Source organism: Pseudomonas sp. LRP2-20 (genome assembly GCF_024349685.1).
Taxonomy (GTDB): Bacteria; Pseudomonadota; Gammaproteobacteria; order Pseudomonadales; family Pseudomonadaceae; genus Aquipseudomonas.
The window spans coordinates 3,327,002-3,384,672 of the sequence record NZ_AP025944.1 but is presented as its reverse complement, the minus strand read 5'-3'; the positions used below and the strand labels follow the sequence as shown (position 1 = coordinate 3,384,672).

The following is a 57,671-nucleotide window of genomic DNA, read 5'->3' as shown; positions in this document are numbered from 1 at the left end:
ATTCGGGGAATTTCCATGGGGAATCCTCCCCAATCTGTTCCGCTTCCACTTCTAACTTACTGAAATAAAACGCCATATTCATATGGCACACACCTTGCTCACTTCCTCGCAGAGTCCCTGTGTCCCGGAGGTGCAGCATGTCGACCCCGTACAAAGGCCCCGTCCTGACATCACTTGTGCTGGCCTTGTTTGGCTGGGAAGCGACCAGCGAGGCTGCCGTGCAGTGCCAGCGCACCCTGGTGGCCAATGTGGTGGCCCTGGACCAGCCACTGATGTTCAACCGCCTTGGCGCACAGAACGCCAACGGCATGATCTTCGCCCTGCGCGAGGATGTGGTGGATGATCGCCAGATCCCGCTGAGCAACGGCGGCGCCGCCGTGCCGGGCAAGGTCACCCTGCGCCCCGACAAGCGCCCACGGCCTATCGTGCTGCGCGTAGCCGCCGGGGACTGCCTGACGGTCAACCTCACCAACCTGCTCGACTACCGGGCCAACCCCAACAAGCATGGCATCGAAGCTGAGGCGCCCGAGGGCGAAGAGGGGCCGGAAACCGAGGTCGAGAACGAAGCCGGCGAAGGCTTCGTCGCCGATGAGCAGGTGGCCGAGCGCATGGTCGGCTTCCAGGTCAACGGCATGCAGGCGGTCAACAGCATCGCCGACATCTCCGCCAACACCGGCCGCAACGGCAACTTCCTGGTCAGCCCGGGCAGCACCCGCAGCTACACGCTGTATGCCGAGCGTGAGGGGGCGTTCGCCGCCACCAGCAAAGCCGCCACCTTCGGCGGCGAGGGTGCCGCCGGTAACGTCGCCAACGGCCTGTTCGGCCAGGTGGTGGTGGTACCCAAGGGTGGGCGCACCTACCGCAACACCCTGACCGAAGAAGAAATGCGCCTGGCCACCACCGGGCGCACCGCTACCGGCCAGCCGGTGATCGACTACGAGGCCCGCTACCCGCAGCGCGAGCCGTGGCTGAGCGAGGGCAAGGCCGGCAAGCCGATCATTGCGATGATCGACGGCAACCAGATCCTCAACAGCGAAACCGATGCCATCGTCATGGGCCCCAACCCTGATGGCAGTTTCCCCAAGTCCACCTATCCGCTGGAAAGCATTGGCAAGCGCAACCCGGCATTGCCCAACCGGCTCGAGGCGTTTCGCGACTTCGCCTCGCAGTTCGCCGACGAAGTGGCCGGCACCCAGGCCTTCCCCGGGTACTGGGCGGACCCGGTAATGGGGCATGTGCTGGAACCGGCACGCGACTCGTTCATGATCAACTACGGCTCCGGCGGCATGGGCGCCGAAGTGGTTGCCAACCGCCTGGGCGTCGGGCCGATGCATGACTGCCTGTCGTGCGCCTACGAAGAGTTCTTCCTCAGTGCGCACACCGTGGGCGATATCGGCACCCTGGTTGATGTGCCGGCCAACGTCGGCCTCGAACATATCCGCCCCGGCGAAGTGCCGCCGGCCAGCGCCACCGGGGTCAAGGCCAGCATGGCCCTGTACCCGGCCGAGCCTGCCAACGTGCACCACAGCTACATTGGCGATTTCACCAAGTTCCGCAACACCCACAACGGCCATGAGCAGCACATCTTCCACCTGCACGGGCACCAGTGGCTGTTCAACCCCAATGACGACAACTCCGACTACATCGATGCCCAAGGCATCGGTGCAGGTGTCGGTTACACCTACGAGATCGCCAATGGCGGCTCGGGCAACCGTAACCGGGTGGCGGGTGATGCCATCTATCACTGCCATTTCTACCCGCACTTCGCCCAAGGCATGTGGGCCATGTGGCGGGTGCATGATGTGTTCGAGGAAGGCACCCGGCTGGAAGTCAGCGGGCAGGGCGAGAACGGCTTCCACAGCACGCCGTTCGCACTGCGCAGCGGCAAGCCCGCTGTGGGCGCGCGGGCGCTGCCGGACGGCGAGATCGTTGCCGGCACGCCGATCCCGGCCATCGTGCCGCTGCCAGGCAAGGCCATGGCACCGATGCCTGGCAAGGTCGTGGTGGTGCCCAAGCTCTCTGCCGGGCAGGTGGCCGCCAACGACGATGAGCACCCTGAAGAGGATGGCGATGACGACCACGCCAAGCAGCCTGGCGCAGCCAAGGCGATCGGCTCGCTGGCCCTGGTCGACCGCAGCGAGGCCAACCGCAATGCCGACGGTACCCTGAAGAACCCAGGCTACCCGTTCTGGATCGGCGGTATGGAAAGCAGCGTCGGCAACCGCCCGCCAACCCCGCCACTGGACATGCTCGACCCGGCCCTGGCCCGGCAGCTCAAGGACAGCGGCAAGGCCCTGTGGGCCAACCTCGACCCCAACCAGGTCGATGGCTGGGACGGCGGCCTCGGGCGCCATGCGCTGGACGGTGTCTCGGCGGGCGGTGAAGCCGTGACCACCACCACCAAGCTGGACTTCTCCAAGGTGGTGCACCGGGCCAAGCCGATCTACCTGCCGGAAGAGGGCACCGACGTCGAACAGGCCGCCATGCAGTTCCATGCCTTGGCCGAGCACCCCAGCTATGCCCTGATCCCCGGCAGCCAGCCGGTGCCCAAGGCCTTCCGCACCAACGGCGCGCTGCCGACCGCAGGCGCACCGTTCTACGAGCCGTGCATGGATGACCGCGGCAAGCGCCTGACCCAGTCTTCGGGGGTTGGCGAGTTCTTCAGCGGCGAAAGCCTGACCGGCATCAACTTCCGTGGTGCTTCCACCTTCACCGCCGACCGCCCGCGCATCTACAAGGGCGCCAACATCCAGTTCGATGCGGTGTACAACAAGGTCGGCTACCACTTCCCGCAGGCACGCATCATCGCTCTGTGGGAGGACGCCTGGCCGGTGATCACCAAGCAGCGCCCGCCAGAGCCGCTGGTGATGCGCATGAACACCTTCGACTGCACCATGTACCAGCACACCAACCTGATCCCGTCGTTCTATGAAATGGACGACTACCAGGTGCGCACGCCGACCGACGTGATCGGCCAGCATATCCACCTGCCCAAGTGGGACCTGACCGCCGCCGACGGCTCGGCCAACGGCTGGAACTACGAAGACGGCATTCTCTCGCCCGGCAGCGTAGTCGAGCGCGTGCACGCCATCCGCGCCTTCAACAACTGCAGCGAGGGCGACACCCGTGACGGCACCGCTGCCTGCCCGATAGCCAAGCAGCACCCGTACTTCGGCCGCTTCGGACGGGCTGACTGGCTGGGTGCGCGCACGGCCATGCAGCGTTGGTTCGCCGACCCGCTGGTCAACGTGTTCAACGTCGACCGTGGCCTGGGCACCATCTTCACCCACGACCACCTCGGCCCATCGACCCACCAGCAGCTCGGGCTGTATGCCACCGTGCTGGCCGAGCCGGCCGGTTCCACCTGGTACCACGCCGAAACCGGCGAGAAGCTGTACAACCCGGCCACCCGCCAGGACGGCGGGCCGACTTCGTGGCAGGCGGTGATCCAGACCGGTGACCACGACGGCGATGGCAAGAACGACAGCTACCGCGAGTTCTTCCTTGAGTACAGTGACTTCCAGCATGCCTATGAAGCGGGCGTGTATGTCGGTGCCGGCCCGGATGGCATCCCCAATGCCCAGTCCTTCCCGGCCACCGCCGACAGCTTCCGCTACGCCATCAACCCGCCGGTGCGCGGCAAGGCGTCGAACCTGCTCGAAGCCATCGTCGAGGAGCGTGGCGGCATCAACCCGGGTTGCCCGAGCCGGCCATGCCCGCAGGCCATCTCGGTGGATGACCCCGGCATGTTCGTCGTCAACTACCGCAACGAACCGCTGGCCCTGCGCGTGTTCGACCCGAACAAGGTCGGCCCGGACGGCAAGCGCGGCATGCAGGCCGACGGCCTCGGAGGCGACCTCAGCTATGCGCTGCAGACCCGCACCGACCGCGCCATCCCGGCGATGAACATGGCGCCTTCGGCGATCACCTCGGCGGTTGGCCCCACCGGCGGTACCACGCGCTTCCCGCCACACATCAACAAGGCCGGCAGTGAACCGGGCGACCCGTTCACGCCGATGCTGCGGACCTACAGCGGCGACAACGTGCGCCTGCGCATGCACGCCGGTGGCCATGAAGAGGAGCACAACGTCACCCTGCACGGTGTGAAATGGCTGCAGAACGGCTCGGGCTTCGGCAACAGCTCCAACTCGGGCTGGAAGTCGTCGCAGATGATCGGCATCTCCGAGCAGCTCGGCTTCATGGCGCCGGTGTCGATGATCTCCAGCGCGGCCGCCACCAACGGTGACTACCTGTACTCGCTGGACGCGGCGCTCGAAGGCTACTGGAACGGCATCTGGGGCATCATGCGCAACTACACCACGCAGCGTGCCGACCTGTTCCCGCTGCCCAACAACCCGCAGCCGGTGGCCATGCGCAACACCGTGAACTTTGACGGCATCTGCCCGAAAACCACGGCCAACCCCAACGGCATCGGCACCCGCACCACGGTCAAGCGCAGCTACGAGATCGTCGCCGCGCTGGCCAACGACATCCTGGAAAACCGCAACGGCGTCGCCATCAACGACCTCGCCGGAATTGGCCAGCATGTCGGCGGGCCGCTCAAGGCCAACGGCGGCACCCTGGTGTACAACAACCGCAGGACCAGCATCCCGCTGGTCAGCGGTGTCGACCCGGAGGACGGCGTGCCGTTCAGCATCGGTGGCCACAGTGCGCCGCTGCATGACCCGACCGCGATCCTGTACGTGCGCAAGGCCGACCTCGACGCCACCACCGGCAAGCTGAAAGCGGGTGTGCCTGTAGAGCCGCTGATCCTGCGTGCCAACGCCGGCGACTGCATCAGCATCACCCTGGAGAACCGCCTGCCAGAAGTGATGCCGGACCTGCCCAGCACGGCGGTGATGCACAACGTGGTCAAGCGTGACCGGTTCGACAGCGAAGGTGCCACCGCCTTTGCCAACAACCTGATGCGCCCGTCCAGCCACGTCGGCCTGCACGCCCAGCTGCTGGCCTACGACATCACCAAGTCCGATGGTGCCAACGTCGGCCTCAACCCGGTGCAGACCGTGCCGCCCCGGGCCGGCAACAGTGGCGCCTACCCGAGCAAGGTGTACCAGTACTACGCCGGCCACCTGGAGCGTGAAGGCAAGCCGGTGCTGCAACTGGGCCGCACGGTGGACAACATCAACACCACGGCGATCGAGTTCGGCGGCCTCAACCTGACCCCGTCGGACTTCATCAAGCAACCGCAGAAGGGCCTGGTCGGTGCCATGAGCGTGCTGCCGCAGACCGCCACCTGGACCGAAGACACCGCCAGCCGTGCCCAGGCCACGGTGAAGGTGACTGGCCAGCCGGACTACCGCGACTTCGTCACGGTCTGGCAGCGCGCGCTGAACATGCGCTGGGCCGATGGCCGCCCGGTCGAAGGTATCAATACCGAAGGCAACGGCGCGGCGGGCGACCCGCAGGACAACGGCAACATGGCCGTCAACTACCGCACCGAACCACTGTGGCTGCGCTTCGGCATGGCCCCGGACTCGCCGTTCGGCCGCGCCAACGGCCTGGGCTTCGGCGATGTGCCCAACGCCCACATGGCCTACGCCAACGCCCTGGTCGGCGGTGACCCGCTGACCCCGGTACTGTACGCCAAGCCGGGCCAGCCGCTGCGCAACCACATCGTCATGCCCAGTGGTGGCAGCCGCGGCATGGTTTACCAACTGGACGGGCACGTCTGGCCGCTGCATGCGTACCAAGCCGAGAAGAACGACCTCGACGGCTACCCGATGAACCTGCCAGGTATCGGCTCGGTGCGCTTCGGCCTCAACCCGATGGCCATGTACATCGGCGCCCAGGAGAGTGTGCTGCCAGCCGCGCACTTCAGCTTCATGCTGCCCAGTGCCGGTGGCGCCAACGCAGTGCCGGGTGACTACCTGTTCCGCGACTATGCCGCCTACGGCAACCTCTCGGGGCTGTGGGGCATCCTGAGGGTGACCAATGACCTGCCGCCGGCCACCGCCGCGGGCCAGTGAAAGAAGGGAGCGCGAGCATGTACAACAACAAGAAGACGCGGCCCGCGGTACTCGGGGTAGTGCTGGGCGCAGCGTTGATCGGCCTGGGCGTGGTCTACGAGAACCTCTGGTGCGATGCGCGTGAACTGCTGCAGGAGCCTGCCGATCCGCAGGCCCTGCACCGGCTCAGCCGCGATGGTGTGACCGTGGAGTTCGAAGCTCGGCCACTGGCTGGCGGCGAGCTGCGTGAAGGCGCCTTCGCCAACGTGCGCTTCAAGGTGACCGACCAGGCCAGCGGCCAGCCGCTGTCGGGCATGGCGCCCGGGGCCTGGATCGACCCGGCGCAGGCGGCGCCGCTCGAGGGCGGCAACCGCGACCAGAGCTGCAAGGCCCGCGTGGCGCTGTTCCTCAAGAGCAGCATCGGTGCACGCCCGCTGCTGGACCTGAACAGCTACTTCCTGCTGGTGCTGAACAAGGACGCCAGCCTTACCGTGATCGACCCGACCGTGTCGGTGGGCGGCATCACCAGCACCCTGGCGCGCATCGACCTGCCAGGCCGCCCCATGGACTGGGCGGCCACCGGGGATGACAAGCAGGTATTCGTGTCGATCCCGGAGCGTGGCCAGGTGGCGGTGATCGATACCGAAACCTTCACCCGCGTGGCCACCCTGGAAGCCGGCGAATCACCGGTTCGGGTGGCCTTGCAGCCGGACCAGCACCGGCTGTGGGTGGGCAACAACAGCAGCGACCCGGCCAAAGGCGGGGTGACGGTGATCGACGTCCCCGCGCGCAGCACGCTGAAATCGTTCGCCACCGGCTCCGGGCACCACGAAATCGCCTTCAGTGGCGACTCGCGCTACGCCTTTGTCAGCAACCGCGACGGCGGCACGCTGAGCATCATCGACATCCCCCAGATGCGCCTGGTGAAAACCCTGGAAGTCGGCCCTCACCCCCTGTCGGTGGCGTACTCGGCGCTGTCCCAGGCCGTCTATGTGGCCGACGGTGAAGAGGGCACGGTGCGGGTGATCGATGCCCGCAGCCATCAGCTGCGCCACATCGTCAAGGCCGAGCAGGGCCTCGGGCCGATGCGCTTCAGCGGCGATGGCCGCTATGGCATCGTGCTCAATACCGTGGACAACCAGGCCCTGGTGATCGATGCCAGTACCGACCAGTTGATCCACCGTGTTCCGGTGGCGGCCGAGCCCTACCAGCTGACCTTCACCAAAGGCTACGCCTACATACGCGGCCTGGCCTCACCCAAGGTCAGCATGATCAACCTGAGCAGCCTGGGCGAAGGGCGCCAGCCGATCGTCCAGGGCTTCGAGGCCGGCCCCGCGGCGCCGCGCCAGGCCGGTGACCTGCCACTGGCCCAGGGGCTGGCGGTGTCGCGGGACGACAATTCGATATTCGTGGTCAACCCGGTGGACAACACCACCTATTTCTACGCCGAGGGCATGAACGCCCCGATGTCCGGCTACAACAACCGTGGCCACCAGGCCCGTGCAACCCTGGTCATCGACCGCAGCCTGCGCGAACTGGCACCGGGCGTGTATGGCTCGACGGTGAAAATGCCGGCGGCGGGCACCTTCGATGTGGCCTTCCTGCTCAACCAGCCGCAGATCATCCACTGCTTCAGCACCAATGTGGCCGCCGCGCCGGATGCGAGCCAGCGCCGCGGGGTGCATGCCGAATTCATCGGCCTCGACCAGCCCATGCCACAGCAAACGGTGTTCACCGCCAAGGTGCGTATCGTCGGTGACGACGGTCGGCCACGGGTGGGCCTGGACGACCTGACCCTGCGCTACTTCCTCGCGCCCTCGTCACTGCCGCGCAACCTGCCACTCGAAGAGGTGGGCGAGGGCGTATACCAGGCGGCGCTGACCTTGCCCGAAGCCGGTGCCTGGTACCTGCATGTGCAGTCACCGTCGCTCGGGCGCAAGTTCGCCGAAGACAACTACACCAGCCTGCGCGTGCTGCCCGCCGCTGCGGCTACCGCGTCCCAGACCGAAGTGAGGAATGTGCGATGAACGCCAAGCATTCTTTCCAGCTGCTTGCCCTGAGCCTGGTAATGGCCAGCAACCTGGCCCTGGCCCATGCCGGCCATGACCACGACGGCCACGCCGGGCAACCGCCGGCGGCGCACCAGGAGAAGGCCAGCGTGCGTTTTGCCGATGTCCCGCTGCTCAACCAGGACGGCATGCCGGTGCGCCTGGAGCAGGACCTGGTAGGCGAGCGGCTGGTGGTGATGGGCTTCATCTACACCAACTGCACCACGGTGTGCCCGGTGGTGTCGTCGATCATGGGCAAGGTCCAGCAACAGCTGGGGGGACGTGTGGGCGAGGAAATCCAGCTGGTGTCGATCAGCGTCGACCCCCAGCGTGACGACGCCAAACGGCTGCAGAACTACGCCAAGGCCTTTCAGCATGGCCCAGGCTGGAGCTGGCTGACCGGCTCGCAGTACGCCATCAGCGAAACCCTCAAGGGCCTCGGCAGCTTCAGTGCCGACCTCAGCCAGCATCCACCGCTGATCCTGGTCGGTGACGGCCGCACTGGCCACTGGACCCGCTACTACGGCTTCACCGACCCGGCCGTGCTGGTCGAAGAAATCAACCGCCTGAGCGCCCGCCGCGTGCACGCCAAGAGCACCGCCATCGCCGAACACCACGAGGTGCAGCCATGAGCAGCGCAGCCCGCCATACCACGATGCGCAGTACCGACTGGCTGGCCCTGGTGGCCGTGCTGTGGATCCTCAGCGCGGTCGCTTTCGCCCACGAGGGTCATGCGCCGGAGGGGCCCAACCCGCAACCGGCACCGCCGGCCATGACCAGCGGCGGTGGTACCCGCGATGCGCAGACCTGGTTCACCGACACCGTGCTCAAGGACCAGAACGGCCGCGCGCTGCGCTTCTACAGTGATGTGCTCAAGGACAAGGTGGTGATGCTCAACGTGATCTTCACCCACTGTACCGACGCTTGCCCGCTGATCACCCGCAAGCTGCGTGATGTGCGCGAAGCCATGGGGCCGGAACTGGCCAGCCAGGTGACCTTCGTGTCGATCAGCAGCGACCCGCTCAACGACACCCCGGCAGCGCTCAAGGCGTATGCCGAGAAGCAAGGCGTGGACAGCGCCAACTGGCTGTTCCTCACCGGCGACAAGGCCGATGTCGACCTGGTGCTGGGGCGTATCGGCCAGTTCCTGCCCAGCCCCGAGCAGCACTCGACCCAGCTGATTGCCGGTGACGTGGCCGGCAAGCGCTGGAGCAAGATCCGCCCGGATGCACCGCCCGCCGCCATCGCCCAGCGCATGCAGCTGCTGGCGCAGCCTTTGGCCGGGCGCTGAGCCATGAAAACCTGGGCAGTGCTGTTGAGCCTGGCCCTCAGCGCCCAGGCGCTGGCGCTCGACCTCACGCCAAATGAACAAGCCGGCAAGCGCCTGTACCGGCACGGGGTATCGAGCAGTGAGGCACAGCTGATGGCCCGCGTCGGCGCCAGCGGCATGAGCGTCCCGGCCAGTGTGTTGCCCTGCGCCAGTTGCCATGGCAACGACGGCAAAGGGCGCGCCGAAGGCGGGGTACGCCCGCCCAGCCTCGACTGGCAGCGCCTGGCATTGGGCCAGGGTGAACGGCAAGTCAACGGCCGCAACTATCCAGCGTACAGCGACGGCATGCTGGCCCGCGCCATCCAGCACGGCGTCGACCCGGCCGGCAATGCTCTGGACCCGGCCATGCCCCGCTTCGAGCTGACCCTGGCCGACCAGCGCAACCTCACGGCTTATCTCAAACGCCTGGGCGAGGAGCGTGACCCCGGCGTGGAGGATGGCGTGCTGCGCCTGGGCACCTTGCTGCCGGCCAATGGGCCGCTGGCAGACGCCGGGCATGTGGTGCGTGCCGTGCTGGAGGATGGCCTGGCGCAGATCAACCAGCAGGGCGGCATTCATGGCCGGCGCCTGCAACTGGTGGTGGCTGACACCGGCACCGAACAGGCCAGTGCCGAGCTCGCCTTGCAGCGCCTGCTCGACCAGGACCAGGTGTTCAGCTTGGTCACGCCGCTGGCGCCGATGCTCGATCAGCAACTGCCAACGTTGCTCGAACAACGGGGTGTGCCGTTGATCGGCAGCACGCCGCGCAGCGGTGGCAGTTCACAGATTTTCGACCCCTTGCCGGGTATTGCTAGCCAATTGCTGAGTCTGGCCGCCCATGCCAGGAGCGCCCTGGGCCTGGCGCCCGATGGCTTGCGCGTGGTGTACGCCGGCAACGAGCAGGCCGCATTGGCCGAGCAGGTGCGCGAACGTTTGCTCCAGCAAGGCTGGGCAACGCCAGCGATCCGGGCCTTTGATGGCCAGGCCATCGCCGCGGCGGGCATCGTTTTCGTCGGCCGCGCCCAGGCCTTTGCCGCACTTGCCCAGGCGCTGCAGGCCGAAGGGCGTGAGCCATACCTGTTCGCCGCCTCCAGCCAGGTGGCGGGCGCCGTGGCCAGCTTGCCGGCGCACTGGTCGCAACGGGTGTTCCTGGCTTATCCGTACGTGCCGGACGACTGGACCGAGCAGGGCATGGCGACCCTGGCCGGGCTGCAACAGCGCCAGGGCCTCGACCCACGCCAGGCGTCGCTGCAGGTCAACACTCTGTGTGCCCTGAGGCTGTTGTCCGAAGCCTTGAAGCAGATTGGCCGCGATGCCAGCCGCGAACAGCTGGTGGCCGCCCTGGAGGGCCTGCACGACGTCGACACCGGCCTGACCCCGGCACTGGGCTTCGGCCCCGGCAGGCGCCAGGGCATGGCCGGTGCCCATGTCGTCGCGGTGGCGCTGCCCGGGCCTCGCTTTACTGCCGTTGCCCCGTACCGGCTGCTGCCGGACAACCCTTGAGCGGAGGTGGCCATGCGTACCCTGCTGCTGTGCCTGTTGCTGGTGATCGCCAAGGCGAGCTGGGCCGACGTGCCCGCCGCGCGGGTCAACGGCGTGACCATCGACCTGATGCGCCTGGAGCGCTATTTCACCGAGTACCTGCAAGCCCAGGGCAGGGCGGTGGCCAGCATCCGCAACCCGACGCTGTACAAGCGCCTGCGCGGCCAGGCCCTGGACGAGCTGATCGACAAGGAATTGCTCTGGCAGGAGTCCCAGCGCCAGGGTATTCACATCAGTGATCAGCAGGTATCAGCGCAGGTCGGCGAGATCGAGGCCGCTTTCGGCAGCCCGGCACTGTTCGAAAGGCGCCTGGCAGATGCAGGTTTCGATCGGGCGGAGTACGCTGATTACATGCGCCACGAAATGGCCGCGCAGCAGGTGTACGCCCAGCTCAGCGCGGTAGACGAGCCCAGCCAGGGCGAAGTCGAGGCGTTTTACCAGGCCAACCGGCAAACCCTGCAAGGAGCGCAGAACCAAAGTGATAACACGTCGGTCATACCCGAATCGGGCCTGGAGCTCGCCAAGGCTGCGCTCATCGGCCAGTTGCAGGCGCAGGCACGTCAATCCGTGCGCCAACGTTTGCGCGAATCCGCTACAGTGGAGGTCGCTGACTGAGGCCCTCGAATGGATTTCCCCAATGCTGGGGAATAACGGTTTGGCAAAGTGCCATCACCTTCCCCGGATGTGGGGAACCGAGCCTGTGCTTGTCTTGCGGGGTTTGGCGCAGTCCAGCAAGATCAATAACTTACAGTGGTGCGAGATGACTATTCATGCCTGGCACGAAGCCTGCTCAAGCCTTATCAAGGCCGCACTTCGCAAACCGGGTAACCGGGCAGTACTTGGGAGTCGACCTTGGTGAACAGAGTATTGGTTGTCGATGACGAACAGACCCTTGCGCAGAACCTGCAAGCGTACCTGCAGGCGCAAGGCCTGGAAGTTCACGTCGCCCACGACGGTGCCGGTGGTATCGAGCAGGCTCGCAGCCTGGCACCGAAAGTGATTGTGCTGGATTACCGCTTGCCCGACATGGAGGGGTTTCAGGTTCTGGAGACCGTGCGCAAGAACAGGCAGTGCCATTTCGTGCTGATCACCGCCCACCCGACTGCCGAGGTGCGTGAGCGGGCCGCCGAACTGGGTGTGAGTCATGTCCTGTTCAAGCCGTTCCCGTTGGCGGAACTGGCCCGCGCGATCTTCGACCTGATGGGCATCGAGCGCCGGCGCAGGGCCACTGACGATCCAGCCGAAGGGTTTATCGAACGACGCCAGAACAGGAACGAATCGTTCCCCTTGCAGTTGTACGATGGCAGCTGGGTGTTGGCCGATCGCCGCCGTAATGGCGCCAAGCCCCCAGGCCCTGACGACGAACAACTGCTCACCGGGGAATAGCGGCGCCCGCTGCCCTGGCCAAGCCAGCCTGCGACGCGCCCCTGAGCGGAGTCGCAGGCCATGTCAGACGTACTCGATACACTTGCAGGCAAGCACAGCGCCTACCCCCGCGAACTCCTGGCCCAGGCCCGCCTGCAAGCGGGCGACGAGCGCTTGCTCAACTGCCTGGAACGCCTGGCCAACGACACCCCCGACCGCTTCATTCACCGCCTGGGCCTGACCCTGCACTACCCGGTGCTGGATGCCCAGGCACTGCTGGCCAGCACCGCGCGTTTCGACAAGGTCAGCCTGGCCCAGTGCCTGAAGCGCGAGTTCGTGCTGATCGAGCAGGACGGCGCGCTGATCGGTGTGTTCGCCGACCCCTTCGACCACGCCCGCCTGGCCTGGATCGACGACAACCTGCAAGGCGCGCCGCTGTACCTGGCTCACGCCGCCGACCTGGCCACCTTCCTGGCCCGTCACGAAGAAAGCTTCCACGCCGTCGACGCCCTCGACCATGATGCCGAAGCCAGCGGTGAGATCGACCCGCTGCAACGCCTGTCGCTGACCAGCATCAGCGAAGACCAGAGCAAGGTGGTCAAGCTGGTCAACTCGACCTTGTACGATGCCCTCAAGCAGCACGCCAGCGACATTCACCTGGGCATGACCGGCCAGGGCCTGACCATCAAGTACCGGATCGACGGCGTGCTCAATGGCGCTGGCAAGGCCAGCGGCAGCGCCTTCGCCGACCAGGTGATCTCGCGCATCAAGGTCATGGCCGAGCTGGACATCGGCGAAAAACGCGTGCCCCAGGACGGCCGCTTCAAGGTCGCCATCGGCGAGCGGCAGATCGACTTCCGTGTGTCGATCATGCCGAGCATCTTCGGCGAGGACGCGGTACTGCGGGTGCTCGACAAGCAGGACTTGTCCGACCGTGTCAGCGGCGTGCAGCTGCAGGCCCTGGGTTTTGCCGACGAAACCCTGCGTGCCCTGCGTCGGCTGGCCAGCGAACCCTACGGCATGATCCTGGTCACTGGCCCCACCGGCAGCGGCAAGACCACCACCCTGTACGCCATGATCAGCGAGATCAACCACGGCGTGGACAAGATCATCACCATCGAAGACCCGGTCGAATACCAGCTGCCCGGCGTGCTGCAGATTCCGGTCAACGAGAAGAAGGGCCTGACCTTCGCCCGCGGCCTGCGCTCGATCCTGCGCCACGACCCGGACAAGATCCTGGTCGGTGAGATCCGCGACCCGGACACCGCACAGATCGCCGTGCAGTCGGCGCTCACCGGCCACCTGGTGTTCACCACCATCCACGCCAACAACGTCTTCGATGTGATCGGCCGCTTCAGCCAGATGCAGGTCGACCCCTACAGCTTCGTTTCCGCGCTCAACGCCGTGCTGGCCCAGCGCCTGATTCGCCTGGCCTGCCCGCACTGCTGCACGCCGTGCGAGGCCGATGACGAAACCCTGACCGCCTCGGGCCTGACCCGGGCAATGGTCAGCGGCTGGAAATTCGTCCGCGCCCAGGGCTGCGGCCAGTGCCGGGGCAGCGGTTACCGCGGCCGCAGCGCGATTGCCGAGCTGCTGCACCTGGATGACGACCTGCGGCAAATGATCGTCGAACGCCGCCCTCTGTCGCAGATCAAGCAGCTGGCCTGCCAGCGTGGCCTGCGCCTGCTGCGTGCCTCGGCCCTGGACCTGGTCCGTGACGGCCGCACCACACTCGAGGAGATCAACCGTGTCACATTCATCTGAGCGTTTCTGTGCCGTCCTCGGCGCTGAAGGTGTCGGCCTGGGTCGCCTGCACGGTCATCAACACCAGTGGCTGGGCAGCCGCGAATTTACCTGCGATGCCGCACAACCGGCCTGGGAAGCCGCCTTGCAGGCCTTGAGTGCGCTGCTGGCCGAACACGCCGTCAAAGGCGCCCAGCTGCGCGTGCTGCTGTCGGCCCGCTACAGCCGCTTCTGCCTGGTGCCCTGGAGCGATGCCATCGGCCACCCGCGTGAGCTGGATGCCTACGCCCGGGCCTGCTTCGAGAACCTCTACGGCCAGTCGCTGGACGACTGGCGCATCGTCCTCTCACCCGAGCCTGCCGGCGCCGCACGCATCGCCACGGCGCTGCCCGCAGCCCTGCTGCAAGGCCTGCAGACCCTGGGCCGGGAAAGCCGCCTGAGCCTGCGCTCGGTTCAACCTTACCTGATGGCCGCCTACAACCGCTGCTCGGCGCAGCTGGAGCAGGGCGACTTCCTGTTCGTGCTCGCCGAACCGCGCCGCAGCGTGTTGCTGCTGGCGGCCGGCGGTGCCTGGCAACAGGTGCTGGCCCAGGGCTGCGCCGACAGCGACCAGGCCCTGCAGGCGCTGATCGAGCGCACCTGCGAGCTGTACGGCGAACATCTGCCGCGGGTCTACCTGCATGCCCCGGGGCGGGGTGACGTGCCGCAGCTGGCGGCGGTGCAGCTGTGCCAGCCGGCCGCCGACAGCGACCCCTTGTGCGCCATGTGGCGGGCGGTGGCCTGACATGCGCCGCCTCGACCTGGAATTCCAACCCCGTCGCAGTGGCCCGTTGGCCTGGTCGCTGCTGGCCCTGAGCGCAGTCGCAGTCGCCGCGTTGGTGCTGGTGCAACAGCAGCTGCAGGTCGAGCAAACAGATCTGGAGGCCCGCGTGCACAGCCTGGAACTGCAGCTGGGCCGCCGCCCGGCCCCGGTCGCCCCGCAGAACAGCGCCGCCAGCCGCGAGCAGGCCGAGCGCCTGGCGCAGATGCGCAGCGTCTCGCAGCAGCTGCAACGGCCCTGGCAACAGCTGTTCGCCATGCTCGAAGCGCAGCCGCAGGAAGACGTGGCGCTGTTGACCCTGACCCCGGATGCGCGCAAAGGCCAGGTGCGCATCACCGCCGAGGCACGCAACCTGGAAGCGATGCTGCAGTACCACCAGCGCCTGGAGCAAAGCGACGAGCTCAGTGATGTCTCGCTGCTCAACCACGAAGTGGTGGCCGGGCAGCCCGAGCACCCGGTGCGCTTCAACCTTACTGCCACTTGGGAGACCGGCCATGCGCGTCCCTGATGCTGTGAACCGCCTTGTCCTCCAGGAGCGCCTGCGCCGCATCGGCCCGGTTGGCCTGGGCGCCGCCGCAGTCGCCGTGCTTGCCGTCGGCATCGCCCTGGCTGGCGTAGTGCCGCAGTGGCAAGCCGTGCGCGAGCTGCGCGCCAGCGAAGCGGATGCCAGCGTGCAGGTTGAACGGGTCAAGCGCGGCGAGCTGAAGATTGCCGTCAAACCCGAGCAGCAGGCGCTGGACAGCCTGCGCCAGCAACTGCCGGGGCAGCCTGAAGCGAGCGAGCTGATCGAGCGCCTGTATCACCTGGCCAGTGCCGAGCACATCAGCCTGGCCCGCGGCGAATACGCCCTGGGCGTCGATCCGAAGACCCAGCTGTCGCGCTACCAGATCATCCTGCCCGTGCGCGGCAGCTACCCGCAGATCCGCGGCTTCCTGCGTGGCCTGATCGGCCAGCTGCCGACCCTGGTGCTGGAAGACCTCGAGCTGCAACGCAAAACCATTGGCGACACCGAACTCAGCGGCCGGGTACGCCTGACCCTCTACCTGTCGAGGTCGTGATGAACACACAACGTGCAGTGATGTGGGTCGGGTTCCTCGGTATAAGCGCCGCATTGGCGTGGGCGCCTGGACACTGGTTCAACCAGGAAGACAGCGTCGTGCCTTTCGCGGGCAAGCCCGCTCCCACAGGGGCGGCGTCGCCTACAGAACTTGTGGGAGCGGGCGAGCCCGCGAAGAGGCCGGAGCAGGCCTCCAAAGACCTGTTCCCAGCCCAGCAATGGACCAAGCCACAAACCCTGGCCACCGTCACCGAACAACCCATAGCTGCCGCGCCCGTCGTAGCCGCAGCCCCCACCGCCCCGGCGCTGCCGTTCCAGTTCGTCGGCCGCATGGGCGACCGCGACGACCTGCAGATCTTCCTGCAGAGCGGGGAAAAACTCTACGTCGTGCGCAAGGGCGACGTGATCGACAGTACCTACCGCCTCGACAGAGTCTCGGCCAATGAGCTGGACCTGGTTTATCTGCCTTTGCATCAGTCACAGACCTTGTCTGTAGGGAGCGCACCATGATGTCGTCGAAGAAGTGCAAGCCTGCTCCGTTCATGCTTCTGGCGCTGTGCGTGGCCATTGCCGGCTGCGGCTCCAGCGCGGTGCGCCAGGACAGCGCCGAGCTGATGAAGGAAGGCCAGTACGAGGCCGGCATCGCCCGCCTGGAAGAAGCCCTGCGCGATAACCCGCGCGACACCGAGCTGAACATCGCCCTGGCCCACGGGCGCCAGGCGGCGGTGGAGGCGCTGATCAGCCAGGCCGATGCCGACCGCATTCGCCACGACTTCACCAGCGCCCGCATGGGCTATGGCCGGGTGCTGACCATCGAACCCACCAACCGCCGCGCCCAGGAAGGCATCCGCCAGCTGGAGCTGATCCGCACCCTCGACGAGCGCGTGGCGCTGGGCCAGGCCGCGCTGCGCCAGGGCGACCTGTTCGGTGCCGAACGCTATATGCGCGAAGTGCTGCGCCTGGACCCGCAGAACCAGAAAGGCATCGCGCTGCGCACCGATATCGAGAACGTCCAGGCCCGCACCGCGCAGCCGTTCCCGCAACTGCGCAGCAAGCTGGAGCGCCCGGTAACCCTGGAGTTCCGCGACGCGGGCCTGAAGACCATCTTCGAGGTGCTGTCGCAGGTTGCCGGTATCAACTTCATCTTCGACAAGGACCTGCGCCCGGACATGAAAGCCACCATCTTCGTGCGCGACGTGCGCATCGAGGATGCCGTGGCGCTGCTGCTGGAGCAGAACCAGCTGCGCCAGAAGATCGTCAACGACAACACCTTGCTGATCTACCCCGATTCGCCGCAGAAGACCAAGGACTACCAGGAACTGGTCATGCGCACCTTCTACCTGACCAGCATTGACGCCAACACCGCGCTGAACATGGTCAAGACCATGCTCAAGACCCGTGACGTGTTCGTCGACGAGCGCCTCAATACCCTGACCATGCGCGACACTCCCGACGCCGTGCGCATGGCCGAGAAGCTGCTGCAATCGCAGGACCAGTCCAACCCCGAAGTGGTGCTGGAAGTGGAGGTGATGGAAGTCGCCACCTCGCGCATCCTCGACCTCGGCCTGCAATGGCCGAACACCTTCGGCGTGCTGACCAACGACGGCAACCCGGTCAGCGTGCTGGACCAGCTGCGCGGTATCAACTCCAGCCGCATCAGCATCTCGCCAGCTCCCCAGGCCAAGATCAACGCCCAGGACAAGGACGTCAACACCCTGGCCAGCCCGGTGATCCGCGTCAGCAACCGTGAGCAGGCGCGCATCCACATCGGCCAGCGGGTGCCGATCATCAGTGCCACCTCGGTGCCGTCTACCCAGGGCCCGGTGATTACCGAAAGCGTCACCTACCTGGACGTTGGTCTCAAACTTGAAGTACAGCCCACCGTGCACCTGAACAACGAAGTGGCAATCAAGATTGCCCTGGAAGTGAGTAACGCCACCCCGCTGGAGGCCACTCGCCAGGGCACCATCCCGGTTCAGGTCGACACCCGCAACGCGCAGACCAGCCTGCGCCTGCACGATGGCGAAACCCAGGTGCTGGCCGGCCTGGTGCGCAACGACCACAACGCCAGCGGCAACAAGATCCCTGGCCTTGGCGACATTCCTGGCCTGGGGCGGTTGTTCGGCAGCAACAAGGACGACATGAGCAAGTCCGAGCTGGTGCTGGCGATCACCCCGCGGATCGTTCGCAACCTGCCGTACCAGAGCCCGTCGGACATGGAATTCGGCACCGGCACCGAGTCGAGCATGCAGGTGCGCCAGGCCATGCCGCTGCCACCGCGTGACGTACCAGGCGACGTGCCGAGCGACAGCCAGGACAGCGCGCCGGTGGTGCAGAGCCAGGTGGCCACTGCGCCAGCGCCAGTGACCGTGAGCCCACGGCCATGAAACGCCGCCAGCAGGGTTTCAGCCTGATCGAGGTGGTGCTGACCCTGGCCCTGCTCGGGATGCTCGCGACCATGGCCGCACCCCTGACCGAAACGGTGGTGCGCCGTGGCAAGGAGCAGCAACTGCGCGAGGCGCTGTACCAGATCCGCGACGCCATCGACGCCTACAAGCGCGCCTTCGACGCCGGTTTCATCGAAAAGCGCCTGGACGCCAGCGGCTATCCGCCGAACCTGCAGGTGCTGGTCGATGGCGTGCGCGATGTGCGCAGTGCCAAGGGCGCCAAGTTCTACTTCCTGCGGCGCATCCCGCACGACCCGCTGGTGGCGGCCAAGAACCAGGATGGCGGCGGCTGGGGCCTGCGTGCGTACGCCAGCAGCCCGGACAACCCGCGTGAAGGCGAAGACGTCTTCGACGTGTATTCCAAGGCCCGCGGCAAGGGCCTCAACAACATCCCTTACGGGCAATGGTGATGGCCATGAAACGCAGCCGAGGCTTCACCCTGATCGAACTGCTGGTGGTGATGGCGATCATCGCCACGCTGATGACCATCGCCATGCCGCGCTACTTCAACAGCCTGGAAAGCTCCCGCGAGGCCACCTTGCGCCAGAGCCTGGCGGTGCTGCGCGAGGCCCTGGACCATTACTACGGCGACACCGGCCACTACCCGGACTCGCTGGAGCAACTGGTGGAACAGCGCTACCTGCGCAATACCCCGGTCGACCCGATCACCGAGCGCAGCGATGCCTGGCAGCTGCTGCCACCGCCCGAAGGCGTGGCCGGCGGCGTTGCCGATATCAAGAGCGGTGCCACAGGGAGGGCGCGTGATGGCAGCCTCTTCGCGGAATGGTAAGGCCAGCGCCGGCTTCACCTACCTGGGCGTGCTGCTGCTGATCGCGATCAGCAGCGTGGCCCTGGCCGCCACCGGCACGGTATGGTCGAGCGTTGCCCAGCGTGAGCACGAGCGCGAGCTGCTGTGGGTCGGTGGCCAGTATGCCCAGGCCCTGCGCAGCTACTATCGCGCCTCGCCGGGCCTGGCCCAGTACCCCAAGGAGCTGGCCGACCTGCTCGAGGACAACCGCTTCCCGCAGGCCAAGCGGCACATCCGCCGGCTGTACCCGGACCCGATCACCAACAGCGACGACTGGGGCCTGCTGCGCGCGATCGATGGCCGCATCACCGGCGTGCACAGCCGCTCCGACGCCACCCCGTTCAAGCGCAGCGGCTTCGAGATGCAGTTCTCCGGTTTCGAGGGCCTGGAGCATTACAGCGACTGGCAGTTCGTCGCCGAGCAGGCCTTCAACGAAAGCGCCGGCGGTGCCCGCACCCATGCCGGCCCGGGAGACACGCCATGAAACGCCTGCAGGCCCTGTACCTGTGCCTGCTGCTGGCAGCCGCGTGGCCGGGCGCGGCCATGGCCGACGCCGAAGACGAGATGAAGGGCTTCATTGTCGACAACACCATCTCGCACATCGGCCACGACTTTTACTACTACTTCGCCGACCGCCTGCGCGCCACCAGCCGCCTGGATTTCAACCTGGTGGTGCGCGAGCGCCCGGATGCCCGCTGGGGCAGCCTGGTGACCGTTGAGTTCGACCGCGACGTGCTGTACCGGCGCTTTCTGCCACCGAACGTCACCCAATTAAAAGAAGAGGCCGTGATGGCCGCCGACCTGGTCAAGCAGGAAGTCATTCAGCGCAAGCTGCAACGTCTGCTGCAGGACACCACTGATCTGGAGAGGGATGAGCTATGAACACTTGCATACCCCGTTGCCTGGCGGCTGGCCTGCTGCTCGGTGCCTGCACCGCCCAGGCCACCGAGCTGGTGTACACCCCGGTCAACCCGGCGTTTGGCGGCAACCCGTTGAATGGCACCTGGTTGCTGAACAACGCCCAGGCACAGAACGACTACGACGACCCGGACCTCAAGGACCGCACTTCGTCGATCACGGGCACCTCGGCCCTGGAGCGCTTCAGCAACCAGCTGGAGTCGCGGATGTTGTCGCAGCTGATGGACAACATCAGCAACGGCAAGACCGGCAGCATGGCCACCGACGCATTCCTGATCGATGTCATCGATGACTCCGGTGCCTTGAGCATCAAGGTCACCGACCGCGCCACAGGAGAAACTTCGCTCATTGAGGTCAGTGGCCTGAACCCCTGAGAGGGACTGGCCGTTTAGCTGGGGAGAGAGCACCATGAAACGTCTGCTGAGCACTTTACTGATTGTCGCCTCGCTTGCCGGCCTGCACGGCTGCGGCCTGCGCGAGCCGATGCCGGCCGAACAGGACACGGAAACCCCGACCCTGACGCCACGGGCTTCGACCTACTACGACCTGATCAACATGCCGCGCCCGAAAGGCCGCTTGATGGCCGTGGTGTATGGCTTCCGCGACCAGACCGGGCAGTACAAGCCGACCCCGGCCAGCTCGTTCTCCACCAGCGTCACCCAAGGCGCGGCGAGCATGCTGATGGATGCCCTGAATGCCAGCGGCTGGTTCGTGGTGCTGGAGCGCGAGGGCCTGCAGAACCTGCTGACCGAACGCAAGATCATCCGTGCTTCGCAGAAAAAGCCTGACGTGCCCGAGAACATCATGAGCGAGCTGCCACCGCTGCAGGCCGCCAACCTGATGCTTGAAGGCGGCATCATCGCCTATGACACCAACGTGCGCAGTGGCGGCGAGGGCGCCCGTTACCTCGGCGTCGATATCTCCCGCGAGTACCGGGTCGACCAGGTCACGGTCAACCTGCGCGCGGTGGACGTACGCACCGGGCAGGTGCTGGCCAACGTGATGACCAGCAAGACCATCTACTCGATCGGCCGCAATGCCGGGGTGTTCAAGTTCATCGAGTTCAAGAAGTTGCTGGAAGCCGAGGTGGGCTACACCACCAACGAACCGGCGCAGCTGTGTGTGCTGTCGGCGATCGAGGCTGCGGTGGGGCATCTGCTGGCCCAGGGGATCGAACGGCGGCTCTGGCAGGTGGCGGGGGATCCGGGGGAGGGCAAGGCTGAGGTGGACAAGTTCCTGAGCCAGAACCAGCCGCAGTGATCAACCTGCACTGGCCCTTTCGCGGGCAAGCCCGCTCTCACAGGTATGTCACTGTCCTCGATGAAGTGATGTACCTGTGGGAGCGGGCTTGCCCGCGAAAGGGCCGGAACTGAGAGCGCAGCTCAGCCTGCCTTACGCAGGGTCAGGTTGATCCGCCGCTCGCCCATTCGTGGATGCACACCCGGCTTGATCGGCAACACCCCATGAAAGCGCAGCCTGTCTTCACCACCCCACACCAGCACATCCCCATGGCTCAACGGAACGCGCTGAGTCCGGTCCGACCGCTGCAACCCTCCCAGCAGAAACACCGCCGGCAACCCCAGTGAAACCGACACGATCGGCTGGTCGAAGTCCTGCTCGTCGCGGTCCTGGTGCAGGCTCAGGCGGGTGCCGGGCAGGTAATGGTTGACCAGGCAGGCATCCGGCACGAATCCCTCGAAACCAGCCGCCGCTGCTGCGCGGCCCGCCAGCTCGAGCAGGACCTGGGGCAGGGCTGGCCAGGGTTGGCCGCTGACCGGGTCGGTGGGGCTGTAGCGATAGCCCTTGGCATCACTGACCCAGCCCAGCGAGCCGCAGTTGGTCAACGCCACCGCCATGTTCAGGCCGCCCGGTGTCTGCATGTGCCGGAACGGCGCGGCGAGCAGTACCGGGCGCAGGGCGTCGAGCAGTGGCTCGATGCCGGCCACGGCGAAGCCTGGCAGCAGCACGGTGTGGCTGGCCAGGCGTTGCGGCTGGGGGCCGAACAGGTCGAGGTCGGACTGGATCATGGGGCAACAGCGTGATGTGGAGATGTCATGCATTGTAAGGCGAGCACGGTCATTGTGGGAGCCGGGCAAGGCTTGGCGTCGATGTCAGGCTAGCAGGAGGGAGATAAAAAGGAACCGCGACGCCAGGGAGAGGAGACGCCGCGGTTCAAGGGGGGAGCCGGTTAGCGTTGGGTAGCGGTGGCCGTGTTGCCGTTGCCCATCTGGCTGATGGTGGCGCTCTGGTAGGCGCCGCTCTGGTTGACGATGGCAGCGTTGTTGTTGCCGCCCTGGGTCACGTAGGCGACGTTGGCGCTGTCAGCCTGCTTGATGGTGGCGCTGTTGCCGCTGCCGTACAGCTGAGTGGTGTAGCTCTGGTTGGCGTAGCCGGACTGGTCCAGGTTGATGCTGTTGCCACTGCCGGTGGACGAGCCGAAGGCGTAGTTGTCGGTGCCGCGCTGGTCGGCGATGAGGCTGTTGTCGGTGCCGTTCTGCTCGAAGTACAGCTCGTTGTAGCTGTCGGCCTGCTTGGTCTCCATGGTGTTGCCGGTGCCTTTCTGGCTCAGCGTGGCCAGTTGGTACTCACCGTTCTGGGTCAGGTTGGCACTGTTGTTGGTACCGTTCTGGTTGATGTTGGCGGTCTGGTTCTTGCCGAACTGGCCACCCATCTTGTCGCCTTTCCAGTTGCTGGCCAGGACCTTGTTGCCGGTGCCCTTGCTGTTGATGGTCAGGCTCTGGTTGTCACCGGTCTGGTAGCTGAAGTTGCTGTTGTTCTTGCCACTTTGCGAGACGGTGGTGTTCGAATTGTTGGTCTCGAACTGATCCGACCAGCTGGCGTTGGACTGGCCTTGCTGATACAGGTTGGCGACGTTGTCCTTGCCGAAGCTCTGGTCGATGTAGCCTTCGTTGGTCTGGCCGGTCTGGTTGACCGTGGCGTGGCTGCCGGTCTGGGTGTCCTGCCAGACTTCCACCGAGCTGCCAGTGCCGTACTGGTCGATGGAAATCGTGCCGCCGTTGCCGTCGCGCTGGTCACCGTAGGCGAAGTTCTGCTTGCCTTGCTGGTAGATCTGCACGTAGCCGTCGTTGTGCAGGATGTGCTCGGAGGCAGCGTAGTTGTCCTGGCCATCCTGGGTGATGTTGGCGCGGTTGTTGCTGCCGCCGAACAACTGCTCGACGAAGGCTTCGTTGCGCTGGCCGCTCTGGGTGGTGGTGGCCTGGCTGTTGGTCTGGGTGTCCTGCCACACGGTCGAGCGGTTTTCGCTGCCTTGCTGGTTCTGCAGCGACTGGTTGTTCTCGCCCACCGACTGGCTGGCGAAGGCGTCGTTGTACGAACCAGCGGCCTGCTGGGTGATCTGGCTGCCATTTTCGAACAGCTGCTCGCCGTAAGCGGCGTTATACGAACCACTGGCGGTCTGGTTGATGGTGCTGGTGCTGTTTTCCTGCACCGCCAGGTGATTGTGGCCCTTGCCGGTCTGGGTCTGGGTGGCCGCGGCGAACGGCGCAACCGTCTGCTGCACCTCGGCGATGTTCTGGTTACCGGTCTGCGACTGGTTCGAGGTGCTGTCGTCTGCCATGACCTGGCCGGCCAGGGCCAGGACGATAGCGGCGCTTAGGGGAGCGAGCTTGAACATGGTGGTGCCTCCAGGTCTATCGGTATTGGGTGATCTGAACACGCTGGCCATTGCCGGCTTGGGTCACTGAACTGCTCAGGCCTGTGCCGGCCTGCTCGATACTGGCGCTGTTGTTGTTGCCGATCTGCTCGATGCTGGCGCTGTTGCTGGTGCCGCTCTGGCGGATCGCCGCGCTGTTGCCATATCCCTGTTGGCTGATGCTGGCCATCAGGTCACTTCCTTCCTGCAGGATGTACGCCTCCTGCGCGCCCCCGGCCTGGACGATGCGGCCCAGCAGGGCCTGGCCGTTCTGGTCGAGGGCGGCGCGGTTGCCGTTGCCTTGCTGCTCGATCACCGCCGCCTGACCGGCACCGGCCGGCAGCAGGCGGATGATCACCGGTTCACCGAGGTCGCTGCCGGGCGCAAGGTCGGCGTTGTCCATCAGGTCATCGGCCCCGGCCTGGCCCGCCAGGGCCAGGCTCAGCAGCAGTGGATACAGGCACTTCATGGCGTTCTCCTGGCCTTACTGCACAGTCACGTTGACGGTACGGGTACTGCCTTGGCTGCTTGTCACGGTGGCGGTCGGTGCGGCCGTCGGGACGATCGTGGTGCTGTTGCTCACCGTCAGGCGCCAGCGGCCGGTCACCGGTACCGTGGTGGTGCCGAGGGTCTGCACGCCGGTGGTGGTGGTGACCCGCACGGTGACGGTGTTGCCGGTGGTCACCGACGAGGTACCGCTGACATCCCAGTTGTAACGGTTGTTCGAGCGGGCCAGGACGGTGGCGGCGGTGACCGTGAAGGTCTCGCCGGCGGCAGGCCGTGGCTGCACGTTGACCGTGACGGTGGCCGGGGCGGATACCGCACCGAGGGAGTCACGCGCCTGGTAGGTGAAGGTGGTGGTGAAGGCGGTCGTCACCGTGGCCGGAGGGGTGTAGCTGACCGTGGTGCCATCGGTGCTCACCGTGCCGCGGCCGGCTGCAGGCTGGGTAAGGTTGGTGACGGTCAGCGGCACGTTCCCTTCTGGGTCGGTGTCGTTGGTCAGCACGTTGATGGTCAGCGGCGCGGCCAGGGTGGTCACGGTTTCCGGGTTGGCGGTCGGTGCCTGGTTGGGCGCGACGTTGACGGTCACGGTGGCCGGCTGCGACTTCAGGCCCTTGGCGTCCATCGCCCGGTAGCTGAAGGTGGCCACCACCGGTTGCGTGGCGCCTGGCGGCGGGGTGTAGGTCACGGCGGTGCTGCCGTTGAGTACCACGCTGCCCTGGCCGGTAGCCGGTTGGGTCACGTCGGTGATGCTCAGTGGCACGTTGCCGTCCGGGTCGCTGTCGTTGAGCAGCAGGTTCATGGTCAACGGCACGCCCACGCTGGTGCTGCCGACATCGGCCTGGGCTACCGGTGGCTGGTTGGCGGCCTCGACCGGCGCGGTGCCGACGACGACCACTGGCTCCACATCTACGCCGCCATGGCTCGACTTGACGGTGACGGTGGCCGGTGGCTGGCTGACGTCATTGAGGGTGAGGGTCTGCAGGGTGCCGGACTTGGACAGGCGACCGTAGCCCTGGGCGACCATGTCCGGGATCACCACTTCGTCGCTGGAGCGTGCCTCGATGGTCAGCCGCTTGTTGGCCCACTCGTAGCGTGCGGTGCTGACTTTGACCACATCGGACAGCTTGCTCGAAATGGCGGTTGGCTGGGTGTTGATGTCGCTGCTGCTGGCCGTTACCACCACGACCGGCGGCGGCGCCACCTGGCTCAGTTGCTGGCTGAAGAACAGCCCGTTGTTGTCCGTGAGCATGCTGAACTGGCAAGGCGATGGTGGCGTGCCGACCAGGGCCAGGCCATTACGGAAGCAGACGCTGGAGCCTGTCGGGGCCTTGGCGAACACTTCCACCCGGGTGCCGCTGCCATTGCGTGAGTAGGTTGCCCGCTCCAGCGACGCCGGCAACTGTGGGCGCTGGTCGAGCACCTTGCCGGAGACGGTGAACAGGTTGGTCTCGATGCGCCCGGGCGGGCCGTCGATGCGAATGAAGTTGGTGCCGAACGGGCTGCCCTTGATCGCTTCTGGCCGGTTGGGGTCGCCGATGAAGGTGTCAGTGGTGCCGGTGTCCGGGTTCACTGCGGTATAGGGTGCGCCCAAGCCCTGGACGAAGGGGCCGATTGCACCATTGAGCGCCCCGGTGAAGTTGCCTGGCGCGCCGATACCGATGTCACGGGTGATGTTGATCGCCCGGCGCCCGGGTGTGGTGACGTTGACCGTCTCGACGCCATAGGGGTGGGTGATGGTGTAGGTACCGGCACGCGGGACCGAGACGCGGATACGGATACGGGCAAAGCTCTGCTGGTCGCCATCGACCGGGTTGCCGCCAGCGAATGCCGCTTCTATGCCAGCCACATAGGCGTCGAGCTCATAGCCGCTGTTACCAACCGCGGGAATACTGGTTTCCGCCAGGAACCAGAACATTTCTGAAGGCCAGTTGTCAGGGAAGACCAGGGGCAGGGTATCGTCGAAGACGCCCGGCTCTGGCAGCAGGGTGCACATGTAGGCCGGTGCACCTGGTGCGCCAGCGACCAGGGTACTGACGGCGTGCGAGCGGCACAGTTCCAGTGACAGGCCGTCACTGTCCTTGTACCACAGCGGGAAACCGCCGGTAGCGAAGGTGTAGGGGCCCGGGTCGACGTCGGACAGGGCGGCCCAGGCCGCACTGCTGAGGGTGAGGGAAAAACCGGCGGCCAACAGCGCACGGCGTTGCCAAGTGTTCATGCTGCCTCCTTGAAGGCCAAGCCTTTGTCTGTTCATGGCACCAGCACCACGTCTTCGATGTCGCTACCGCCATTGGCGCTGGTGACCTGCACCTTGGCCGGCGGAACGGGCGACAAGTTGGCTACCAGGTTTTTCTGGGCGCCGTCGCCGGTGAAATTGCCGATGAAGGTGCCGTTGCCGGTGCGTGCTGTCATGGCAGGCGGGTTGGTTTCGTCGCTGCTGGTGGCAATCACGGTGAGGGTGGCGTTGGCCAGGCTGTATTCGGCCCGGGTGATGGTGACCAGGTCGGTGAGCGGCAAGCTGGCGGTGGTGACGCTGCTGGTGGGGATGGCCACGCTGTTGTCGGCGCTGACCAGCATGCTGGTCGGCAGCGCCGGGTTGAGCGCGGACTGGGCATACCAGGTGCCGGTGCCGTTGGCTTCGGTCAGTGGCAGGTTAGGGGTCTGGCTGGTCAGGGTAGCGCTGCCGGGCGGTGGAGGGGCCAGCACGAACACATCCTGCTGGGCGCGCAGGTCGCCGTTTTCGGTGTGCCGCGAGTAGGTGCTGCGCAGCGGGATCAACGGGGTGGGCCGGATCACTTCGGAGAGCTTGCCGGAAACGGCGAACAGGTCGGTCCGCAGGTCGATGCCGTTAGGGCCTTCGATGCGTACGAAGTTGGTGTTGAACGGGCTGCCGGTGACGCGTTCGTTGAGGTTGGGGTCACCGATGAATTTCTCGCTGCCTTCGGTGTAGGGGCCGTTGACGCTGCGCAGGAACGGCCCGACATCGCCCTTCAGTGCGCCGGTAAAGGTGCCGGCAGAGCCGATGCCGATGTCGCGGGTCATGTTGATCGCGCGGCGCCCGGCGGCGGGTACATCGAACACCTCGACGCCGTAGGGGTGGGTGACCACGTAGGTGCCGGCCACGGGCACGTCGACGCGGATCCGCACGCGGGCAAAACTGATCTGGTCGTTTTCTGCCGGGTCGCCACCGCCGAACGCGGCTTCGAGTGCGCTGACGTAGGTCAGGTTGACCCCCCTGGCGACGTCGTTGATGGCCGCATCGGCGGTGAACCAGAAGGATTCATCCGGCCAGTTGGTCGGGAAGACCAAGGGTTGGGTGTCGTCGAAGATGCCTGGGGCAGGCAACAGGGTGCACATGTACGACGGTGCGCCGGGGGCGCCAGCGACGCGTGAGCTCACGGCCTTGGACAGGCACAGGTCAAGGGTGCGGCCATGGGAATCCTGGTACCAGGCGGCGTAGTGACCGTTTTCAGGTGTATAGGGCCCAGTGTCGACGGCGTACAGCGCTGCCTGCGCCGGGAGCTGGAACAGGCCGGCGACGATCGCCACTGCCAGCGGGTTGGGTATCGGTCGGAGCATGAGTCAGTTCCTCCTGCTAACGGGCCCATGGACTTGGGGCGTCTGGGAGGACTAGGGCAACAGCCGTGCCAAAATTTTCATGTTTGGCTGGAGGGCGCGTGGGGACTGGGTTTCGGGAGTTTGAGGGGATGCTTCTGGCAGGTTTTCTGGTGGGCGGTGTTCCCCAGTATTGGGGTTAGGGGGGCATGCCTTGGGAGGTGCGTTGCCTGGGAGATCGAGCGCCGCCCGCGCGGCGCATCGCGAGCTCTGCTCGCTCCTACGTTTGTCTCGGGCCAATTATTCCTGTGGGATTTGCACGCGAACGCCTTGGCGCATGGCGCGAGAGGGTGTCAGAAATTTTGTGTTCGGGCATAACATGAGTAAGAGGTGCATGTATGCCAACCAAAAAGAAACCCTTGCGTAACCTGCCCAAAATCCCCAAAGAGCTGCTGGAGCAGTTCGGTGAGGGCCTGATGACCGCAGAGGCTATCGAGGATGCCTCTGCGGCGTTCAAGAAGGCCTTGATCGAACGCGCTCTGCATGCCGAACTTGGCCACCACCTGGGTTATCCGCCGGGCGCGCAGCGCCCAGAGGATGAAACCAACCAGCGTAACGGCAAGAGTGGGAAGACGGTTTTGACCGGTGATGGCCCGCTGCGTCTGGAAATTCCTCGCGACCGAGACGGCAGTTTTGCGCCCATTCTCATCCCCAAGCACGAGCGGCGGTACACCGGTTTCGATGACAAGATCATCGCCATGTACGCTCGTGGAATGACGGTCAGAGAGATCCGGGCCTTTCTGTCCGAGCAGTATGGAACCGACGTTTCGCCTGATTTCATCAGCTCTGTAACTGACGAGGTCATGGAAGAGATTGGTGCTTGGCAACAGCGGCCACTGGAGCCGATGTACCCGGTCATTTTCTTCGATGCGCTGCGGGTGAAGATCCGCGAAGAAGGCTTGGTGCGTAACAAGGCCATCTACCTGGCACTGGGTGTTCTACCCGACGGGACCCGCGATATCTTGGGTATCTGGATCGAGAACACCGAGGGTGCAAAGTTCTGGATGAAGGTCTTTAACGATCTCAAGACACGTGGTGTCGAAGATGTGCTGATTGCCGTGACCGATGGCCTCAAAGGCATGCCAGAGGCTCTCAGCGCCGTGTTCCCAGAGACGACGCTGCAGACGTGCATCGTGCACCTGATCCGCAACAGCCTGGACTACGCAGCCTGGGACAAGCGCCGGGCACTGGCCAAGGCGCTGAAGCCGATCTACCAGGCCATCAATGCAGAAGCGGCTGAGCAGGCACTCGATGAGTTTGAAAACGGGCCTTGGGGCAAGCAGTATCCAACGGTCGTTGCGGCCTGGAGACGCGCCTGGGATCGAGTGATTCCGTTCTTTGTCTTCCCGCCAGCCATCCGGAAAGTGATCTACACCACCAACGCCATCGAGAGTATCAATGCCCAGCTGCGCAAGATCATCAAGACCCGAGGCCATTTCCCGAACGATGACGCAGCTACCAAGCTGATCTGGTTGGGGCTGCGAAACATCACGGCGAACTGGGGCTCAGCGGCGCATGATTGGAAAAGTGCGATGAATCAATTCGCGATTTTGTACGGAAATCGGTTCATCAGGCCAACCTGGTGAAAATCAGGGCCTGCCTGACGGCAGGCCGTTACCGGCCCGCACACAAAAAATCTGACACTTCCTGGCGCGATATCGCGTCCTACGAACCAGGCGGTCGCGCGCGCCCGTCACAGGCATTACTGGCCCGAAACAAACGTAGGAGCGAGCAGAGCTCGCGATGCGCCGCGCGGGCGGCGCTCGATCTCCCAGGCAACACATCTCCCAAACCATGCACCTCGACGCCCACCAAAATCTCCCGCACACTGCGGAAAAAAATACCAAGCCCGTAGCCCTGACCCCAAGGGCCACAGCTGGAGCAAACCATGGCGCGACAATTCCCCATAACAAACGCCCAAGACCCGCTGCATGAATCCCGCCAGGCCCGCCTGCGTCTGGCCAGCGAAGGCGAGCTGCCGATGGGCATGCTGCGCGATGAAATCGACGCTTCCTGGCGCCGCAGCCTTGGCCATGGCCTGGATTGCCTGCAAGGCGAACAGGTCGGCCTGGGGCTGCAGCAAGGCCACGACCTGCGCACCCTGCTGGAACGCAACCGCCTGCTGGTGGACGCCGTCACCCCAGAGCTGGACTACCTGGTCTCACGCCAGGGCAAGGCCGGCATCATCATCCTCGGCGATGCCCAGGCCAACGTGCTGGCCATCGAAGGGCAGAAGCACGTACTGGAACGCGAAGGTCTGCGCGACCTGCACCCCGGCAGCTGCTGGAGCGAATCGCTGCGTGGCACCAATGCCATTGGCACCGCCGTGGTCGAAGGCCGGCCGACACTGATCAACTGCGGCGAGCATTATCTGGACCGCCTCAGCCCGTTCTCTTGTACTTCGGTACCGCTGCGCGACCCGCGCGGCGAAGTGATCGGCGTGCTCGACATCACCCGCGAAGGGGTCATGGCCCAGCCCCAGGACAGCCTGACCATGCTTATGCTGGCGGCTGGCAATATCGAAAGCCGCATGTTCGGCCTGTGCCACCCTGAGCAACTGGTGCTGGCCTTCCACAGCCGCCCGCAATACCTCAACAGTGCCTGGCACGGCCTGCTGGCCCTGAGCCTGGACGGCGAGGTGCTGGCCGCCAACGACAACGCCTGCCAATTGCTGCAGGTGCCACGCCAGGGCCTGATCGGGCGCCGCAGCAGCGACCTGTTGGGTGAGCGTTCACCCGCCTTCATCGCCCGCCTGTGGCAGGGGGGTGTGAGCACCGTGCAGACGGCCAAGGGCGAATTCTTCTTCCGTGCACTGCAGTTGCCACGGCACAGCCCGCTCAATGGCGGCGCAGCGCAGGCCAGACCGGCAGCGCCCAACAAATCCCCCGCGCTGGATGCCCTGGCCGGCGGTGATGCGCGGCTGGCGCGCAACCTGCGCATGGCCCGCCAGGGCCTGGGCAATGGCTTGCCAGTGTTGCTGCTGGGCGAGACCGGCACCGGCAAGGAAGTGGTGGCCCGTGCCCTGCACCAGGCCAGCCCGCGTGCCGACAAACCGTTCGTTGCGGTCAACTGCGCGGCGATTCCCGAGGGGCTGATCGAGTCCGAACTGTTCGGCTACCGCGAGGGTGCCTTCACCGGCTCGCGCCGCGGCGGCATGGTCGGGCGGCTGATGCAGGCCCAGGGTGGCACGCTGTTCCTCGACGAGATCGGTGACATGCCGCTGGCCCTGCAAGCCCGGCTGTTGCGCGTGCTGCAGGAGCGCCGGGTGGCGCCGCTGGGCGCGGGCGACGAGCAGGACATTGACGTGGCGCTGATCTGCGCCACCCACCGCGACCTCAAGCGCCTCGTGCAGGAGCAGCATTTTCGCGAAGACCTGTACTACCGGGTCAACGGCGTGTCTCTGCGCCTGCCGGCGCTGCGCGAGCGCGATGACCTGGCGAGCATCATCGAGGGGTTGCTGGACAAGTCCGGCGCCAAGGGCGTGAGCCTCGACCCGGCCCTGGCGGCGTTGCTCGAAGGCTTCGACTGGCCGGGCAACATCCGCCAGCTGGAAATGGTCGTGCGCACCGCACTGGCCATGCGCGAGGACGGTGAGCAGGTGCTGACCCTCGACCACCTGACCGATTGCCTGCTGGAAGAACTGGCCAGCGGCACGACGCCTTCCGGCAGCCTCAAGGACAACGAACTGGAATTGATTCGTGGCGCCCTGGCTCGCCATCAGGGCAATGTTTCGGCTGCCGCTGAAGCGCTGGGTATCAGCCGGGCAACGCTGTACCGCAAGCTCAAGCAGTTGCGCGGCTGACATGGGTAACCTGTTCGCCAGGCTGGTGGAATCCAGCAACCCTCTGCTCATGCGCCAGGCCCTGGCCTGGCTGTATGGTTTCGTCCGCCCCCATCAACGGGCCATCGGCGTGCTGCTGGGCTTGTCCTTCGGCGCTTCGCTGCTGGCCCTGGTACAGCCCTGGCTGGTCAAGACGCTGATCGACGAGGGCCTGCTGGCCAAGGATTACCAGACCCTCTGGCACATGGCGGCGATCATGATCGGCGCCGGCCTGCTGGGCACCGTGCTGGCGGGCGTCAACCGCTACCTGCACACGCGCCTGTCGGGGCGCATTCTGTTTGCCCTGCGCGATGACCTGTACCGCCATCTGCAGCAGCTGTCGCCGACCTTCTACGGGCGTCGGCGTACCGGCGACATCCTCTCGCGGCTCGACGGCGATGTTGCCGAGATCCAGCGTTTTGCCGTGGACTCGCTGTTTTCGGCGGTTTCGGCGGTGATTGGCCTGGTCGGCGCGGTGGCGCTGATGCTGATGCTGTCCTGGCAATTGTCGTTGCTGCTGGCACTGTTGATCCCCATCGAAGTGCTGTGGCTGCGCTGGATGCGGCGCAAGGTCGAGCGCGAGGTACGCAACCTGCGCGAGCGTTCGGCCGACGTGTCGTCGTTCCTGGTCGAGACTTTGCCGGCCATGAAGTTCATCCAGGCCGCCGGCCAGCAGAACCGTGAAGCCGGGCGCCTGGACCAGCTGGGGCAGGGCTACATGCGCCAGCTGCTCAAGGTGCAGGTGACCGAGTTCTTCACCCAGGCGATCCCCGGCACTTTGACCTCCTGGTGCCGCGCCTGCGCGTTCCTGGTCGGCGGCTGGTGGGTGATCCAGGGCACCTGGCAGCTTGGCGCGCTGATCGCGTTTTCAACCTACATGGGCATGGCGGTCGGCCCGGTGCAAAGCCTCTTGGGCCTGTACGTGGCGGTGCAGCGCATGGCGGTGAGCCTGGGCCGGGTGATGGAGCTCAAGCAGGAAACCGTGGCAGTGCGCGAGGCTGAATCGCCCAGGCCCATGCCGCAAGGACCGGGCGAGTTGCGCCTGGAAGGCGTGAGCTTTGCCCATGACGGGCGCCAGGGTGCGGTACTGGCGCAGGTCGACGCCTGCATCGCCGGTGGCCTGAAAGTCGCCATCAGCGGCGCCTCCGGCGTCGGCAAATCGACCCTGATCGACCTGCTGCAGCGCTTCTACGACCCGGATGCCGGGCGCATCCTGCTTGATGGCGCCGACCTGCGCGAGCTTGATCTGGCCGCCGTGCGCCAGCGCATCGCGGTGGTCAGCCAGGACATCGTGCTGTTCCGCGGCACCCTGGCGCAGAACCTTGCCTATGGCGCACCACAGGCCAGCCGTGAGGAGCTGGAACGGGTGGTTCGACTGGCTCACCTCGACAGCCTGGTCGAGAGCTTGCCGCTGGGCCTGGACGGGCTGCTTGGCGAGCGCGGCCAGCAGCTTTCCGGCGGGCAGAAACAGCGCATCGCCATCGCCCGGGCGGTGCTGCAGGCGCCTTCGATCCTGGTGCTCGACGAGGCGACCTCGGCGGTGGACGAAGCCACCGAACGCGAAGTGATCGCCGCCATCGACGAATTGTTCGCCGGGCGCACGCGGATCTTGATCAGCCACCGTGCATCGACCCTGGCCGATGCCGACCTGCACCTGCATCTGCAAGGTGGGCAACTGCGCGTTCTGCCCCAGGAGGTGATCAAGCATGGTCGCTGAGTTCCGGGTCGGGGTGATCGACAGTGGTTGTGCGCCTTCGCAGGCATTGGTCGCAGCGCGAAGCTTCTGGCTGGACGAGGGTGTGCTGTGCGAGGGTGAGCTGCAACCTGACCGGCTTGGCCATGGCAGCGCTGTGTTGGCCAGCTTGCAAGCCGAGGCGGGCGAACTGCCGCTGTTGCTGGCCCAGGTATTCACCGAACAAGGCAGCACCAGCGCCTTGCAGGTTGCCGCCGGGTTGTTCTGGCTGGCTGAGCAGGGTGTGACGATGATCAATCTCAGCCTTGGCTTGCAGCAGGACCGGGCCGTGTTGCGCCAGGCCTGTGCCGAGGTGCAGCAGGCCGGGGTGCTGCTGTGCGCGTCCAGCCCGGCGCAGGGCAGTGCGGTGTACCCGGCTGCGTATCCGGGGGTCATCCGCATCACCGGCGATGCCCGTTGCGCGCCAGGGCAATGGTCGTGGCTCGGCAGTGCCCAGGCCGACTTCGGTGGCCATGTCGGCGAGCGCGGCCGGGCCGGAGCGAGTCTTGGCTGTGCGGCGGTGAGCGGGCGGATTGCGACGCTGTTGCAGCAGCAGCCTGGCCTGGACCGGCAACAGGTCTATGCCTGGCTGCAGGCCAATGCTGCGTTCAGCGGCCCGGAGCGCCGAGGTGCGGCAGATGCCTGAACCTCGCATTCTGGTACTGGGCGCCGGGCCAGCGGGTGCTGCCACTGCGCTGGGCCTGTGCCGGCTGGGTTACCCGGTCACCGTCGTCTCCGATTGGCGACGGTTTGCCGCTGTGGAAGGGGTTTCGCAACGGGTGCTGGAAGGGCTGCGCCATGCCGGCCTGGGTGGCGCCCTGGCCGAGGCGGCGGTGCCGGCGACGCGCCAGGTGCGCTGGAATGGCCAGCACCTGCAACTGAATCAGGAGTTTCTGCTCGATCGCCAGCGTTTCGACCGCGCCTTGCGCGATGACCTGACGCGGGCAGGGGTGACGCTGGTGGAAGGGCGTGTACGCGACGTTTCCCGCGCCGAGGGCTACCAGGTACGCCTGGATGACGGGCAGCTTCTGCAGGGCGACTTCCTGGTCGAAGCGCGCGGTCGCCAGGCGCCGCTGGCGGCCGACCGCTTGCGTGGCCCGGAAACGGTCAGCCTGCTCAACCTCTGGCAGTCAGCACCTGGCGAGCCGGCGTCGGCGGTGGAAAGCCTGGACGATGGCTGGGCGTGGATGGCCAGGCTGGCCGATGGCCGTTGCTACTGGCAGGTCACGCTGGACGCCGAGGGGCTGCCGGGCAAGGCGGCGTTGCCGGAATATTGCGCCGCACGCCGGCGTGCGTCGGCGCTGGTGGCCGAGTTGTTCGATGCCCGTGCGCTGGAACCTGCTCAGGTGCATGCCCGCAGCAGCACGGCAATCCTCGCGGGCGACTGTGTCGGGGATGACTGGCTGCGGGTGGGCGATGCGGCGATGGCGGTTGACCCATTGTCGGGGAACGGGATTTTCCAGTCGCTGTCCTCGGCGTTGCAGGCACCGGTGGTGATCAACACCTTGCTGCGCCGGCCTGAGCGCGCGGCACTGGCCAGGCAGTTCCATCAGCAGCGGATAGAGCAGCTGTTTTTGCGCTTTGCCCGTATCGGGCGGGACTTCTACGGGCAGGAGCTTGAACGCGCAGGGCAGCCATTCTGGGAACGCCGTCGGGTTTGGCCGGATGCGCAGCCGTTGCATCTGGCGGCGGACTGGACGGCGGTGCGGGTGGCGCGGCGGCCGGTGTTGCGTGAGGGGTTGGTGGACGAGGCCGAGGTGGTGGTGACGGCGGATCAGCCGTTGGGCGTGTGGCATTTGCAGGGGATCGAGTTGGCACCGGTGGTGCTCAGATTGCTTGCAGGTGGAGCGCTTGATGCCGAATTGGATGGGAAGCCGGTGGAGCATCAGATGATGCTGCGGCGATGGCTGGTTGAGCAAGGTTATCGTTGAGCGCGCAGAGCGTGCTGGGCAAGGAGGTGCAGTATCTAGCGAACAACTGCAGTCGGCTCAAGATATTGGAGAGTTCATGGTTAGTAAACCGTACTCTAGCGAATGGCCATGAACATGGCAGGCTCGGAGGGTAGTTCACGGTTGACATCAGAGGAAGTGTCAGATTTTTTGTGTTCGGGCCGGTAACGGCCTGCCGTCAGGCAGGCCCTGATTTTCACCAGGTTGGCCTGATGAACCGATTTCCGTACAAAATCGCGAATTGATTCATCGCACTTTTCCAATCATGCGCCGCTGAGCCCCAGTTCGCCGTGATGTTTCGCAGCCCCAACCAGATCAGCTTGGTAGCTGCGTCATCGTTCGGGAAATGGCCTCGGGTCTTGATGATCTTGCGCAGCTGGGCATTGATACTCTCGATGGCGTTGGTGGTGTAGATCACTTTCCGGATGGCTGGCGGGAAGACAAAGAACGGAATCACTCGATCCCAGGCGCGTCTCCAGGCCGCAACGACCGTTGGATACTGCTTGCCCCAAGGCCCGTTTTCAAACTCATCGAGTGCCTGCTCAGCCGCTTCTGCATTGATGGCCTGGTAGATCGGCTTCAGCGCCTTGGCCAGTGCCCGGCGCTTGTCCCAGGCTGCGTAGTCCAGGCTGTTGCGGATCAGGTGCACGATGCACGTCTGCAGCGTCGTCTCTGGGAACACGGCGCTGAGAGCCTCTGGCATGCCTTTGAGGCCATCGGTCACGGCAATCAGCACATCTTCGACACCACGTGTCTTGAGATCGTTAAAGACCTTCATCCAGAACTTTGCACCCTCGGTGTTCTCGATCCAGATACCCAAGATATCGCGGGTCCCGTCGGGTAGAACACCCAGTGCCAGGTAGATGGCCTTGTTACGCACCAAGCCTTCTTCGCGGATCTTCACCCGCAGCGCATCGAAGAAAATGACCGGGTACATCGGCTCCAGTGGCCGCTGTTGCCAAGCACCAATCTCTTCCATGACCTCGTCAGTTACAGAGCTGATGAAATCAGGCGAAACGTCGGTTCCATACTGCTCGGACAGAAAGGCCCGGATCTCTCTGACCGTCATTCCACGAGCGTACATGGCGATGATCTTGTCATCGAAACCGGTGTACCGCCGCTCGTGCTTGGGGATGAGAATGGGCGCAAAACTGCCGTCTCGGTCGCGAGGAATTTCCAGACGCAGCGGGCCATCACCGGTCAAAACCGTCTTCCCACTCTTGCCGTTACGTTGGTTGGTTTCATCCTCTGGGCGCTGCGCGCCCGGCGGATAACCCAGGTGGTCGCCAAGTTCGGCATGCAGAGCGCGTTCGATCAAGGCCTTCTTGAACGCCGCAGAGGCATCCTCGATAGCCTCTGCGGTCATCAGGCCCTCACCGAACTGCTCCAGCAGCTCTTTGGGGATTTTGGGCAGGTTACGCAAGGGTTTCTTTTTGGTTGGCATACATGCACCTCTTACTCATGTTATGCCCGAACACAAAATTTCTGACACCCTCACATCAGAGCAAGCACTGCAACGGGGGCAGAGTGAGAGCCAGATCACAATCCGTTCCTTAACCCGCTTTCTCATGCAATCAAAACCACCTCAACAAAAGCCAACGCCTCTAGCTACACTCCCGAACTTCCGCATTTTCCAGACCAAACCTCTTGAGAAGTTTATATACCGCTTCCGAAATAACCAGACGATGATCCTGAGCCAGACCGAAATCAGAGACACCCGCTACGCCGAAAACCTTCAACCATACAAACTCCGGAAGCATCACACCGGGGTTGAACGCATCAAAGATTTCGGATTTTTTAACACCAACAGGACCAAAGCCGACCCCCGAGAGGCCAGCCTCTTTTATTGCGATCGATACGACTTCAGCAACAATAAAGCAAGGAAAAGACTCAAGAAGCTGATCGCCAAGCCAACCATCAAACTGAAATTCCAAAGAGTGAACAACAGGAGGATGTATAGAGGCATCCAGAACTGTCCCGCCACCCAGCCCTCCTGCCACCTCCGGCTCAATGTAATAGTACAGAGCGCTAAATTTATCAGCCTCTCAAGTGCGCTGCATGATTAGATTCACCATAAAGCCTAAAATATCGTCGAAACATTCGAATTCCTCAAAAATATTATCAAAAGCTTGTTTATCCCTCACTTGGTATCTTCCGCTCAGCAAGTCCAGCACATACTCGTCTTGATCGCTTTCCCCAAACACTAAAAAATTCCTCATAAACTCTACCTCCCTCGCAATTTGGTTTAATTCTAAAAAGTCATGACTAAAGCCATCACTGTCAGGATACTTATGCGGCCGACTTGAATATATAAATACCCCTCCTGATGCCACGCCATCAAACCTGGACAAAAAATCCATATACTGCTCCGGGAGAATTGCAGAAAATTCTCGCCTTACAGATAGCTCAAGCAGTTCAATATCATGCTTACTGGCAGCCCTCCCCACAAATATCTCCGCGGGACAGAGTGAACTGATCAATTTTAGTATTATCTTTTCAGCCTCAATATTCAATTTCATTCTCCGGGGCCCGGATAGATTTTCGAGTCTATGACTGGCCACTCCATCCAGCGCTTATCGCCAGCCAGCATTCCTTTTGTCAAAGCCTTCTGCTGATTCGTTAACACTTTATGGAATGGTTCACTTTTGATAAGTGTCAGATTGCTAAAATCATTTGTACCTCCATCATCCAGAGGCCATACATGGTGAACCTCCCACTCTTTGCTAGGTACCCTTCCACTTTGAATTCTGCTTATTTCCGCATCATTAAATCCTGCCTTTTTCAGGAGGGTGACCTTCTCCGCATCGCTGGATAACTCTTTCAGAAACTGAGACCTAGCCCTGCTATCAAACTCCCTCCGCAAGGTCTTCAATTGATCGGTCGGGCGTTTGATATAGAGAAATCTCTCGGTCTTCACATCCGGTAGCCTGTAAAGCTCACCGCGCAGCATGCCGACATAGCCTTTTGCGCTACGTCTTGTTATCTTCAGATTGCCAAAATTGGCAGCAAGACCTCCGTTCTCACCGAATCGGTAACGTGATGCCAAACTTCCGGCTATCACTGCTCCGCCAAACGCCAAAAGTTTTTGTTGATCAGAATCCTGACCATACAGCTTTACTCCATAGCCACCTGCAACGGTGCCGCCAACCACACCCCCAAACATCCCCCAGAGCGTCATTGCCGGCCCCACCAACGCCACCGCACTGGCAACCCCCACTCCAAATACCGCCGCCTCAAGCCATCCGGGTACTTCTGGAACGATCTCATCCGTGGTCTCGGTATCACCGCCGATAAACACGTTCGATGACCCCGCACTAATTCTCCCGTCACAGACCGTACTGTCCCCAACGCGTGCAGCAGGTTGTCCGTTGATGTAAACCGTGCGACTGCCTTGAGCCAGGGTTTGCGGCACGCCGGGATGATCGGTGCACAGCGCTTTATCGACATGCGCTCTGGCAGCAGGCCTGCCATTGATATGCACGTTGTCAGAGCCTGAGGTAATCCACCCGGTCTCGCGTTGAGCATGCGAAAGACTTCCCAGCAACTGACCAATCCCAGCGCCTGTTGCGGCGCCAGCGCCGATCATGGCCGCAATTGCCAAACCACCCAGTCCACCGGTTCCGACCACTGCAATCCCGACCAGCACCGCTCCGGCCCCCAGAGCAAGGCCGGCCAATAACCCGCTCAATGCACTGGAGTGTTCTACCGGATCATCCTGTCGGGCAGCTGCGCCGGTCATACGGCGGCTGCCTTTTCAACTTCCGTTGCGCGTAGCGCCAGGCTGCCGAGCATTTCCTCGAAGGCACTGCGCTCGATAGCGGTCATGCCCTTGGGATTGTTGCTGGACGCGGTGATCTGAATCAGTAGCGGGCATCCATGTTCGTCCCGGTGCAGAAAAATCAGCTGAATCTGGTGCACGGGCTGACCTTGTTGACGCCAGCGCAACTCGGCTCGTCTAGCCTCCACGCCTGCCACCTCGGCAGGTGAAAGCGGCTCGAGCCATTGAAGATGAGCGAGTGATTTCTCCAATTCCTTCAACAGCCGTTGAGAAAGCACTTCCAGATCTACGTCGGGTGAAACCTGCGACCGACCTATTACCAGTGAAAACGGACTCGGCCCAATGTCAGTCAATGTCAGAAGTTGGTAGGTCTTGTCCTTGAGTGCTTCTGGGCGAACAAAACTCAGTTCGTTGGTGAAAAAGCGCGGGGGCGGCACGGCCTTCAATGCTTCCTGTTCCAGCCGCTCACGCTCAAGTCGCTCTTGCTGTTCGCGCCGCTGTGAAAGCCGGTCATAAATATTCGGACGATGCATAAGACTGTTCCTTGTCCCTGACTAGTTCTTGTTCAAATTGATGATGCTGCTGCCTGTGAGGTCTACCTCCACACCAGACAGGATGACTTTTCCATCCGCTTTCATTTCCAGGCGGCTACCCCCAACTTCCAGCGTGATGGACGTTGCCGCCTTGATCCGCACCGCCCCCTGATCGACCGTGACGAAGTACGACCCTTCTTCCACAGCAGTGCTGCTTTCCAGCCGGATGGTTTCGGCGTGCTTGCCTCCGACCGTGATGGACCGATTGCCACCCACCACGCGTTTTTCATCCGCCTCCACTTCCGTATCCAGATTGCGCTCGGCATGCAGGATCACCTGCTCAGCGCCACCCTTGTCGTCAAAGCGCAAGAAATTGGCATTCGACCCTTGGCCCTTGATCGAGCGCGTCAACAAACCGCTTTGGGTCTTGTTCGCTGGCAGCGCCCAGGGCGGGGTATTGCTGCTGTTGTAGAGGCTGCCGATGATCAGCGGGCGGTCCGGGTTGCCGTCGAGAAACATCACCACCACCTCGTCTTCCACCCGTGGGATCTGGATGCTGCCAAACCCACCGCTGGCCCCAGCCTGTGCCACGCGCACCCAGCAGGAACTCTGCTCGTTGAACCCGCCATGGCGGTCCCAGTGGAACTGCACCTTCACCCGGCCCAGTTCGTCGGTGAAGATTTCTTCGCCCGGCGGGCCGACGACGATGGCGGTCTGCGGGCCGCTGATGGTCGGCCTTGGCGTGCCCAGCGGCGGGCGGTATGGGATCTTCTTGCGCACGCAGGTGAAGGCGTTGAAGTAGCTGGCCTGCTGGCCGGTGAGGTAGTTGTTGTGGCCTTCGCAGTTCACCTCCATCAGCAGGAACTCGCGCTCCTCCAGCGGGCCACGCTCATGGCCAGGGTGCTGCAGCAACTCGAAGCTGTAGCCGGGGCGCATCGCCCGGCAGTTGCTGGCGCCCTCGAACCGTTTGCCGGTCAGCTCCAACGCCTCGATGCGCAGGCGCATCCACGCTTCGCCTTCGTCAGACGTACTGTGGGTGTACTGGCCGGGGTCATAGACCTCGAAGCGCTGCACCTCACCCTGTTGGTTGATACTGCGCATTGCCACTGGCAGGCGGTTGCGTGGCTGGCGGTAGTCGAAGGTCTGCGCCGCCATGCTGCCGGCCTGCAGCTGGCGGTGGCCGCACCATTGGGTGATCGAGTCGGCGGTTTCGGTGACCGAGGCGCTGTGAAAGCGGATCTGCGGCTGCTCGGGAAGCGCGTCTAGCACGGTGGAGTCGTCACCGATGACCAAGGTGTGGCCTTCGAGGCTGTGCTCGAAAAAGTAGAACAAGCCGGCTTCATCCAGCAGGCGCTGGACGAAGTTGAGGTCGCTTTCGCGGTATTGGGTGATGTAGGTGTGGCGCTTCAGCGGCTGGCTAAGGCGCCAGGCATAGGCGGCGTAAGCCGGGTACAGGGCAAAGACTTGCGCGAGTACTTCATCGACCGTGCAGTTCTGGAAGATGCGCGTGTCCGTGCGGTGCCGGAGCATCGCCAGCCATGGGCTCAGGGTGGCGCCGTAGCGGTCCAGGGCGCCATCGCTGCCCAGGCTGGCAAAGTGGGTGAGGTAGCCGTTGATGAAGCGCGGTGCGGCATCGGCCAGTTCGATCTCGATGCTGACCTGCTGGCCGATCATCGACTTCAGCGGCATCTGCGGCGTGTCGCTGAGCAGTAGCAGCTCGTAGGCGAATGGCCGTGAAAGGCCATCCTGGCCCTTGAAGCTCTGCAGCAGCAGTGGCTGGTCGAGTTCGGCCGGGTGGTGAAACCGGAACAGTCGGCGATGCTGCGGCGTCAGGCGCGCGGCCAGGTCCATGATCATTGCGTTGTCCTTGAATGCGAGAAGCGTTCGGAGGTTAGGGCAATGATCGAAGGGGCAGCAATGAACGGTGTGTTGAGGTTAAACAGGCGTTTGTAGGACCGGGAAACCGAGAAATTTCACGCTTTCCTACACAGTTTGCGAGCGCCCGGCGTTTGGAGAAGGGCGCCGGCTCAGCACTGGCGCTGCTTTGCGGTCGCTGCGCGGCCGACAAGGGCCTCACGCTCGAAACCGATGTCAAAAAGTGTCTGAATCAAGGGGTTACAAAATAGCCTGCATCCACGGAGCACTGGCAGTGCGCTGTTCACCCTGGATAAAAGTGGGCAGCCAGCGCACAGCAGGCGATCAATACATCAGAGCTTGATCAGCACCGACTTGAGCTCGGTGTAATGCTCAATAGCCGCAGCGCCCATCTCACGCCCGACACCGGACATCTTGTAACCCCCGAACGGCAGCGCCGGGTCCAGCGCGCTGTGGCAGTTGACCCACACCGAACCCGATTTGATCCGCGGAATCATCCGGTGCACCGCCGCCAGGTCGTTGGACCAGATGCTCGCGCCCAGGCCATAGGGGTTGTCGTTGGCCATGCCGATCACTTCGTCGAGGTCGTCGAACGGCATCGCCACCAGCACCGGCCCGAAGATCTCTTCCTGCACCAGGCGATGGCGCTGGTCGACGTCGACGATCACCGTCGGCTTGACGAAGTAACCCGGGCCAAACCCTTCACCGCCACAGGCGATGGTCGCCCCCAGCTCGCGGCCCAGCTCGATGTAGCCGGTGACCCGGTCCTGCTGCTTGGCTGAGATCAGCGGGCCCATCTGCACGGCCGGGTCCAGGCCGCTGCCGAGCTTCATGCCATTGGCGATACCGGCGATGTCGGCCACCACATTGTCGAAGTGCTTACGGTGCACGTACAGGCGCGAGCCGGCGCAGCACACCTGGCCCTGGTTGAAGAAGATCGCCGTGGCGGCGCCGGCGGCGGCTTCCTGCAGGTTGGCATCGGGCATGACGATGGTCGGCGACTTGCCGCCGAGCTCCAGGGTGACACGGGTCATGTTGTCCATGGCCGCCTTGCCGATCAGCTTGCCCACTTCGGTGGAGCCGGTGAAGGTCAGCTTGTCCACGCCCGGGTGGCGGCTCAGCGCTGCACCGGCGTTCAGGCCGGTGCCGGTGATCACGTTGAACACCCCGGCCGGGTAGCCAGCCTCGTCCACCAGCTCGGCCAGCTTGAGCGCGGTCAGCGGGGTTTCGTCGGCCGGCTTGAGCACCACGCTGCAGCCAGTGGCCAGGGCCGGGCCGAGCTTCCAGCAGGCCAGCAGCAGCGGGAAGTTCCAGGCGACGATGGCGCCGACCACGCCGACCGCTTCGCGACGCACGAAGCCATGGAACTGGTCATTGGGCATCAGCGGCATGGACGCTTCGACGGTGCTACCCTCGATCTTGGTGGCCCAGCCGGCCATGTAGCGCAGGAAGTCGATGGCCAGCTGCACGTCCATGACCTTGGCCACGGCGGCGCTCTTGCCGTTGTTCAGGCATTCCAGCTCGGCCAGTTGCTGCGCGTCGCGCTCCATCAGGTCGGCCAGGCGCCACAGCAGGTTCTGCCGCTCGCGTGGGCGCATGCGGCTCCACGGCGAATCATCGAAGGCCTGGCGTGCGGCGCGCACCGCGCGGTCGACATCTTCGGCCTCGGCGGCGGGCACTTCGCCCAGCACCTCGCCAGTGGCCGGGTTGCGGAACGCCAGGGTGCGGCCGCTGGCGGCGTCCTGCCAGTCGGCGCCGATACGCATCTTCAGCTTGCGTTCGAGGAAGGCGCGGGTGGCGGGCAGGATGGGCAGTTCGGAAAGCATGGGGCTGAGCCTCTTGTCATTGGATGTGGCAGGCACTGGCGCAATGGCCGTGCCAAGGTTGCCCAATGGCCGCAAGGTGCTGAACGGGTTGGGTTTTGCGAAGGTGCCAGGTTGGGATTGCAAGGCTGCGCTGTTGCACATTGAGACAAGGTGAGACGGTGATGAAACAGTGACTGTGCCGGCCTCTTCGCGGGGCAAGCCCGCTCCCACAGGATCTGCACAGTACTTGAGCTATACGCTGTACCTATGGGAGCGGGCTTGCCCCGCGAATGGCCTGCACAGCAGGCCCTGTCTCAGGATGAAACACCCTGTCGCGAAATGGCACGCTTCAACGACTCAGGCAACCGCCCAACACCCCTGACGAAAACTGCTAAAAACCTGAAATACAACACTTTTATCCCACTTGGCACAGTTTCTGTATCACAACCTTCACATGCACACCTGCTGTCCCAAAGCGTGTGAAAACCATAAGAACAACAACCGTGGAGGTCTGACCTTGAAGACGACTCGACTCCGGCGGCATGCGGGCAAACTGGCGCTGGTCGCCGCCGCACTGCTGGGCACCCAGGCCATGGCGGCCGAGCAGGGCCCGAGCCTGTTGCAGAACAAGTGCATGGGGTGCCATATCCCTGAGGGCAACGATACCTACAGCCGCATCAGCCACCAGCGCAAGACGCCGGAAGGCTGGCTGATGAGCATCGCCCGCATGCAGGTCATGCATGGCCTGCAGATCAGTGACGACGACCGTCGCGCCCTGGTCAAGTACCTGGCCGACAAGCAGGGCCTGGCGCCCAGTGAGACCGATGGCGTGCGCTACGCCATGGAGCGCCGGCTCAACACCGTCGAGCACTTCGACACCCAGCTCAGCGAAACCTGTGGCCGCTGCCACTCCGGCGCCCGTGTCGCCCTGCAACGGCGCCCGGCGCAGGAGTGGGAACACCTGATCAACTTCCACCTCGGCCAGTGGCCGTCTTTGGAATACCAGGCCCAGGCACGTGACCGCGACTGGCTGGACATCGCCCTCAAGCAAGTGGTACCGGACCTGGCCAAGCGCTTCCCGCTGGAAAGCCCGGCCTGGGCCGAATGGCAGAAGGCCAAGCCGACCGCCGAAGCACTGCCGGGGCAGTGGGCGTTCAGCGGCCACATGCTGGCCAAGGGCGATGTGCGCGGGGTGATGACCGTCAGCGCCGACCAGGGCGATACCTTCAAGGTCGAGGTCAAGGGCAGCTACGCCGACGGCACGCCGTTCAACGGCAGTGGCACGGCGATTCTCTATAACGGCTATGAATGGCGCGGCAACGTCAAGGTCGGCGACAGCAACCTGCGCCAGGTCTTCGCCGCGCTGGACGGCGAGATGAAGGGTCGCATGTTCGAAGCCGATCACGACGAGCGTGGCCTGGACTTCACCGCAGCCAAAGAGGGCAAGGCCCGCCTGCTCGCGGTACAGCCGGCATTCATCAAGGCCGGTGGCGAAAGCGAGATCACCCTGGTTGGCACCGGCCTTGCCGGCAAGCCTGACCTGGGCGCCGGCGTGGAAGTGACCGAGGTGCTGGAGCAGAGCCCGACCCTGGTGCGCGTGAAGGCCCGAGCCGCAGCCGACGCCAAGCCTGGCCAGCGCGAAGTTGCCGTGGGTGAGCTCAAGGGCGCAAACCTGGCGGTGTACGACAAGGTCGAGGAAGTGAAGGTGGTGCCGGCATTCTCCATCGCCCGCATCGGCGAAAACGGTGCGTCGGTGCCGAAGGTCCAGGGGCGCTTCGAAGCCGAAGCCTGGGGCAAGGACGCCAATGGCCAGCCGCTGCGTATCGGCTACCTGCCGGCCAACTGGAAAGTCGAGCCGTTCAACGAGCGTGCGGTCGAGGACGAAGACGTCAAGTTCGCCGGGCAGATGCAGGCCGACGGTGTGTTCGTGCCTGGCGGTGCCGGCCCGAACCCGGCGCGCAAGATGATGACCAACAACGCCGGCAACCTGAAAGTCATCGCCACCTTGGCAGACGGCGGCCAGAGCGGTGAGGGCCACATGATCGTCACCGTCCAGCGCTGGAACAACCCGCCGCTGCCGTAACGGCAGTGGGCAACGGTTTTCCAACGCATCGATTATCGGGAGGTCGCCATGGGCGCGCTACTGAACCTGGTCGAACGCAACCTGCACGAAGTGCAGGTCGATGCCGACCGCATGCTGTTCCACATCCCCAGCAGTTCGCTGTTCACCGCCGACGCGGTGACCGGCGGTATCATCGACACCCTGCGCCAGCAAGGCTGCTCGGCCGAGGAGCTGATGCAGCGCCTTGGCCAGCAGTTTGCCGGCGATGAAATCCAGGGCACCCTGCGCGAGCTGATCGCACTGGAGCTGGTCAGCGACGGCTCGCCGCTGACCCCGGAAATCGCCCTCAAGCAGGTCGAGCGCACGGCACTGAACACCGTGGTGCTCAACGTCAACACCGGCTGCAACCTCAGCTGCACCTACTGCTACAAGGAAGACCTGGACAAACCGTCCGCCGGCAAGAAGATGAGCACCGCCACCGCCGAAGCCTCGGTGGAGATGCTGCTCAAGGAGTCGCCCAACGAGGAACGCTACAGCGTGGTGTTCTTCGGTGGCGAGCCGCTGTCCAACCGGCCGCTGATCGAGCACATGGTCGCCTACTGCGAGCGGCGTTTCGCCGAAGCCGGCAAGCAGGTGGAATTCATCATGACCACCAACGCGACCTTGCTCACCGAAGAGATCATCGACTGGCTCAACGCCCACCGCTTCGGCCTGTCGATCAGTATCGACGGCCCGAAGACCGTGCACGACCGCAACCGCATCACCGTGGGCGGGCAGGGCACCTATGACGTGGTGCGGCGCAAGGCCGACCTGCTGCTGTCGCGCTACACCAGCCGCCCGGTGGGCGCGCGGGTCACCCTGACCCGTGGCATCACCGACGTCGAGACCATCTGGAACCACCTGTTCAACGAAATGGGCTTCGCTGAAGTCGGCTTTGCCCCGGTCACCTCCGGCGACATGGCCGATTTCAACCTCACCGGCGAAGAGCTGCTGCAGGTGTTCGCCAACATGAAGGCGCTGGGCCGCAAGTACCTGGAGGCGGCGCTGGAGCACCGCAACATCGGCTTCTCCAACCTGCACCAGCTGATCACCGACATCCACGAAGGCCACAAGAAGGCCTTGCCGTGCGGTGCCGGGCTGAAGATGCTGGCCGTGGATCACGAAGGCGAGCTGAACCTGTGCCACCGCTTCACCGGCTCCAGCCTGCCAACCTTCGGCAACGTCCACCAGGGCGTGAAGCAGGCACAGCTCAACGACTTCCTGTCGCAGCGCCTGGACCGCAGCAACACCGGCTGCGACAGCTGCCGCATCCGCAACCTGTGCTCCGGCGGCTGCTACCACGAGAGCTACGCCCGCTACGGCGACCCGCAGCACCCGACCTACCACTACTGCGAGTTGATGCGCGACTGGGTCGACTTCGGCATCGAGGTCTACAGCCGCATCATGGCCGCCAACCCGGCCTTCATCGACCGCTACATCACCCCGCGGAAGGCGCACTGACATGAAGCATTTGAAGCCCCTGAACAACAAGGCGCGCATCCTCGAACAGGCCGCCGCCGAAGACCGCGTCGCCGACGTCCTGGCCATGAGCGCGGTGGCCGGCTGCACCGCCACCACCGACCCGGGTTGGGAAGTGGACGCCTTTGGCGGCGTCAGCTCGCTGTGCCAGCCGATGGAGGCCGACCTGTACGGTTGCTCCGACCCTTGCTGGTGGCCGGCCCAGGTGCCGGACATGATGAATACTTACCAGGACTGGAACGCCCAGGCGAACAACTCCCAGGAAGACTGGCGCAACCTCGGCACCGTGTTCCCTAAAGACAAGTGACCGGCCCAACAAGAATGACAAGGGGAAACCGCATGAAAGCTGGACGCTGCGCGCAACTCGCGCTGACCATCGCCGCCACAGCCTGCACCTGGGCGGTACAGGCCGATGATGCCGGCCCGGCCCTCAAGGCTGGCCAGGAATACCTGATCACCACCAACTACCCGAACAACCTGCACGTCATCGACGTGGCCAGCGACACGCTGTACAAGAGCTGCCAGATGCCCGACAAGTTCGGCCCCGGCACCGCGATGATGGCGCCGGACAACCGCACCGCCTACGTGCTCAACAACCATTATGCCGACATCTACGGCATCGACCTGGACACCTGCAAGACCACCTTCCACGCCAATCTGTCCAGCGTGCCCGGCGAAGTCGGCAAGTCGATGTACTCGTTTGCCCTGAGCCCCGATGGCAAAGAGGTGTACGCCACGGTCAACCCGACCCAGCGCCTGAACGACCACTACGTGGTCAAGCCACCGCGCCTGGAGGTGTACAGCACCGCTGACGGCCTGGAGGCCAAGCCGCTGCGCACATTCCCGATGCCGCGCCAGGTCTACCTGATGCGCGCCGCCGATGATGGCAGCCTGTTCTTCGTGGGGCCGGACATCTACAAGATGGACGTGAAGACCGGCAAGTACACCGTGGCCCTGCCGCTGCGCAACTGGAACCGCAAAGGCTACAGTGCCCCGGATGTGCTGTACTTCTGGCCGCACCAGAGCCCGCGCCATGAGTTCTCGATGCTCTACACCATTGCCAGGTTCAAGGACGCCAAGCAGGACCCGAACGAGGCGCAGCCGCTGTACGGCTACCTGAGCATCGACCTCAAGACCGGCAAACCCCACACCCAGGAGTTCGCCGACCTGACCGAGCTGTACTTCACCGGCCTGCGCTCGCCGAAGGACCCGAACCAGATCTACGGCGTGCTCAACCGCCTGGCCAAGTACGACATCAAGCAGCGCAAGCTGATCAAGGCGGCTAATCTGGAGCACACCTATTACTGCGTGACCTTCGACAAGAAGGGCGACAAGCTGTACCTGGGCGGCACCTTCAATGACCTGGCGGTGTTCGACCCCGAGACACTGGAGAAGGTGAAGAACATCAAGCTGCCGGGCGGTGACATGTCCACCACCACACCGCAGGTGTTCGTCCGCTAAGTCGGTGTGAGCTTCTTCGCGGGCAAGCCCGCTGCCACAAGTGATGCGCAACCGGCAGCGCTTGTGCAGATCCCTGTGGGAGCGGGCTTGCCCGCGAAGAGGTAAGTCCAGACCACACAAGAACAACAAGAGAGCGCCCATGCCCCAGCCAAGCTACACCCAGGGCAACCCGACCAAGGCCCTGCTCAGCCAATGCATTGGTGACGCCTTCGACGCCACCGTCGCCCGCTTCCCCGAGCGCGATGCGCTGGTGGTCCGCCACCAGGCCCTGCGCTACACCTGGCAGCAACTGGCCGATGCCGTCGACCAGCACGCCCGCGCACTCATGGCCGTGGGCGTGCAGCCCGGCGACCGCTTAGGCATCTGGGCGCCCAATTGCGCCGAGTGGTGCATCACCCAGTTTGCCAGCGCCAAGGTCGGCGCGATCCTGGTCAACATCAACCCGGCCTACCGCTCCAGCGAGCTTGACTACGCCCTCGGCCAGTCCGGCTGCCGCTGGGTGATCTGCGCCGACGCCTTCAAGACCTCCGATTACCACGCCATGCTGCTGGGCCTGATCCCGGGCCTGGCGAACGGTCAGCCCGGTGCTCTGGTCTGCGAGCGTTTCCCCGAACTGCGCGGGGTGGTCAGCCTGGCGCTCTCACCACCGGCTGGCTTCCTCGCCTGGCATGACCTGCAAGCCCGTGCCGAGTCGGTCAGCCGTGATGCCCTGGCCGAGCGCCAGGCGCAACTGCACTGCGACGACCCGATCAACATCCAGTACACCTCCGGCACCACCGGCTTCCCCAAGGGCGCCACGCTCAGCCACGGCAACATCCTCAACAACGGCTACATGGTCGGTGAAAGCCTGGGCCTCACCGAACACGACCGCCTGGTGGTACCGGTGCCGCTGTACCACTGTTTCGGCATGGTCATGGCCAACCTGGGCTGCATGACCCACGGCAGCACGCTGATCTACCCCAGTGATGCCTTCGACCCGCTGGCAACCCTGCGCGCCGTGGCCGAGGAAAAGGCCACCGCCCTGTATGGCGTGCCAACCATGTTCATCGCCGAGCTGGACCACCCGCAGCGTGGCGAATTCGACTTGTCGAGCCTGCGCACCGGGATCATGGCCGGCGCCACCTGCCCGATCGAAGTGATGCGCCGGGTGATCGGTGAGATGCACATGGCCGAGGTGCAGATTGCCTACGGCATGACCGAGACCAGCCCGGTGTCGCTGCAGACCGGGCCCGACGATGACCTGGAGCGCCGGGTGACCAGCGTCGGCCGCACCCAGCCACGGCTGGAGAGCAAGGTGGTCGACGCCGACGGCAACACCGTGCCGCGTGGCACGATCGGTGAACTGTGTACCCGCGGCTACAGCGTGATGCTGGGTTACTGGAACAACCCCAAGGCCACCGCCGAGAGCATCGATGGCGAAGGCTGGATGCACACCGGTGACCTGGCGGTGATGGACGAGCAGGGCTATGTGCGCATTGTCGGGCGCAGCAAGGACATGATCATTCGCGGCGGCGAGAACATCTACCCGCGGGAGCTGGAGGAGTTCTTCTTCACTCACCCGGCAGTCGCCGATGTGCAGGTGATCGGCGTGCCGTGCAGCAAGTATGGCGAAGAGATCGTCGCCTGGGTGCGCCTGCATCCTGGGCATACCGCCAGCGCGGACGAGCTGCGCGACTGGGCGAAAGCGCGGATCGCGCACTTCAAGGTGCCCAGGTATTTCCGGTTCGTCGACGAGTTCCCGATGACGGTGACCGGCAAGGTGCAGAAGTTCCGGATGCGCGAGATCAGCATCGAGGAACTGACGGCGCGATGATGTATCGCCTGTACCGGCCCTTTCGCGGGCTTGCCCGCGAAAGGGCCGGTACAGAGGGTGGAGTATTCAGCCTTGCAGCAAATCGGGGCTATTGAAGTTGCTCAGCCGCGGATCATCATCGGCACACTCCAGCCCTTGCACCGCCTCCCGCAACAAGGCCTTCTGCAAGCTGCGCTCACCCGCCAGCCAAGCCTGCTCCAGCACCGGCAACACCCGGCGCGGCAAGACGCTGAACATCGGCTGCCAAAACCCGCCCTGGCGCACCATTGCGACACTGTCACCGGTCACAGCCAACTGCCGCAAGCTATCGATCAACACCTTGTCAACCAAAGGCGCATCGCACGCCAGCAGCACCACCCATTCATGCCTGGCCACCTGCAGCCCGGCAATCACCCCGGCCAGCGGCCCGGGGAAGTCCGCCTCGGCGTCGCCCACCAGTTGGTCTGCGTAAGCCTTGTACGCCTGCTGGTTGCGGTTGCAGGAAATCACAAGGTCATCACTGAGCGGCCGAACGGTACGCTGGATATGCGCGACCAACGGCTCGCCGCGCCATTCCAGCAGGCCTTTGTCACGCCCGCCCATGCGCTGGCCGCGGCCACCGGCGAGGATCAGGACGGAGCAAGGGGGCAGGGCATCAGGCATGAAAAAGGGTTCCGGGCAGTCAATGCCCGGAACCCTCTCATTCAACGCACGGCTTGTCCAGTCAGGCTTCGCGTGCCCGCGCCTGTTCGGCCTGGGTGCGGCCGCGCCCCGCCAGGCGCATCACCACCACGAAGAACACCGGCACGAACACCACCGCCAGGGTGGCGCTGAGCATCCCGCCGATCACTCCGGTGCCGATTGCCTGCTGGCTCGCCGAGCTGGCGCCGGTGGCGATGGCCAGCGGCACCACGCCGAGGATGAACGCCAGCGACGTCATGACGATCGGCCGCAGGCGCAGGCGCGCGGCCTGCACGGCAGCGTCGACGGCGTCCACGCCCTGGTCGACCAGGTGCTTGGCGAACTCGATGATGAGGATGGCGTTCTTCGCCGACAGGCCGATCAGGGTGATCAGGCCGACCTTGAAGAACACGTCGTTGGGCATGCCGCGCAGGGTCACCGCCAGCACCGCGCCAAGCACCCCAAGTGGCACCACCAGCAGCACCGCAGTCGGGATCGACCAGCTTTCGTACAGCGCCGCCAGGCACAGGAACACCACCAGCAACGACAACGCCATCAGCAGCGGTGCCTGGCTGCCGGACAGGCGTTCCTGCAGCGACAGGCCGGTCCATTCCAGGCCGGCACCGGCCGGCAGCTGGGCGACCAGGCGCTCGATCTCGGCCATGGCTTCACCCGAGCTGTAACCCGCCGCCGGCTCACCGGAAATCGACACCGCCGGGTAGCCGTTGTAACGGGTCAGCTGCACCGGGCCACTGACCCACTTGGCCTGGACGAAGGCGCCCAGTGGCACCATCTTGCCGCTGCTGTTGCGCACGTGGATCTTCAGCAGGTCCTCGACCTGGCTGCGCTGATCGCCTTCGGCCTGCACCACCACCCGCTGCATGCGGCCCTGGTTGGGGAAGTCGTTGACGTAGCTGGAACCCACGGCGACGTCCAGCACCGAGCCGATGTCGGCGAACGACACGCCCAGGGCGTTGGCCTGGCGGCGGTCGATTTCCAGTTGCACCTGCGGGCTTTCCGCCAGCGAGGCTTCGCGCACGTTGGCCAGCACCTTGCTTTTTTGCGCGCCGGCCAGCAGCTCGTCGCGGGCGGCCATCAGCGCCTCATGGCCCATGCCGCCGCGGTCCTGCAGGCGCAGCTCGAAACCGGTCGACTCACCCAAACCATCAATCGGGGGCGGCAGCACGGAGTAGGCCACGGCATCCTTGAGCTGGGTAAAGGCCAGGGTGGCGCGGTCGGCGATCGACTGGGCACTGTCGTCGGCGCCGCGTTCGGACCAGTCCTTGAGCGTGGTGAAGGCCAGCGCGGCGTTCTGGCCACTGCCCGAGAAGCTGAACCCGAGGATCAGCGTGGTGTTGCCGACACCCGGCTCTTCGGCGTTGTGCGCCTCGATCTGGGCGGCAACCTGCTCGGTGCGCATGCGGCTGGCGCCCGGCGGCAGCTGGATGTCGGTGATGGTGTAGCCCTGGTCTTCGGTGGGCAAAAACGCCGTGGGCAATTGGCTGAAGCCATAACCCAGCACGGCCAGCAGCACGCCATACAGCAGCAGGTAGCGGCCGCTGCGCTTGAGCGCCTGCAGCACCCAGCGCTGGTAGCCGTTGCTCATGCTTTCGAAACGGCGGTTGAACCAGCCGAAGAAGCCTTTGCGCTCATGCCGTTCGCCCTTGGCCAGCGGCTTGAGCAACGTGGCGCACAGGGCCGGGGTCAGGCTCAGGGCGAGGAACGCCGAGAACAGGATCGACACCGCCATCGACAGCGAGAACTGCTGGTAGATCACCCCCACCGAGCCTTTCATGAAGGCCATCGGCAGGAACACCGCCACCAGCACCAGGGTGATGCCGACGATGGCGCCGCTGATCTGGCCCATGGCCTTGCGCGTGGCCTCCTTGGGCGGCAGGCCTTCCTCGGCCATGATCCGCTCGACGTTCTCTACCACCACGATGGCGTCGTCGACCAGGATGCCGATGGCCAGTACCATGCCGAACAGGGTCAGCACGTTGACCGAGAAGCCCATGGCCAGCATTACGGAGAAGGTGCCCATCAGCGCCACCGGCACCACCAGGGTCGGGATCAGCGTGTAGCGCAGGTTCTGCAGGAACAGGAACATCACCGCGAACACCAGCAGCATGGCTTCGAACAGGGTGTTGATGACCTGCTGGATCGACACCTTGACGAACGGCGAGGTGTCGTAAGGAATGTCGTACTTGACCCCTTCAGGGAAGTAGCGCGCCAGTTCCTGCATCTTCGCCCGCACCAGGGTGGCGGTTTCCATGGCGTTGGCCCCCGGCGCCAGCTGCACGCTGAAGGCGGTGGCCGGCTTGCCGTTCAGGCGGGTGCCGTACTGGTACTCCTGGGCGCCGATCTCCACCCGGGCGACATCGCCGACGGTGACGCTGGAGCCATCCGGGTTGGCCCGCAGAACGATGGCGGCGAATTCCTCGGGCGTGCTGAGCTGGCCCCTGACCACCACGTTGGCGGTGATTTCCTGGGTGCCGCGGGCGGGCAGGTCGCCGATGCTGCCGGGGGCGACCTGAGCGTTCTGCGCGGCGATGGCCTCGACCACATCGTTAGGCGTGAGGTTGAAGCCGATCAGCTTGCGCGGGTCGATCCAGATGCGCATGGCACGTTCGGAACCATACAGCTGCGCCTTGCCGACACCCTTGAGGCGGCGGATTTCGTTCATCACGTTGCGCGCGAGGATGTCGGACAGCGCGGTTTCATCGAGGCTGCCGTCTTCCGAGGTGAGGGTGCCGAGCAGCAGGAAGCCGGTGGACACCTTTTCTACCTGCAGGCCTTGCTGGGTCACCTGGCGCGGCAGGCGCGACTCGACCACCTTGAGGCGGTTCTGCACGTCGACCTGGGCCAGGTCGGGGTGAGTGCCGGGCTCGAAGGTGGCGGTTATCGTGGCGCTGCCCAGGCTGCTCTGCGACGAGAAGTACAGCAGGTTGTCGGCGCCGTTGAGCTCCTGCTCGATCAGGCTGACCACGCTTTCGTCCAGGGTCGCCGCCGAGGCGCCCGGGTACACGGCGTAGATTTCCACCTGCGGCGGCGCCACGTTGGGGTACTGCGCCACTGGCAGCTGGGGGATGGCCAGGGCGCCGGCAAGCAGGATGAACAGCGCGACCACCCAGGCGAAGATCGGGCGGTCGATGAAGAACTGCGGCATGGATCAGGCCCTCACTGGCCGTTGTGCTGGACGATGGACTGAGCGTCAGGGTCGACCTGGACCTGGTCGCCGGCCTTGACGTGCTGCAGGCCTTCGACCACCACCCGCTCGCCGGGCGCCAGGCCTTCGCTGACCAGCCAGCGGTCACCCTGGGCGTTACCCAGCACCACCTGGCGCTCGCTGATGCGCGACTGAGGGTTGACCACCAGCACCTTCGGCACCCCGGCACTGTCACGCAGGATGGCCCGTTGCGGCACGCTCAGGCCTTTGGGCTGCACGGCCTGCTCCAGGCGCACGCGCACGTAGCTGCCCGGCAACAGGTCGAGGTCCGGGTTGGGGAATTCGCTGCGCAGGGTGATCTGGTTGGTGCTGGGGTCGACGCTGATGTCGGAGAACAGCAGCTTGCCTGGCAGCGGGTAGGCACTGCCATCGTCCTGGATCAAGGTGGCGCGGGCCTGGCCATCGCCGGCCTGCTGCAGTTCACCTGCGCGCAATGCCCGCCGCAGGGCGGTGAGTTCGCGGGTCGACTGGGTGACGTCGGCATGGATCGGGTCGAGCTGCTGGATGGTCGCCAGCGGCGTGGTCTCGTTCTGCCCGACCAGCGCGCCCTCGGTGACCAGGGCGCGGCCGATGCGCCCGGAGATTGGTGCAGTGACCGTGGCATAGCCCAGGTTCAGGCGGGCGCGCTCCAGCGCCGCCTTGGCTTCGGCAACGGCAGCGTCGGCCTGGAGGAAGGCGGCGCGGGCGTTGTCGTATTCCTGGCGGCTGACTGCCTTGTCGTCGACCAGCTGACGGTAGCGCTGCTCTTGCAGGCGCGCCTGGTACAGCGTGGCCTCGGCCTTGGCCAGGGTTGCGCGGGCGCTGTCGTGGTCGGCCTTGAACGGCGCCGGGTCGATGAGGAACAGCACATCGCCCTGTTTGACGTCGCTGCCTTCGCGGTAGACCCGCTTGAGCACCACGCCGGCGACGCGGGCGCGCACTTCGGCTGTGCGCGGGGCGAGAATGCGCCCGCTCAGCTCGGTGCTGATGGCCAGGGGCTGCAAGTGCAGGGTTTCTACCCGCACCTGGGGTGTGGGTTGTTTTTCGTCCTGCTCGGCCGAGTCGTCGCAACCGGCCAACGGCAGCGTGAGCAGCGCCACGAGCGCCAGAGGGCGCAGGTGCGGGGGGAGGGTAATAGGCATGCGGATCTTCCGATGATGACCTTGCGTATCCTAAGGTAAGGGTTGCCTGACTGGCTGTTAACAGCTGTTGGGGGTGTGTGAAAAAGTGTTAAGAAGCGGCCTAACGATTCGCGGGGTTCTATATTCTGCTTGAACCTGTGCTGGCCTCTTCGCGGGTAAACCCGCTCCCACAGGGACTGCACACAGTCTGAATGATGTGCTGTACCTGTGGGAGCGGGTTTACCCGCGAAGAGGCCGGTGAAGCTTTCCTCAAATCTATTTCCTTCTCATATGCCCAACATTCTCCTGGTCGAAGACGACAGTGCGCTGTCCGAGTTGATCGCCAGCTACCTGCAACGCAACGATTTCCATGTCCGGGTGATTGCCCGTGGCGACCACGTGCTGGACGCCTTCCGGCAAGACAACCCTGACCTGGTGATTCTCGACTTGATGCTCCCAGGCATCGATGGCCTGCAACTGTGCCGCTTGCTGCGCCAGGCGTCGCAGAGCCTGCCGATCCTGATGCTGACTGCCCGTGACGACAGCCACGACCAGGTGCTGGGCCTGGAAATGGGCGCCGACGACTACGTGACCAAACCCTGCGAGCCCCGGGTGCTGCTGGCCCGCGTGCGCACCTTGCTGCGCCGCAGCAGCGTCAACGAGCCGCGCCTGGACAGCCACCAGATCCTCATCGGCGGCCTGCGCATCGACCTTGCCGAGCGCCTGGTCAGCTGGCGCGGCGAAGAGGTGGAACTGTCCAGCGGTGAATACAACCTGCTGGTGGTGCTGGCGCGCAACGCCGGCGAGGTGCTCAGCCGCGACCGCATCCTCCAGCAGTTGCGCGGTATCGAGTTCAACGGTACCGACCGCTCGGTGGACGTGGCCATTTCCAAGCTGCGCCGCAAGTTCGATGACAGTGCCGGCGAGGCGCGTAAGATCAAGACCGTGTGGGGCAAGGGCTACCTGTTCAGCCGTGTCGAGTGGGAGTGCTGACGCGCCATGCTGAAGATCCTGGTGCGCCTGTATCTGGTGATCATCGTCGCCTACGCCGGGGCGTTGCTGTTGATTCCGGACGCCATCGTCGGCCTGTTCCATGACCGGTTCATGGCCTACAACCTGGACCAGGCCAAGGGCGTGCAGTCGCTGATCGTGCGCCAGTTCCGCCAGGCGCCGCAGGCGCAATGGCCGGCGGTGGAGCAGGACCTGGCCAAGGTCTTCGCGCCACTGGAGGTCAAGCTGCTGCGCAGTGACAAGGCCGGCCTCAGCCCGCAGGAACAGGCACGCCTGGAACACGGTCTGTACGCCGTGCGCATCGGCGACTGGGGCTATTACCAAACGGTGCTGGCACCTTTGGACAAGGACTGGCTGGTCAGCCTGCATTCACCCCCGGACCCACTGGACATCAACGTATTGTCCTGGGGCGTGACCGTGCTGATCGGTGCGGCGATGCTCGGCTGCCTGCTGCTCTGGGTGTGGCCGCACTGGCGCGACCTGGAGCGCCTGAAGGAAACCGCACGGCGCCTGGGGCAGGGGCACATGGCCGAGCGCACGCACATCTCTGCGCACTCGAACATCGGCGAACTGGCGGGGGTGTTCGACACCATGGCCAGCGACCTGGAGCGCCACGTCAACCAGCAGCGCGAGCTGCTCAACGCGGTATCCCACGAGCTGCGCACACCGTTGACAAGGCTGGACTTCGGCCTGGTGCTGCTGTTCGACGAGGTGCCACCGGCCAGCCGCAAGCGCCTGCTGGAACTGGTCGGGCATGTGCGCGAGCTGGACGAGCTGGTGCTCGAGCTGCTCTCTTATAGCCGCCTGTACAACGCCGACCAGGCGCGGGAGCGGGTCGAGGTGTCGTTGCTGGAGCTGGTCGACAGTGTACTCGGCGGTTTCGCCGAAGAGCTCGATACCCGGGGCATCCAGTGGGAAGTGCAGGCCGAGGACAACTTGCCACGCTTTGTACTGGACCCACGGTTGACCGCCCGGGCCGTGCAGAACCTGGTGCGCAACGCCATGCGCTATTGCGATCAAAGCCTGCTGCTTAGGCTGCGCCTGGAGGCGGACGGTGCCTGCCTGTTGACCGTGGAAGATGACGGCATCGGTATCCCGGCCGAGGAGCGTGAGCGGATCTTCCAGCCGTTCTATCGCCTGGACCGCAGCCGCGACCGCAATACCGGCGGTTTCGGTCTGGGCCTGGCGATCAGTCGCCGAGCGATCGAGGGGCAGGGGGGAACCTTGACGGTCGGTCACTCGACCCTGGGAGGCGCATCGTTCAGGATTCGCTTGCCTGTGGTCTGACGGCGTTGGAAAACAGGATCATTAATATAAGATAAGTTTCCTGAAACATGCAGGTCCGAGAGAGGTGGCCTGTAACTTTGTATAGGGTTTTTCAACTTTTATATTTGGATTTTTTTCATTGCCCCCAAATTGCTGGACGGTAATATTTTGTATGTTTCTCAGGGCTGGACATGTAGGGCTGCGAATGGAATTAATTCACCTCCTAGTTCTCTATGTGAGTCAGATCAAGATGTTAGATAACAGCGTGGTA

47 protein-coding genes (1 of these 47 cut by a window edge) are annotated in these 57,671 nt (G+C 64.5%); 32 read left to right on the top strand and 15 right to left on the bottom strand.

Annotated features, from left to right (window positions below; all coding sequences use genetic code 11):
* The first annotated feature begins 137 nt into the window (after positions 1-137).
* The 19 genes from mnxG to OCX61_RS14970 all read left to right on the top strand — a co-directional run bounded on the left by mnxG (position 138) and on the right by OCX61_RS14970 (position 21,283).
* Positions 138-5,987, top strand: coding sequence for a manganese-oxidizing multicopper oxidase MnxG (gene mnxG, locus OCX61_RS15060; RefSeq protein ID WP_261940216.1), 5,850 nt, complete (start codon positions 138-140; stop codon positions 5,985-5,987).
* A gap of 17 nt (positions 5,988-6,004) precedes the next feature.
* The gene (locus OCX61_RS15055; protein WP_261940215.1) at positions 6,005-7,993 is read left to right on the top strand and encodes a cytochrome D1 domain-containing protein; all 1,989 of its coding nucleotides are present in this window, start codon (positions 6,005-6,007) and stop codon (positions 7,991-7,993) included.
* The gene (locus tag OCX61_RS15050) at positions 7,990-8,646 is read left to right on the top strand and encodes an SCO family protein (RefSeq protein WP_261940214.1); all 657 of its coding nucleotides are present in this window, start codon (positions 7,990-7,992) and stop codon (positions 8,644-8,646) included. The genes OCX61_RS15055 and OCX61_RS15050 overlap by 4 nt, the downstream gene beginning before the upstream one ends.
* Before the next feature lie 23 nt (positions 8,647-8,669).
* On the top strand, positions 8,670-9,305 hold the full coding sequence (locus OCX61_RS15045) for an SCO family protein (RefSeq protein WP_410011114.1): 636 nt from the start codon (positions 8,670-8,672) through the stop codon (positions 9,303-9,305).
* A gap of 3 nt (positions 9,306-9,308) precedes the next feature.
* On the top strand, positions 9,309-10,826 hold the full coding sequence (locus OCX61_RS15040) for a cytochrome c/ABC transporter substrate-binding protein (RefSeq protein WP_261940212.1): 1,518 nt from the start codon (positions 9,309-9,311) through the stop codon (positions 10,824-10,826).
* Between the two features lie 12 nt (positions 10,827-10,838).
* The gene (locus tag OCX61_RS15035; protein WP_261940211.1) at positions 10,839-11,480 is read left to right on the top strand and encodes a SurA N-terminal domain-containing protein; all 642 of its coding nucleotides are present in this window, start codon (positions 10,839-10,841) and stop codon (positions 11,478-11,480) included.
* Positions 11,481-11,717: 237 nt separating this feature from the next.
* Positions 11,718-12,251 carry a response regulator gene (locus OCX61_RS15030; protein WP_261940210.1) on the top strand — a complete coding sequence of 178 codons (534 nt, stop codon included), beginning with the start codon at positions 11,718-11,720 and terminating at the stop codon, positions 12,249-12,251.
* Positions 12,252-12,311: 60 nt separating this feature from the next.
* A complete protein-coding gene (locus OCX61_RS15025; RefSeq protein WP_261940209.1) occupies positions 12,312-13,994 on the top strand; it encodes a GspE/PulE family protein in 1,683 nt (560 codons plus the stop codon).
* Positions 13,978-14,757 (top strand): hypothetical protein, encoded by a 780-nt coding sequence (locus OCX61_RS15020; protein ID WP_261940208.1) that lies wholly within the window; start codon positions 13,978-13,980, stop codon positions 14,755-14,757. Before OCX61_RS15025 ends, OCX61_RS15020 begins: the two co-directional genes overlap by 17 nt.
* A gap of 1 nt (position 14,758) precedes the next feature.
* The gene (locus tag OCX61_RS15015; RefSeq protein WP_261940207.1) at positions 14,759-15,301 is read left to right on the top strand and encodes a PilN domain-containing protein; all 543 of its coding nucleotides are present in this window, start codon (positions 14,759-14,761) and stop codon (positions 15,299-15,301) included.
* Complete coding sequence (locus OCX61_RS15010; RefSeq protein ID WP_261940206.1) at positions 15,288-15,851, top strand: GspMb/PilO family protein; 564 nt, start codon at positions 15,288-15,290, stop codon at positions 15,849-15,851. The genes OCX61_RS15015 and OCX61_RS15010 overlap by 14 nt, the downstream gene beginning before the upstream one ends.
* Complete coding sequence (locus OCX61_RS15005; RefSeq protein ID WP_261940205.1) at positions 15,851-16,360, top strand: hypothetical protein; 510 nt, start codon at positions 15,851-15,853, stop codon at positions 16,358-16,360. The genes OCX61_RS15010 and OCX61_RS15005 overlap by 1 nt, the downstream gene beginning before the upstream one ends.
* Entirely contained in the window at positions 16,357-18,237 is a 1,881-nt protein-coding gene (locus OCX61_RS15000; RefSeq protein WP_261940204.1) for a secretin GspD/PilQ domain-containing protein, read from the top strand. Before OCX61_RS15005 ends, OCX61_RS15000 begins: the two co-directional genes overlap by 4 nt.
* The gene (locus tag OCX61_RS14995) at positions 18,234-18,707 is read left to right on the top strand and encodes a type II secretion system protein (RefSeq protein ID WP_261940203.1); all 474 of its coding nucleotides are present in this window, start codon (positions 18,234-18,236) and stop codon (positions 18,705-18,707) included. The genes OCX61_RS15000 and OCX61_RS14995 overlap by 4 nt, the downstream gene beginning before the upstream one ends.
* A gap of 5 nt (positions 18,708-18,712) precedes the next feature.
* The gene (locus OCX61_RS14990) at positions 18,713-19,087 is read left to right on the top strand and encodes a type II secretion system protein (protein ID WP_261940202.1); all 375 of its coding nucleotides are present in this window, start codon (positions 18,713-18,715) and stop codon (positions 19,085-19,087) included.
* Positions 19,062-19,589: a type II secretion system protein gene (locus tag OCX61_RS14985; RefSeq protein ID WP_261940201.1), complete on the top strand. Its 528-nt coding sequence runs from the start codon at positions 19,062-19,064 to the stop codon at positions 19,587-19,589. Before OCX61_RS14990 ends, OCX61_RS14985 begins: the two co-directional genes overlap by 26 nt.
* Positions 19,586-19,987: a curli production assembly/transport protein CsgE gene (csgE, locus tag OCX61_RS14980; protein ID WP_261940200.1), complete on the top strand. Its 402-nt coding sequence runs from the start codon at positions 19,586-19,588 to the stop codon at positions 19,985-19,987. The genes OCX61_RS14985 and csgE overlap by 4 nt, the downstream gene beginning before the upstream one ends.
* Complete coding sequence (locus OCX61_RS14975) at positions 19,984-20,397, top strand: curli assembly protein CsgF (RefSeq protein WP_261940199.1); 414 nt, start codon at positions 19,984-19,986, stop codon at positions 20,395-20,397. Before csgE ends, OCX61_RS14975 begins: the two co-directional genes overlap by 4 nt.
* Positions 20,398-20,431: 34 nt before the next feature.
* Positions 20,432-21,283 carry a CsgG/HfaB family protein gene (locus OCX61_RS14970; protein ID WP_261940198.1) on the top strand — a complete coding sequence of 284 codons (852 nt, stop codon included), beginning with the start codon at positions 20,432-20,434 and terminating at the stop codon, positions 21,281-21,283.
* A gap of 122 nt (positions 21,284-21,405) precedes the next feature.
* On the opposite strand, the gene alkB is transcribed toward OCX61_RS14970, so the two are convergent.
* From alkB to OCX61_RS14945, 5 genes are all read right to left on the bottom strand, one after another.
* Complete coding sequence (gene alkB, locus OCX61_RS14965) at positions 21,406-22,050, bottom strand: DNA oxidative demethylase AlkB (protein ID WP_261940197.1); 645 nt, start codon at positions 22,048-22,050, stop codon at positions 21,406-21,408.
* 161 nt (positions 22,051-22,211) lie between these two features.
* Positions 22,212-23,657, bottom strand: a complete 1,446-nt coding sequence (locus tag OCX61_RS14960; protein WP_261940196.1) for a curlin — start codon at positions 23,655-23,657, stop codon at positions 22,212-22,214.
* 16 nt (positions 23,658-23,673) lie between these two features.
* Positions 23,674-24,144: a curlin gene (locus OCX61_RS14955; protein WP_261940195.1), complete on the bottom strand. Its 471-nt coding sequence runs from the start codon at positions 24,142-24,144 to the stop codon at positions 23,674-23,676.
* A 15-nt stretch (positions 24,145-24,159) separates the two neighbouring features.
* A complete protein-coding gene (locus tag OCX61_RS14950) occupies positions 24,160-26,394 on the bottom strand; it encodes an Ig-like domain-containing protein (protein ID WP_261940194.1) in 2,235 nt (744 codons plus the stop codon).
* A gap of 32 nt (positions 26,395-26,426) precedes the next feature.
* Positions 26,427-27,755: a hypothetical protein gene (locus OCX61_RS14945; protein WP_261940193.1), complete on the bottom strand. Its 1,329-nt coding sequence runs from the start codon at positions 27,753-27,755 to the stop codon at positions 26,427-26,429.
* Positions 27,756-28,129: 374 nt separating this feature from the next.
* On the opposite strand from OCX61_RS14945, the gene OCX61_RS14940 reads away from it, so the two are divergent.
* The 5 genes from OCX61_RS14940 (at position 28,130) to qhpG (ending at position 35,274) form a co-directional block, all read left to right on the top strand.
* A complete protein-coding gene (locus OCX61_RS14940) occupies positions 28,130-29,377 on the top strand; it encodes an IS256 family transposase (protein WP_261940192.1) in 1,248 nt (415 codons plus the stop codon).
* A 302-nt stretch (positions 29,378-29,679) separates the two neighbouring features.
* On the top strand, positions 29,680-31,593 hold the full coding sequence (locus tag OCX61_RS14935) for a sigma-54-dependent Fis family transcriptional regulator (protein ID WP_261940191.1): 1,914 nt from the start codon (positions 29,680-29,682) through the stop codon (positions 31,591-31,593).
* Position 31,594: 1 nt separating this feature from the next.
* Entirely contained in the window at positions 31,595-33,328 is a 1,734-nt protein-coding gene (locus OCX61_RS14930) for an ABC transporter ATP-binding protein (RefSeq protein WP_261940190.1), read from the top strand.
* On the top strand, positions 33,318-33,989 hold the full coding sequence (qhpE, locus tag OCX61_RS14925) for a subtilisin-like serine protease QhpE (protein WP_261940189.1): 672 nt from the start codon (positions 33,318-33,320) through the stop codon (positions 33,987-33,989). Before OCX61_RS14930 ends, qhpE begins: the two co-directional genes overlap by 11 nt.
* The gene (qhpG, locus tag OCX61_RS14920; protein WP_261940188.1) at positions 33,982-35,274 is read left to right on the top strand and encodes a flavin-dependent monooxygenase QhpG; all 1,293 of its coding nucleotides are present in this window, start codon (positions 33,982-33,984) and stop codon (positions 35,272-35,274) included. The genes qhpE and qhpG overlap by 8 nt, the downstream gene beginning before the upstream one ends.
* Positions 35,275-35,488: 214 nt before the next feature.
* Here the strand turns inward: qhpG and OCX61_RS14915 are convergent, their stop codons facing one another.
* The 7 genes from OCX61_RS14915 to OCX61_RS14885 all read right to left on the bottom strand — a co-directional run bounded on the left by OCX61_RS14915 (position 35,489) and on the right by OCX61_RS14885 (position 43,304).
* Positions 35,489-36,736, bottom strand: a complete 1,248-nt coding sequence (locus tag OCX61_RS14915; RefSeq protein ID WP_261940187.1) for an IS256 family transposase — start codon at positions 36,734-36,736, stop codon at positions 35,489-35,491.
* 160 nt (positions 36,737-36,896) lie between these two features.
* A complete protein-coding gene (locus OCX61_RS14910) occupies positions 36,897-37,292 on the bottom strand; it encodes a hypothetical protein (RefSeq protein ID WP_256573842.1) in 396 nt (131 codons plus the stop codon).
* Between the two features lie 45 nt (positions 37,293-37,337).
* Positions 37,338-37,811 (bottom strand): YrhA family protein, encoded by a 474-nt coding sequence (locus OCX61_RS14905; protein ID WP_261940186.1) that lies wholly within the window; start codon positions 37,809-37,811, stop codon positions 37,338-37,340.
* The gene (locus tag OCX61_RS14900; protein ID WP_261940185.1) at positions 37,808-39,031 is read right to left on the bottom strand and encodes a PAAR domain-containing protein; all 1,224 of its coding nucleotides are present in this window, start codon (positions 39,029-39,031) and stop codon (positions 37,808-37,810) included. Before OCX61_RS14900 ends, OCX61_RS14905 begins: the two co-directional genes overlap by 4 nt.
* Positions 39,028-39,603, bottom strand: coding sequence for a DcrB-related protein (locus OCX61_RS14895; protein WP_261940184.1), 576 nt, complete (start codon positions 39,601-39,603; stop codon positions 39,028-39,030). Before OCX61_RS14895 ends, OCX61_RS14900 begins: the two co-directional genes overlap by 4 nt.
* A gap of 21 nt (positions 39,604-39,624) precedes the next feature.
* Positions 39,625-41,460: a type VI secretion system tip protein TssI/VgrG gene (gene tssI, locus OCX61_RS14890; RefSeq protein WP_261940183.1), complete on the bottom strand. Its 1,836-nt coding sequence runs from the start codon at positions 41,458-41,460 to the stop codon at positions 39,625-39,627.
* A gap of 350 nt (positions 41,461-41,810) precedes the next feature.
* Positions 41,811-43,304, bottom strand: a complete 1,494-nt coding sequence (locus OCX61_RS14885; protein ID WP_261940182.1) for an aldehyde dehydrogenase family protein — start codon at positions 43,302-43,304, stop codon at positions 41,811-41,813.
* Positions 43,305-43,800: 496 nt separating this feature from the next.
* On the opposite strand from OCX61_RS14885, the gene peaA reads away from it, so the two are divergent.
* The 5 genes from peaA (at position 43,801) to OCX61_RS14860 (ending at position 50,137) form a co-directional block, all read left to right on the top strand.
* Complete coding sequence (peaA, locus tag OCX61_RS14880; protein ID WP_261940181.1) at positions 43,801-45,366, top strand: quinohemoprotein amine dehydrogenase subunit alpha; 1,566 nt, start codon at positions 43,801-43,803, stop codon at positions 45,364-45,366.
* A gap of 48 nt (positions 45,367-45,414) precedes the next feature.
* Entirely contained in the window at positions 45,415-46,845 is a 1,431-nt protein-coding gene (peaB, locus tag OCX61_RS14875) for a quinohemoprotein amine dehydrogenase maturation protein (protein WP_261940180.1), read from the top strand.
* Between the two features lies 1 nt (position 46,846).
* Positions 46,847-47,170, top strand: a complete 324-nt coding sequence (gene qhpC / locus OCX61_RS14870) for a quinohemoprotein amine dehydrogenase subunit gamma (RefSeq protein ID WP_261940179.1) — start codon at positions 46,847-46,849, stop codon at positions 47,168-47,170.
* A 32-nt stretch (positions 47,171-47,202) separates the two neighbouring features.
* Positions 47,203-48,324: a quinohemoprotein amine dehydrogenase subunit beta gene (peaD, locus tag OCX61_RS14865; RefSeq protein WP_261940178.1), complete on the top strand. Its 1,122-nt coding sequence runs from the start codon at positions 47,203-47,205 to the stop codon at positions 48,322-48,324.
* A 139-nt stretch (positions 48,325-48,463) separates the two neighbouring features.
* Entirely contained in the window at positions 48,464-50,137 is a 1,674-nt protein-coding gene (locus OCX61_RS14860; protein ID WP_261940177.1) for a fatty acid CoA ligase family protein, read from the top strand.
* Between the two features lie 66 nt (positions 50,138-50,203).
* On the opposite strand, the gene mobA is transcribed toward OCX61_RS14860, so the two are convergent.
* The 3 genes from mobA to OCX61_RS14845 all read right to left on the bottom strand — a co-directional run bounded on the left by mobA (position 50,204) and on the right by OCX61_RS14845 (position 55,144).
* Positions 50,204-50,779: a molybdenum cofactor guanylyltransferase MobA gene (gene mobA, locus OCX61_RS14855; RefSeq protein WP_261940176.1), complete on the bottom strand. Its 576-nt coding sequence runs from the start codon at positions 50,777-50,779 to the stop codon at positions 50,204-50,206.
* A gap of 61 nt (positions 50,780-50,840) precedes the next feature.
* A complete protein-coding gene (locus tag OCX61_RS14850) occupies positions 50,841-53,963 on the bottom strand; it encodes a multidrug efflux RND transporter permease subunit (RefSeq protein WP_261940175.1) in 3,123 nt (1,040 codons plus the stop codon).
* Between the two features lie 11 nt (positions 53,964-53,974).
* The gene (locus OCX61_RS14845; RefSeq protein ID WP_261940174.1) at positions 53,975-55,144 is read right to left on the bottom strand and encodes an efflux RND transporter periplasmic adaptor subunit; all 1,170 of its coding nucleotides are present in this window, start codon (positions 55,142-55,144) and stop codon (positions 53,975-53,977) included.
* A 270-nt stretch (positions 55,145-55,414) separates the two neighbouring features.
* Here OCX61_RS14845 and OCX61_RS14840 point away from each other — a divergent pair, with 270 nt between their 5' ends.
* The 3 genes from OCX61_RS14840 to OCX61_RS14830 all read left to right on the top strand — a co-directional run.
* Positions 55,415-56,116, top strand: a complete 702-nt coding sequence (locus OCX61_RS14840) for a response regulator (RefSeq protein WP_261940173.1) — start codon at positions 55,415-55,417, stop codon at positions 56,114-56,116.
* Positions 56,117-56,122: 6 nt separating this feature from the next.
* Complete coding sequence (locus tag OCX61_RS14835; RefSeq protein WP_261940172.1) at positions 56,123-57,421, top strand: ATP-binding protein; 1,299 nt, start codon at positions 56,123-56,125, stop codon at positions 57,419-57,421.
* 214 nt (positions 57,422-57,635) lie between these two features.
* Positions 57,636-57,671, top strand: the 5' end (the start) of a protein-coding gene (locus tag OCX61_RS14830) for a delta-60 repeat-containing protein (protein ID WP_261940171.1). 1,224 nt of this gene lie beyond the right edge of the window; the window shows 36 of its 1,260 coding nt (coding positions 1-36); its start codon is at positions 57,636-57,638; the stop codon falls past the right edge of the window.

Bases quoted from the DNA above. Each gene is read 5' to 3' on its own strand.
- mnxG (WP_261940216.1), top strand. From the start codon at position 138: ATGTCGACCCCGTACAAAGGCCCCGTCCTGACATCACTTGTGCTGGCC.
- OCX61_RS15055 (WP_261940215.1), top strand. From the start codon at position 6,005: ATGTACAACAACAAGAAGACGCGGCCCGCGGTACTCGGGGTAGTGCTG.
- OCX61_RS15050 (WP_261940214.1), top strand. From the start codon at position 7,990: ATGAACGCCAAGCATTCTTTCCAGCTGCTTGCCCTGAGCCTGGTAATG.
- OCX61_RS15045 (WP_410011114.1), top strand. From the start codon at position 8,670: ATGCGCAGTACCGACTGGCTGGCCCTGGTGGCCGTGCTGTGGATCCTC.
- OCX61_RS15040 (WP_261940212.1), top strand. From the start codon at position 9,309: ATGAAAACCTGGGCAGTGCTGTTGAGCCTGGCCCTCAGCGCCCAGGCG.
- OCX61_RS15035 (WP_261940211.1), top strand. From the start codon at position 10,839: ATGCGTACCCTGCTGCTGTGCCTGTTGCTGGTGATCGCCAAGGCGAGC.
- OCX61_RS15025 (WP_261940209.1), top strand. From the start codon at position 12,312: ATGTCAGACGTACTCGATACACTTGCAGGCAAGCACAGCGCCTACCCC.
- OCX61_RS15015 (WP_261940207.1), top strand. From the start codon at position 14,759: ATGCGCCGCCTCGACCTGGAATTCCAACCCCGTCGCAGTGGCCCGTTG.
- OCX61_RS15010 (WP_261940206.1), top strand. From the start codon at position 15,288: ATGCGCGTCCCTGATGCTGTGAACCGCCTTGTCCTCCAGGAGCGCCTG.
- OCX61_RS15005 (WP_261940205.1), top strand. From the start codon at position 15,851: ATGAACACACAACGTGCAGTGATGTGGGTCGGGTTCCTCGGTATAAGC.
- OCX61_RS15000 (WP_261940204.1), top strand. From the start codon at position 16,357: ATGATGTCGTCGAAGAAGTGCAAGCCTGCTCCGTTCATGCTTCTGGCG.
- OCX61_RS14995 (WP_261940203.1), top strand. From the start codon at position 18,234: ATGAAACGCCGCCAGCAGGGTTTCAGCCTGATCGAGGTGGTGCTGACC.
- OCX61_RS14990 (WP_261940202.1), top strand. From the start codon at position 18,713: ATGAAACGCAGCCGAGGCTTCACCCTGATCGAACTGCTGGTGGTGATG.
- OCX61_RS14985 (WP_261940201.1), top strand. From the start codon at position 19,062: ATGGCAGCCTCTTCGCGGAATGGTAAGGCCAGCGCCGGCTTCACCTAC.
- csgE (WP_261940200.1), top strand. From the start codon at position 19,586: ATGAAACGCCTGCAGGCCCTGTACCTGTGCCTGCTGCTGGCAGCCGCG.
- OCX61_RS14975 (WP_261940199.1), top strand. From the start codon at position 19,984: ATGAACACTTGCATACCCCGTTGCCTGGCGGCTGGCCTGCTGCTCGGT.
- OCX61_RS14970 (WP_261940198.1), top strand. From the start codon at position 20,432: ATGAAACGTCTGCTGAGCACTTTACTGATTGTCGCCTCGCTTGCCGGC.
- alkB (WP_261940197.1), bottom strand. From the start codon at position 22,050: ATGATCCAGTCCGACCTCGACCTGTTCGGCCCCCAGCCGCAACGCCTG.
- OCX61_RS14960 (WP_261940196.1), bottom strand. From the start codon at position 23,657: ATGTTCAAGCTCGCTCCCCTAAGCGCCGCTATCGTCCTGGCCCTGGCC.
- OCX61_RS14955 (WP_261940195.1), bottom strand. From the start codon at position 24,144: ATGAAGTGCCTGTATCCACTGCTGCTGAGCCTGGCCCTGGCGGGCCAG.
- OCX61_RS14950 (WP_261940194.1), bottom strand. From the start codon at position 26,394: ATGAACACTTGGCAACGCCGTGCGCTGTTGGCCGCCGGTTTTTCCCTC.
- OCX61_RS14945 (WP_261940193.1), bottom strand. From the start codon at position 27,755: ATGCTCCGACCGATACCCAACCCGCTGGCAGTGGCGATCGTCGCCGGC.
- OCX61_RS14940 (WP_261940192.1), top strand. From the start codon at position 28,130: ATGCCAACCAAAAAGAAACCCTTGCGTAACCTGCCCAAAATCCCCAAA.
- OCX61_RS14935 (WP_261940191.1), top strand. From the start codon at position 29,680: ATGGCGCGACAATTCCCCATAACAAACGCCCAAGACCCGCTGCATGAA.
- OCX61_RS14930 (WP_261940190.1), top strand. From the start codon at position 31,595: ATGGGTAACCTGTTCGCCAGGCTGGTGGAATCCAGCAACCCTCTGCTC.
- qhpE (WP_261940189.1), top strand. From the start codon at position 33,318: ATGGTCGCTGAGTTCCGGGTCGGGGTGATCGACAGTGGTTGTGCGCCT.
- qhpG (WP_261940188.1), top strand. From the start codon at position 33,982: ATGCCTGAACCTCGCATTCTGGTACTGGGCGCCGGGCCAGCGGGTGCT.
- OCX61_RS14915 (WP_261940187.1), bottom strand. From the start codon at position 36,736: ATGCCAACCAAAAAGAAACCCTTGCGTAACCTGCCCAAAATCCCCAAA.
- OCX61_RS14905 (WP_261940186.1), bottom strand. From the start codon at position 37,811: ATGAAATTGAATATTGAGGCTGAAAAGATAATACTAAAATTGATCAGT.
- OCX61_RS14900 (WP_261940185.1), bottom strand. From the start codon at position 39,031: ATGACCGGCGCAGCTGCCCGACAGGATGATCCGGTAGAACACTCCAGT.
- OCX61_RS14895 (WP_261940184.1), bottom strand. From the start codon at position 39,603: ATGCATCGTCCGAATATTTATGACCGGCTTTCACAGCGGCGCGAACAG.
- tssI (WP_261940183.1), bottom strand. From the start codon at position 41,460: ATGATCATGGACCTGGCCGCGCGCCTGACGCCGCAGCATCGCCGACTG.
- OCX61_RS14885 (WP_261940182.1), bottom strand. From the start codon at position 43,304: ATGCTTTCCGAACTGCCCATCCTGCCCGCCACCCGCGCCTTCCTCGAA.
- peaB (WP_261940180.1), top strand. From the start codon at position 45,415: ATGGGCGCGCTACTGAACCTGGTCGAACGCAACCTGCACGAAGTGCAG.
- qhpC (WP_261940179.1), top strand. From the start codon at position 46,847: ATGAAGCATTTGAAGCCCCTGAACAACAAGGCGCGCATCCTCGAACAG.
- peaD (WP_261940178.1), top strand. From the start codon at position 47,203: ATGAAAGCTGGACGCTGCGCGCAACTCGCGCTGACCATCGCCGCCACA.
- OCX61_RS14860 (WP_261940177.1), top strand. From the start codon at position 48,464: ATGCCCCAGCCAAGCTACACCCAGGGCAACCCGACCAAGGCCCTGCTC.
- mobA (WP_261940176.1), bottom strand. From the start codon at position 50,779: ATGCCTGATGCCCTGCCCCCTTGCTCCGTCCTGATCCTCGCCGGTGGC.
- OCX61_RS14850 (WP_261940175.1), bottom strand. From the start codon at position 53,963: ATGCCGCAGTTCTTCATCGACCGCCCGATCTTCGCCTGGGTGGTCGCG.
- OCX61_RS14845 (WP_261940174.1), bottom strand. From the start codon at position 55,144: ATGCCTATTACCCTCCCCCCGCACCTGCGCCCTCTGGCGCTCGTGGCG.
- OCX61_RS14840 (WP_261940173.1), top strand. From the start codon at position 55,415: ATGCCCAACATTCTCCTGGTCGAAGACGACAGTGCGCTGTCCGAGTTG.
- OCX61_RS14835 (WP_261940172.1), top strand. From the start codon at position 56,123: ATGCTGAAGATCCTGGTGCGCCTGTATCTGGTGATCATCGTCGCCTAC.